The sequence below is a fragment of the Candidatus Magasanikbacteria bacterium genome (assembly GCA_021648085.1).
Lineage (GTDB): Bacteria > Patescibacteriota > Patescibacteriia > Magasanikbacterales > UBA922 > JAKITS01.
This window is the reverse complement of the sequence record JAKITS010000001.1, coordinates 517,872-575,542: the sequence shown is the minus strand read 5'-3', so window position 1 is coordinate 575,542 and position 57,671 is coordinate 517,872. Positions and strand designations below refer to the sequence as shown.

53 protein-coding genes and 7 tRNA genes (2 of these 60 cut by a window edge) are annotated in these 57,671 nt (G+C 32.4%); 48 read left to right on the top strand and 12 right to left on the bottom strand.

Annotation, left to right across the window (positions count from 1 at the left end):
- Both recG and guaB read left to right on the top strand, forming a co-directional pair.
- Positions 1 to 376, top strand: partial view of an ATP-dependent DNA helicase RecG gene (recG, locus tag L3J07_02880; protein MCF6276768.1) — the end only. Its footprint begins 1,694 nt before the window's first position; the window shows 376 of its 2,070 coding nt (coding positions 1,695–2,070); its start codon lies beyond the left edge, outside the window; it ends in the stop codon at positions 374 to 376.
- 215 nt (positions 377 to 591) lie between these two features.
- Complete coding sequence (gene guaB / locus L3J07_02875) at positions 592 to 2,031, top strand: IMP dehydrogenase (protein ID MCF6276767.1); 1,440 nt, start codon at positions 592 to 594, stop codon at positions 2,029 to 2,031.
- Positions 2,032 to 2,128: 97 nt separating this feature from the next.
- On the opposite strand, the gene radA is transcribed toward guaB, so the two are convergent.
- From radA to L3J07_02840, 7 genes are all read right to left on the bottom strand, one after another.
- Positions 2,129 to 3,460, bottom strand: coding sequence for a DNA repair protein RadA (radA, locus tag L3J07_02870; GenBank protein ID MCF6276766.1), 1,332 nt, complete (start codon positions 3,458 to 3,460; stop codon positions 2,129 to 2,131).
- 20 nt (positions 3,461 to 3,480) lie between these two features.
- Positions 3,481 to 5,562 carry a hypothetical protein gene (locus L3J07_02865; protein MCF6276765.1) on the bottom strand — a complete coding sequence of 694 codons (2,082 nt, stop codon included), beginning with the start codon at positions 5,560 to 5,562 and terminating at the stop codon, positions 3,481 to 3,483.
- Position 5,563: 1 nt separating this feature from the next.
- A complete protein-coding gene (locus L3J07_02860; protein ID MCF6276764.1) occupies positions 5,564 to 6,187 on the bottom strand; it encodes a DsbA family protein in 624 nt (207 codons plus the stop codon).
- Entirely contained in the window at positions 6,184 to 7,401 is a 1,218-nt protein-coding gene (locus L3J07_02855) for a hypothetical protein (protein ID MCF6276763.1), read from the bottom strand. The genes L3J07_02860 and L3J07_02855 overlap by 4 nt, the downstream gene beginning before the upstream one ends.
- A gap of 66 nt (positions 7,402 to 7,467) precedes the next feature.
- Complete coding sequence (locus L3J07_02850; GenBank protein MCF6276762.1) at positions 7,468 to 8,526, bottom strand: hypothetical protein; 1,059 nt, start codon at positions 8,524 to 8,526, stop codon at positions 7,468 to 7,470.
- Between the two features lie 365 nt (positions 8,527 to 8,891).
- Positions 8,892 to 9,239 carry a hypothetical protein gene (locus tag L3J07_02845; GenBank protein MCF6276761.1) on the bottom strand — a complete coding sequence of 116 codons (348 nt, stop codon included), beginning with the start codon at positions 9,237 to 9,239 and terminating at the stop codon, positions 8,892 to 8,894.
- A gap of 352 nt (positions 9,240 to 9,591) precedes the next feature.
- The gene (locus L3J07_02840) at positions 9,592 to 12,105 is read right to left on the bottom strand and encodes an ATP-dependent Clp protease ATP-binding subunit (GenBank protein ID MCF6276760.1); all 2,514 of its coding nucleotides are present in this window, start codon (positions 12,103 to 12,105) and stop codon (positions 9,592 to 9,594) included.
- A gap of 111 nt (positions 12,106 to 12,216) precedes the next feature.
- On the opposite strand from L3J07_02840, the gene L3J07_02835 reads away from it, so the two are divergent.
- The 9 genes from L3J07_02835 (at position 12,217) to dnaE (ending at position 24,426) form a co-directional block, all read left to right on the top strand.
- A complete protein-coding gene (locus L3J07_02835; protein MCF6276759.1) occupies positions 12,217 to 13,584 on the top strand; it encodes a phosphomannomutase/phosphoglucomutase in 1,368 nt (455 codons plus the stop codon).
- Between the two features lie 581 nt (positions 13,585 to 14,165).
- Positions 14,166 to 14,239, top strand: a tRNA-Ala gene (locus L3J07_02830).
- A gap of 107 nt (positions 14,240 to 14,346) precedes the next feature.
- Positions 14,347 to 14,706: a hypothetical protein gene (locus L3J07_02825; GenBank protein MCF6276758.1), complete on the top strand. Its 360-nt coding sequence runs from the start codon at positions 14,347 to 14,349 to the stop codon at positions 14,704 to 14,706.
- A 126-nt stretch (positions 14,707 to 14,832) separates the two neighbouring features.
- Positions 14,833 to 15,999 (top strand): RIP metalloprotease RseP, encoded by a 1,167-nt coding sequence (gene rseP / locus L3J07_02820; GenBank protein MCF6276757.1) that lies wholly within the window; start codon positions 14,833 to 14,835, stop codon positions 15,997 to 15,999.
- A gap of 38 nt (positions 16,000 to 16,037) precedes the next feature.
- A complete protein-coding gene (locus L3J07_02815) occupies positions 16,038 to 16,625 on the top strand; it encodes a hypothetical protein (GenBank protein MCF6276756.1) in 588 nt (195 codons plus the stop codon).
- A gap of 66 nt (positions 16,626 to 16,691) precedes the next feature.
- Positions 16,692 to 17,723 (top strand): phenylalanine--tRNA ligase subunit alpha, encoded by a 1,032-nt coding sequence (gene pheS / locus L3J07_02810; protein MCF6276755.1) that lies wholly within the window; start codon positions 16,692 to 16,694, stop codon positions 17,721 to 17,723.
- 1 nt (position 17,724) lies between these two features.
- Positions 17,725 to 20,187 (top strand): phenylalanine--tRNA ligase subunit beta, encoded by a 2,463-nt coding sequence (gene pheT / locus L3J07_02805; protein MCF6276754.1) that lies wholly within the window; start codon positions 17,725 to 17,727, stop codon positions 20,185 to 20,187.
- A gap of 105 nt (positions 20,188 to 20,292) precedes the next feature.
- Positions 20,293 to 20,619 carry a hypothetical protein gene (locus L3J07_02800; protein ID MCF6276753.1) on the top strand — a complete coding sequence of 109 codons (327 nt, stop codon included), beginning with the start codon at positions 20,293 to 20,295 and terminating at the stop codon, positions 20,617 to 20,619.
- A 339-nt stretch (positions 20,620 to 20,958) separates the two neighbouring features.
- The gene (gene dnaE, locus L3J07_02795) at positions 20,959 to 24,426 is read left to right on the top strand and encodes a DNA polymerase III subunit alpha (protein ID MCF6276752.1); all 3,468 of its coding nucleotides are present in this window, start codon (positions 20,959 to 20,961) and stop codon (positions 24,424 to 24,426) included.
- Positions 24,427 to 24,530: 104 nt separating this feature from the next.
- Here dnaE and tsaD read toward each other — a convergent pair whose 3' ends face one another.
- Positions 24,531 to 25,541: a tRNA (adenosine(37)-N6)-threonylcarbamoyltransferase complex transferase subunit TsaD gene (tsaD, locus tag L3J07_02790; GenBank protein MCF6276751.1), complete on the bottom strand. Its 1,011-nt coding sequence runs from the start codon at positions 25,539 to 25,541 to the stop codon at positions 24,531 to 24,533.
- A 132-nt stretch (positions 25,542 to 25,673) separates the two neighbouring features.
- On the opposite strand from tsaD, the gene L3J07_02785 reads away from it, so the two are divergent.
- The 4 genes from L3J07_02785 (at position 25,674) to L3J07_02770 (ending at position 27,925) form a co-directional block, all read left to right on the top strand.
- A tRNA-Glu gene (locus L3J07_02785) sits at positions 25,674 to 25,745 on the top strand.
- A gap of 366 nt (positions 25,746 to 26,111) precedes the next feature.
- Positions 26,112 to 26,639, top strand: coding sequence for a 50S ribosomal protein L10 (gene rplJ / locus L3J07_02780; protein MCF6276750.1), 528 nt, complete (start codon positions 26,112 to 26,114; stop codon positions 26,637 to 26,639).
- A gap of 72 nt (positions 26,640 to 26,711) precedes the next feature.
- Entirely contained in the window at positions 26,712 to 27,176 is a 465-nt protein-coding gene (gene rplL / locus L3J07_02775) for a 50S ribosomal protein L7/L12 (protein MCF6276749.1), read from the top strand.
- Positions 27,177 to 27,280: 104 nt separating this feature from the next.
- Positions 27,281 to 27,925 carry a hypothetical protein gene (locus L3J07_02770; GenBank protein MCF6276748.1) on the top strand — a complete coding sequence of 215 codons (645 nt, stop codon included), beginning with the start codon at positions 27,281 to 27,283 and terminating at the stop codon, positions 27,923 to 27,925.
- Between the two features lie 50 nt (positions 27,926 to 27,975).
- On the opposite strand, the gene L3J07_02765 is transcribed toward L3J07_02770, so the two are convergent.
- Complete coding sequence (locus L3J07_02765) at positions 27,976 to 30,150, bottom strand: hypothetical protein (protein ID MCF6276747.1); 2,175 nt, start codon at positions 30,148 to 30,150, stop codon at positions 27,976 to 27,978.
- Between the two features lie 78 nt (positions 30,151 to 30,228).
- On the opposite strand from L3J07_02765, the gene L3J07_02760 reads away from it, so the two are divergent.
- The 16 genes from L3J07_02760 (at position 30,229) to L3J07_02685 (ending at position 44,599) form a co-directional block, all read left to right on the top strand.
- The gene (locus tag L3J07_02760) at positions 30,229 to 30,819 is read left to right on the top strand and encodes a hypothetical protein (GenBank protein MCF6276746.1); all 591 of its coding nucleotides are present in this window, start codon (positions 30,229 to 30,231) and stop codon (positions 30,817 to 30,819) included.
- A 21-nt stretch (positions 30,820 to 30,840) separates the two neighbouring features.
- Positions 30,841 to 31,263: a hypothetical protein gene (locus L3J07_02755; GenBank protein MCF6276745.1), complete on the top strand. Its 423-nt coding sequence runs from the start codon at positions 30,841 to 30,843 to the stop codon at positions 31,261 to 31,263.
- A 12-nt stretch (positions 31,264 to 31,275) separates the two neighbouring features.
- Positions 31,276 to 32,790 carry a hypothetical protein gene (locus L3J07_02750; GenBank protein ID MCF6276744.1) on the top strand — a complete coding sequence of 505 codons (1,515 nt, stop codon included), beginning with the start codon at positions 31,276 to 31,278 and terminating at the stop codon, positions 32,788 to 32,790.
- Positions 32,783 to 34,234, top strand: a complete 1,452-nt coding sequence (locus L3J07_02745) for a DUF4012 domain-containing protein (GenBank protein ID MCF6276743.1) — start codon at positions 32,783 to 32,785, stop codon at positions 34,232 to 34,234. Before L3J07_02750 ends, L3J07_02745 begins: the two co-directional genes overlap by 8 nt.
- A 5-nt stretch (positions 34,235 to 34,239) precedes the next feature.
- A complete protein-coding gene (locus tag L3J07_02740; GenBank protein MCF6276742.1) occupies positions 34,240 to 35,247 on the top strand; it encodes a rod shape-determining protein in 1,008 nt (335 codons plus the stop codon).
- 38 nt (positions 35,248 to 35,285) lie between these two features.
- The gene (locus L3J07_02735; GenBank protein ID MCF6276741.1) at positions 35,286 to 36,149 is read left to right on the top strand and encodes a PD-(D/E)XK nuclease family protein; all 864 of its coding nucleotides are present in this window, start codon (positions 35,286 to 35,288) and stop codon (positions 36,147 to 36,149) included.
- A 2-nt stretch (positions 36,150 to 36,151) separates the two neighbouring features.
- Entirely contained in the window at positions 36,152 to 37,267 is a 1,116-nt protein-coding gene (locus L3J07_02730) for a glycosyltransferase family 4 protein (protein ID MCF6276740.1), read from the top strand.
- Between the two features lie 3 nt (positions 37,268 to 37,270).
- Positions 37,271 to 38,188, top strand: a complete 918-nt coding sequence (locus L3J07_02725) for a hypothetical protein (GenBank protein MCF6276739.1) — start codon at positions 37,271 to 37,273, stop codon at positions 38,186 to 38,188.
- Between the two features lie 2 nt (positions 38,189 to 38,190).
- Positions 38,191 to 39,282: a YCF48-related protein gene (locus L3J07_02720; protein ID MCF6276738.1), complete on the top strand. Its 1,092-nt coding sequence runs from the start codon at positions 38,191 to 38,193 to the stop codon at positions 39,280 to 39,282.
- Between the two features lie 97 nt (positions 39,283 to 39,379).
- Complete coding sequence (gene frr / locus L3J07_02715) at positions 39,380 to 39,934, top strand: ribosome recycling factor (protein ID MCF6276737.1); 555 nt, start codon at positions 39,380 to 39,382, stop codon at positions 39,932 to 39,934.
- A gap of 17 nt (positions 39,935 to 39,951) precedes the next feature.
- Entirely contained in the window at positions 39,952 to 41,319 is a 1,368-nt protein-coding gene (locus tag L3J07_02710) for a glycine--tRNA ligase (GenBank protein ID MCF6276736.1), read from the top strand.
- Positions 41,320 to 41,321: 2 nt separating this feature from the next.
- On the top strand, positions 41,322 to 42,578 hold the full coding sequence (locus L3J07_02705) for an insulinase family protein (GenBank protein ID MCF6276735.1): 1,257 nt from the start codon (positions 41,322 to 41,324) through the stop codon (positions 42,576 to 42,578).
- Between the two features lie 10 nt (positions 42,579 to 42,588).
- Positions 42,589 to 43,332 (top strand): triose-phosphate isomerase, encoded by a 744-nt coding sequence (gene tpiA, locus L3J07_02700; GenBank protein MCF6276734.1) that lies wholly within the window; start codon positions 42,589 to 42,591, stop codon positions 43,330 to 43,332.
- 7 nt (positions 43,333 to 43,339) lie between these two features.
- Positions 43,340 to 44,239, top strand: coding sequence for a tetratricopeptide repeat protein (locus L3J07_02695; protein ID MCF6276733.1), 900 nt, complete (start codon positions 43,340 to 43,342; stop codon positions 44,237 to 44,239).
- A gap of 133 nt (positions 44,240 to 44,372) precedes the next feature.
- Positions 44,373 to 44,448, top strand: a tRNA-Thr gene (locus L3J07_02690).
- A 69-nt stretch (positions 44,449 to 44,517) separates the two neighbouring features.
- Positions 44,518 to 44,599, top strand: a tRNA-Tyr gene (locus tag L3J07_02685).
- A 38-nt stretch (positions 44,600 to 44,637) separates the two neighbouring features.
- Here L3J07_02685 and alr read toward each other — a convergent pair.
- The gene (gene alr, locus L3J07_02680) at positions 44,638 to 45,783 is read right to left on the bottom strand and encodes an alanine racemase (GenBank protein MCF6276732.1); all 1,146 of its coding nucleotides are present in this window, start codon (positions 45,781 to 45,783) and stop codon (positions 44,638 to 44,640) included.
- Between the two features lie 133 nt (positions 45,784 to 45,916).
- Between alr and L3J07_02675 the strand changes: the two genes are divergently transcribed.
- The 16 genes from L3J07_02675 (at position 45,917) to L3J07_02600 (ending at position 55,036) form a co-directional block, all read left to right on the top strand.
- Positions 45,917 to 45,989, top strand: a tRNA-Thr gene (locus L3J07_02675).
- Between the two features lie 24 nt (positions 45,990 to 46,013).
- On the top strand, positions 46,014 to 46,169 hold the full coding sequence (gene rpmG, locus L3J07_02670; GenBank protein ID MCF6276731.1) for a 50S ribosomal protein L33: 156 nt from the start codon (positions 46,014 to 46,016) through the stop codon (positions 46,167 to 46,169).
- A gap of 84 nt (positions 46,170 to 46,253) precedes the next feature.
- Positions 46,254 to 46,324, top strand: a tRNA-Trp gene (locus tag L3J07_02665).
- A gap of 287 nt (positions 46,325 to 46,611) precedes the next feature.
- Positions 46,612 to 46,872 (top strand): hypothetical protein, encoded by a 261-nt coding sequence (locus L3J07_02660; GenBank protein MCF6276730.1) that lies wholly within the window; start codon positions 46,612 to 46,614, stop codon positions 46,870 to 46,872.
- Between the two features lie 70 nt (positions 46,873 to 46,942).
- A complete protein-coding gene (locus tag L3J07_02655; GenBank protein ID MCF6276729.1) occupies positions 46,943 to 47,734 on the top strand; it encodes a hypothetical protein in 792 nt (263 codons plus the stop codon).
- Positions 47,735 to 47,800: 66 nt separating this feature from the next.
- On the top strand, positions 47,801 to 48,217 hold the full coding sequence (locus L3J07_02650; GenBank protein MCF6276728.1) for a hypothetical protein: 417 nt from the start codon (positions 47,801 to 47,803) through the stop codon (positions 48,215 to 48,217).
- Positions 48,218 to 48,239: 22 nt separating this feature from the next.
- Positions 48,240 to 48,656, top strand: coding sequence for a hypothetical protein (locus tag L3J07_02645; protein MCF6276727.1), 417 nt, complete (start codon positions 48,240 to 48,242; stop codon positions 48,654 to 48,656).
- Positions 48,657 to 48,659: 3 nt separating this feature from the next.
- The gene (locus L3J07_02640; GenBank protein ID MCF6276726.1) at positions 48,660 to 49,409 is read left to right on the top strand and encodes a ZIP family metal transporter; all 750 of its coding nucleotides are present in this window, start codon (positions 48,660 to 48,662) and stop codon (positions 49,407 to 49,409) included.
- 23 nt (positions 49,410 to 49,432) lie between these two features.
- A complete protein-coding gene (locus L3J07_02635) occupies positions 49,433 to 49,816 on the top strand; it encodes a hypothetical protein (protein ID MCF6276725.1) in 384 nt (127 codons plus the stop codon).
- A 51-nt stretch (positions 49,817 to 49,867) separates the two neighbouring features.
- Positions 49,868 to 50,683, top strand: a complete 816-nt coding sequence (locus tag L3J07_02630; protein MCF6276724.1) for a polysaccharide deacetylase family protein — start codon at positions 49,868 to 49,870, stop codon at positions 50,681 to 50,683.
- Between the two features lie 57 nt (positions 50,684 to 50,740).
- Positions 50,741 to 50,956 (top strand): hypothetical protein, encoded by a 216-nt coding sequence (locus L3J07_02625; GenBank protein MCF6276723.1) that lies wholly within the window; start codon positions 50,741 to 50,743, stop codon positions 50,954 to 50,956.
- Between the two features lie 20 nt (positions 50,957 to 50,976).
- Positions 50,977 to 52,203, top strand: a complete 1,227-nt coding sequence (locus L3J07_02620) for a hypothetical protein (GenBank protein ID MCF6276722.1) — start codon at positions 50,977 to 50,979, stop codon at positions 52,201 to 52,203.
- A gap of 12 nt (positions 52,204 to 52,215) precedes the next feature.
- Entirely contained in the window at positions 52,216 to 52,470 is a 255-nt protein-coding gene (locus L3J07_02615) for a hypothetical protein (protein ID MCF6276721.1), read from the top strand.
- Between the two features lie 66 nt (positions 52,471 to 52,536).
- Positions 52,537 to 53,880 carry a hypothetical protein gene (locus L3J07_02610; protein MCF6276720.1) on the top strand — a complete coding sequence of 448 codons (1,344 nt, stop codon included), beginning with the start codon at positions 52,537 to 52,539 and terminating at the stop codon, positions 53,878 to 53,880.
- Between the two features lie 5 nt (positions 53,881 to 53,885).
- The gene (locus L3J07_02605) at positions 53,886 to 54,896 is read left to right on the top strand and encodes a beta-galactosidase (GenBank protein MCF6276719.1); all 1,011 of its coding nucleotides are present in this window, start codon (positions 53,886 to 53,888) and stop codon (positions 54,894 to 54,896) included.
- Positions 54,897 to 54,962: 66 nt separating this feature from the next.
- A tRNA-Val gene (locus L3J07_02600) sits at positions 54,963 to 55,036 on the top strand.
- Between the two features lie 28 nt (positions 55,037 to 55,064).
- On the opposite strand, the gene L3J07_02595 is transcribed toward L3J07_02600, so the two are convergent.
- Positions 55,065 to 56,219 (bottom strand): tyrosine-type recombinase/integrase, encoded by a 1,155-nt coding sequence (locus L3J07_02595; protein ID MCF6276718.1) that lies wholly within the window; start codon positions 56,217 to 56,219, stop codon positions 55,065 to 55,067.
- A gap of 249 nt (positions 56,220 to 56,468) precedes the next feature.
- Positions 56,469 to 57,002, bottom strand: a complete 534-nt coding sequence (locus L3J07_02590) for a hypothetical protein (GenBank protein MCF6276717.1) — start codon at positions 57,000 to 57,002, stop codon at positions 56,469 to 56,471.
- A 595-nt stretch (positions 57,003 to 57,597) separates the two neighbouring features.
- Here L3J07_02590 and L3J07_02585 point away from each other — a divergent pair.
- Positions 57,598 to 57,671 carry the beginning of a hypothetical protein gene (locus tag L3J07_02585; protein MCF6276716.1) on the top strand. The gene runs 229 nt beyond the window's last position, so the window shows 74 of its 303 coding nt (coding positions 1–74); it begins with the start codon at positions 57,598 to 57,600; its stop codon lies off the right edge, out of view.

Sequence of the window (57,671 nt, the reverse complement as noted above, 5' to 3'; positions counted from 1 at the left end):
TATGATGATAGAAGATGCAGACAGGTTTGGGCTTGCACAGCTTCATCAATTTCGTGGTAGAGTTGGGCGAAGTTCCCATCAATCTTATTGTTTTGTATTTACAAATAGTAAATCTGAGAAATCTTGGGAGAGGTTGGATTTTTTTGAAAAAAATAGAGACGGTTTGATGATTGCAGAGTTCGATTTGCAAACTCGTGGACCTGGACAAGTTTATGGTAAAATTCAAAGCGGTCAGCTAGATTTTAAATTTGCTTCTTTGACTGATACAAGAATTATAAATTTGTCTAAAAGTTTGGTGGAGGATTTAGAAATTTTAAATTATCCAACATTAGTTGAAAAATTAAAAGAATGGGAAAGAGGGGTCCATTTGGAGTGAGTATTTTCACGTCATCCTGAGCGAAGTCGAAGGATCTCGTCTTTATTTCATCTAAACATTCTTTTTTGACGATAACATAAAAATGTTCTAACCTTACCTTTTGACATTAAAAGATAACTAAAAGTGCTGAACCAATGATAATCTCCTGTCTGGCATGCAGGAAATTTCAAATGTTCTGGAGGTTAAAAAAATAAAAATATTTTAAATTAAACCATATGGATGTAAACAATATTCCGATCGCATTAACTTATGATGATGTCTTGATTGTTCCGCAGAGATCTTCTATGAGATCTAGAAGTGAAGCTGACACCTCAACTTGGCTTACAAAACAAATCTCACTGAGTGCACCGATAATAAGTTCAAATATGGATACTGTGACTGAGTCCGAGATGGCTATAAGCATGGCACGGCTTGGTGGAATTGGAATTTTACATAGGTTTATGACGATAGAAGAAAATGCAGAAGAGGTAAAAAGGGTAAAACGTGCACAGAATTTTGTAATTTATGAGCCTTATACTATTGATCCAAATAAGACAGTAAGTATTGCAAAACAGGTTATGGCGAACAATGGTGTGACAGGACTTCTTGTCTCAAATGGCGATGGACGACTTTTGGGTGTTTTGTCCAAGCGCGATATTTTGTTTGCAGAAGATGATGGTTTGCTTGTGCGAGACGTGATGACACCTCGAGATAGACTTGTGGTAGGGGATGCATCTACAAATCTAAATGAAGCAAAAAGATTACTAGCTCAACACAGAGTGGAGAAGTTGCCGTTGGTAGATATGAATAATTCTATCGTTGGGTTGATTACAAGTTGTGATATAAAAAATTTGATTGATTATCCTTATGCAAATGTGGACAAAAAAGGTAGGTTGATTGTGGGTGGTTCTATTGGTGTTCACGGAGATTACCTTGAAAGAGCGAGTGCTTTGATAAATGTGGGTGTTGATGTTTTGGTGGTAGATATTGCACATGGTCATTCTGAATTGATGTTTAGTGCAGTTCGTAAATTGCGCGAGCAGTTTGGTGATGTTCAGATAATTGCAGGAAATACAGCGAGCGCTAAAGGTGCACGAGAATTGTGTGAAGCAGGAGTAGATGGAATTAAGGTTGGTGTTGGCCCAGGAACTATTTGTATTACTCGTCTTGTGGCTGGTTGTGGAGTTCCGCAGTTTACCGCTGTGGCAGAATGCGCCAGAGTTGCCAAAGAATATGGTGTGCCGGTAATTGCAGATGGTGGAATCCAAAAATCTGGGGATATAGTAAAAGCACTTGGAGCTGGAGCAGACACTGTGATGCTTGGTGGAATGCTGGCAGGTACAAAAGAAAGCCCTGGAGTTGTAATGTCTAGAGCAGGGAAGAAGTTCAAAGTTTGTCGAGGAAGCGCGAGTTTTGCGGTGGCACAAAGAAGAAAAAAAGTGAATCAGGAAAGTAAAAAATTGGGCGATGTGGTACCAGAAGGAGTGGAAGCTGTCGTACCATTCAAAGGTCCTGTGGGAGATATAATTGGTCAGCTTGTTGGCGGACTTCGCTCTGGAATGAGCTATACAAATTCTAGAACTGTGGGTGAGCTACAAAATAACGCAGAATTTGTAAGAGTCACAAACGCAGGATTGAGAGAAAGTGGTGCACATGATTTGATTGATGTGAAATAAAAAAGTATTAATTAATATTTTTATTTAATTATTTAAACAAAAAACAGACTAATTGGTCTGTTTTTTGTTTTTTACTTAATCTGCTTAATTTGCTACCTCAAGTATGCCTTATCAATTCCTGAATATTTTTGACCTCTATTAATTTCACACCTCCTTGAACACTTTTTTTGCTCTTTGCTATTATAGCTCTTTTCATGCCGAGATTTTCGCATTCTTTTATTCTTTTTTCGGTTTGGCTTATATTTCTTATTTCTCCGCCCAGTCCAACTTCGCCAAAAGCTACCAAATCACTTCCCAATTCTTTGTCTTTAAACGAGCTTGCAATCGCAAGGCAGACTGCAAGGTCTACTGCTGGTTCTTTGGCTTGAACACCACCTACAATATTCAAGTGAACATCATATTCAGACAAATTTAAACCTGCTCTTTTTTGTAAAACCGCTATCAAAACATGAAGTCTGTTTAAATCGAAACCACTAGATTTGCGGACTGGATATCCAAAAGATGTTTTGTTTACAAGTGCTTGAACTTCTACCAAAATTGGTCGTGTGCCTTCGAGAAGGCAGGTGATTACACTTCCAGAAGTGGATTCACCGCGATCTTCTATAAAAGTTGCAGAAGCATTTTTTACCTCGCACAAACCTTCGTTTTTCATTTCAAAAATTCCAATTTCATTTGTAGATCCAAATCTATTTTTGATTGTTCGTAAAATTCTATATGCGTGGTATCTGTCTCCTTCCAAATACAAAACTGTATCCACCAAATGTTCCAAAGTTTTTGGTCCGGCAACATTTCCATCTTTTGTGACATGCCCAATAATGCAGATTGCTGTGTTTGTGCTTTTTGCCACTTCCAGCAATTTTGTTGTGCAAGCTTTTATTTGGTTTACACTCCCAAGTTCACTCTGTGATTCGCTTGAATAAATTGTTTGTATAGAATCTATTACAGCAAGTTTTGGTTTTTTATTTTTTATGGTTGCACAGATTATTTCTACACTTGTTTCATTTGCTAATTCCAAAGTGCTGGAAGTTATCCCAAGTCTGTCTGCACGCAATTTAATCTGTCCAATAGATTCTTCTCCAGAAAAATAAATTGTATTTGGAACAATGTTTGCCAGCTGAATGGATAGGGTGGATTTACCAATTCCTGGCTCTCCGCCAAGCAAAATCAAAACTCCTGGTACAATTCCGCCTCCAAGTACACGATCAACTTCAGAGATGGTTGTGCTAAATCTTTGAATTGATGTTCCTTTTATTTCTGACAATTTTGTGGTTTTTGTTGGGACTGCTGTGATTTTATTTTTTTGCTCTTGCACTGAGTTTGTGGTTTTTTGTTCTACAGAACCCCATTTACCACATTCCAAACAACGCCCAGTCCATTTCTGGTACTGGGCGTCGCAATGCGAGCATGTGAATAAAGTTTTTATTTTCATTTGTAAAAATCCTTTTTATATTATCTAGAGTTTGTAAATTGTCTTAATTTTTTTTCTAAAATTTGCAAATCTCTCTCTTTTCTATATTTAATACATTCCGGTCCATAATATTCAAAATGCATTGAATCTGTTCGGAATGGGTCTCCCCAGGCCCATCCTCCCCAATAAAAATTGTTTGTTTCGAAAATTCTAATCCATTCATCAGGAAATGAAGTAAAAGGTTCGTGATGGCCTGTAGTTAAGTTTAAATTAAAAACATTAAAACATCCATTTATTTTATTTTGTATTCTATCATACATTTTATATGGATCAGTAGTTAAGTCAAATCCAGCATCAGTATTAAAATCTCCATTTTTAAATTTATCTAAAGTTTTTTGATATTTATTACAGTAATCCGTATGGTTTATTTTTCTACTACCTGTATATTCTTTTAATCTTATATCCCAATTACTTCTAGTCATTATATCAATAGTTAAACCTAAAACATGAGTATCTTGGAGTATATTTTCAGTAACTTCACCTGTTTTTCTTTTTACACCTATACGTCCAGTTACTGACGAAATAATTCCTCTACCATCATTATTACCTGTTAAGTCAGGCACTTTCCCATCTTTATAATCGCGCATATATCTCAAATAACCTTGTATCTCGACATCTGTACTAGCTAAAATTTCTTTGGAAACCTTTTCCCACGCACTTATAGCGTTGATATTAATTTTAGAGGTTCCTAATCCATTAAGTATGTCAATTCTTTTTATATCTGGTTCATCACCAATGTTTTTTCCATCTAAAAAGTTTTTATAAATACATTGTGCTATATCACCACTTAATTTTGGAGGGGCACCTATAGATCCTGTAAATTTACCATCAAGACCTAATGAGTCTAAATCCAAATGATCACCTAATGGTATCCAAGCTGGAAACGGCTCAGGATTTACAAATTGAACCTTCAATCCATTAAATTCAACTAAGTTTGGGTTAATTGTGTAAAGTAGTGTATAAGAACCAACTAGTAATATTAAACCAGTTACAGCTCCGGCTATTCTTTTTTTAGCTTTATTTATTGTTTCCTTACTATCTCCACCTCCAGAAGATGTTATATTTCCAGGTATCATCCACTGAAGCCCTGCCACAATAATCATAATTACAGCAAAAATACTTCCAGCTGCAACCGCAAATTTGTAAACTGCGGAAATATATTCTCCCAAAAATGGAACTACAAAATATTTTGAACCGTCATCGTCTTCAACTGCTTTCAAACCTTCTCCAGAAAAACTCAATCCAGGTATTTTTATTTGAAGTTGTGGTTTGTTTAAAATTGCTTCTATTTCGCTAAGATTATTTTGAATAAAAGATTGTGTGGATGTTTTTGGCGACACATCTAAACCAATCCATTCACAATTATTTACTGAAACTTTTGGTTTATCTTTTAAAATATAAGTATCATTACAACTCGATGATCCAGGTGAAAAACCTAATAAAGTTATATCTTCAGTGATGCTTTCTAAAACTCTATTTGTTTCAGAACTAGTACACGTGCATGTATTAATAATAGCACTTGAATTACGACAAGAGCTAAATTGTGTATTATTTAATTTTGTAGAACATCTAGAGTCTGTAAGTGGTAGTAATGCCCCTCCTTTACTCTTATCTCTTAATCTTGTTAGTTCTACTTCTGCACGAGATTCAGAATTTGTAAGTGGGGATATTATGTTTGTATCACACAAACAAGAGCTCCTATCACTATTTGCACTACAATTTGTCAAAAGTCCTCCACTTGTTGGCGGTTCAAAAACAGTTGCTGTTCTACAATCTTCTCTTTTTTGTGAAAGTTCGGTGATTGTGTATCGGCCACTGGCTCCTTCTACATTACAAGCACAAAATTGTGCGGGTAGTGTATTTCTTATACTATCCGCAACACTAACAATACCTAGTTGTTTTATGGGAGCTTCAGTATTAGCTGTTTGTGTAATTCGGAAATCTGGATTTATTCTATAAACTTCATAATCTAAACTAGCTTTCGCAATTCCAAAAGAAAAAAATAATAAAATTAATCCTATTACAAAAGAAAAAATTAAATAATTTTTTGAAATATTTTTCATATTATAGTCCTAAAACATTTTTCCATTCATCTCTAGATTTTGGTGTTTGAAGTTGCACATCGTTCAAGAAAAAAGTTGGTACAGCTTGCACATGCAAAATAGTTGCCAAGTCTCTATTTTTTTGATTATAAATTTCAGCTTCGCCAGAAGCTAAACATTTGTTTAATTTAGTTTCGTTTAATTCTATTGTTTCAGAAATTATATTTAAAATATCTATATTTAAATTGTTTTGATTTGCAAAAGCAAGATTTTTGAATTCAGCAAACTTTCTTTGTTTGTTTGCACAATATGCATAATTATTTGCCAATTCACTTTTATGTGTACTTATACTTTTCCAAATAATTTTTATACTGTTTGGGTATTGTAGCAATATATCATCTAGCATTTTTGATTGGGTGCTGCAAGCAGGACAGCTAAAATCTTCAAAAGCAACTAATGTAATTGGGGATTTCTTATTTCCTAAAATTGGATCTTCTGGGAAAAGTTGTGCCATTTGTCGAGGAATGTCTAGCGGTTTATTTCTGTCATAAACTGGTTCGTATTGCACTATTCGCACAAATAAAGCAAAAGAAACTACAGCAATTGCTGGAATGAAAACTAAAAAAAGATGTCTAGTTTTTATCATATTGAAATACTAAATAAACCTGATTCAAATTTGTCTGTAAAATAAAGCGTACCACCATCATTGGATAAAAATATTTTGTCGATGCTGTGGATTTCATCCATTTGGAGTGGTGTTTGAAGTGTTGTTTGTGTATCTATTCTTATCAATGTGTATGTGGCAGTGTTTGCTAAATCTGAACTAAAACCACTACCAACTGGAAGGTTGTTTGGAACTGCACAGTAAAGGTTTCTTTCGTCTCCAAATGCACATTTGTCTGCCCAAGTATTTATGCCGAGCATTTTTCTGTTTGAGCCTATATTACCAACCTTACTACTCACTACCCATAATTCTGGTTTGTACTGGCTTCGTGTACTGTAAACACTGTATAAAAGCTTATCTCCACTTGGCGACCAAATAGATTCAAAACCTCTTCCTTCTACAATCATGGATTTAAAATTTTCTCCATTTTGACCAACAAAAAATACTTCTTGTCTGTTTGCACCTGCGACTCCACCAGCTAAACTTACTCCTATTATTTGTTTGTTTGGTGACCAGTCTACGGTTACTTTATCAGCATTTTCTCCGAGTGATTCTATTAAAGTTACATTATTTCCATCAGCATCGCTACTCACGAGCCATCTATTTTCTGGTGAAATTCCTATACTTTTTGCAACTATTTGGTCACCTTGTTTGGAAAAAGAAAAGTCTTCCCAATGTTTTGGAAGTGTTCTTTGTACTTCTGTATCAAAGTTATAGTAAATATTTGAGCCGTCCGGATATTCGATGATGGATTCGTTGTTTACTCCAGACCATACGACATTTTCTACATTAAAAAATACTTGTTCACTCATTTCTACTGTTTCTCCATTTTGTGAAGTGTAAAATTTTCCGTCTATTGTATTATAAAAATTTACATCGCCATTTGAGTTTATCTTTGGGTTTATGAGATTTTCTGCAACAACTCTTGTAACCTCTCTTATTCCAGAATCTGGCAATTCTGTAGGTCTTATTACTATTGCACCTCCAACTTCAGGTGTGGTTGTGTCATTTATTTCCTTGTCATCGCTTTGTGCAAAAGATCCTCCAGACGGTAATTTTGTGGTATCGGTGACAGTTTTATCTGGTGGTATTATTGTTGGTTCAGAAGATTTCCAAAAAATAGAATACATAAGATATCCTATTCCTATTACAGCTACTGAAAATATCGCTATGAAAATTATACGCTTTTTGTCCATATTTTTATTTGTGATATGTAGTAATTAAATTATAACACACTCTTTAGTCTTATTTTTTAAATTTTATTATTTTGGTTTTGCGCCTGTAACTTTTTTTAGTTTTTTTTCTGCATCAGGGATTTTAACTCCATATTTTTTAGCTTTTGAAATAGAATAAGTTATAAGCACATCGGCTGTATTCGCTGGAATAGTAGAGAAAAAGCCTTCTAAAATTACATCTAAACCACTAACCATTACTGTGGTAGATTTATTAAATTTTTTTACCCATTTAAATATAAAAAAGGATATACCAAAAGGCCAGCTAATAACTAATCCAACATAAGGAATAATAGATGCTATGTCTGCTGCAATAGCACAAGGTAGCCAAACTATTAATTCTATATTTGTAAATTCTTTTTTTCCTTCTTTCTCTTTCTTTTCCTTCTTTTCTTTTCCTCCTTTCCTCTTTTTAACATCTTCTTTTCCATTTCCTTTTTTAGATCTTAATCTTTGTTGGTTTTTACTTTGTTGAAATTTTTTAGATCTTTCCTGATCGCTCTCTTTTGGAGTTTTTTCTTTTTCTTGTTTTTCTTTCTTTTTTTTGTCTAGCTCTTCTTTTTCTTCTTCTGGTTTTGGCTTAGAAAATGGCTGGTATGGTTTTTCTCCTGGAGTATCTTCTTCATCTTCCTCATTTTCATCCGGTTCTTCTGTAAAAGATGATTCTTCTTGTTCTTCTTCTTTTTCGTCTCCACCTCCAAATTCTGGACTAAGTTGTTCATCTGTTGCAAAATCAGGATCAGTTGTTTGTTTTGGTCTGTGGTCTCCAAAACCAGCTTTTTGTTTTATGGCTTTGAAAGCTCCAGAATCACTAATTTTTTTGCCAGTATCCTTTATTTTATTTCCAGCATTCATTATTTTTTTTTGTGCCATCGCAGGAGTATATTGTTTTGCAATTGTTTTTGTTGTTCCGAGTAAATCTTTCATGCTAAAACCTTTCATATTCGATAACACATCTGCAATTGCTCCACCAGCACCCATACTCCTCAAAGCTACAGCAACAATTGGCAAAAATTCACCACTATCAAAAATAGAACGCGTAAGACTCCCACTTTTTTTAAGTTGTCCTGCTGTTACGGCAGTTGCCATACTTTGTGTTTAATTTATTTTTTCTGTCATTTCGAACTAAAGTGAGACCTGCGCGCCGGCAGACGAGAATCTCTTAAGCGTGATATATGAGTAAAACTTTTATTTAAATTCAAAACTAAGTTTTTCTCACCTTACCTTTTGCTGCCAAAAGGTAGTTAAAACCGCCGAACTAATGACAATTTTAGGCTTAATTTCTTATAAATATTTATTTGGCTCGCCGCAATTCGCTACACTCACTATCCTTTTGTATTCTCAAAAGGACCATAAATATTTATAAAAAATTAGTCCAAAAATTTCAAATGTTCGAGAGGTTTAGGATAGGAAGAGAACAATATGATAAAAAACTGAAGTCGGAAGCCTGGAGTCTAGCTGCTATCTAAAATTGAATCAACTGCTTGCGCTACATCCAAACATTCCTGTGTAAATAGTTTCGCTTGGTTTTTTATCACAATTTCATTTACAGTTCCAAATCTTTTTTCCAAATTTAGTAGATTTAAGGCTGTTTCTTTTGCAAAAAGCTCTACCAATTTATTATAATTTTCTGCAATTTTGTTAAAATCTTTTTCTTCTGCGGATTTTATTAAATCTATTTTTACTTTATTCAACTCATAGTCATTATTTTCTTTTTCAACCTGAATATCAGCACCACTATTTTGGAGTTTTGTTTTTTGTTTTTGCAGTTCTACTGCCCAATTTTGTGAAGTATTATCCATTTTAACCGACAAGCTAATTATGAAGTACTTTTAATTATTATTTTAAATAATAATTAAAAACTTTTTTTATGTAATCCTAATGTTTAATTTAAAAATTTTATCTTCGACTCACAAAATCTTTAAATTTAAAACCCAATCCTTCTCACTTTACCTTTTGTCACCAAAAGGTAACCAAAAGTGCCGAACGGTTGACAATTTATGGCTTAATTTTTTCTAAATATTTATTTAACTCACCGCAGTTCGCTAAATTCGTTATTTTCTGTATTCTCAGAAAACCATAAATATTTATAAAAAATTAGTCCATAAATTTCAAATGTTCAGGAGGTTGGGAGTTAGAAAAGGACAGAATTTTTTACACAAGTTCGTATTTTCCTTCTGAGATTTGTAGTGAATATGTATCCTGTTCTGTTTTTTTATTTAGAGCATTTATTAGTAATTCTTGAATTGTCTGAGTGACTTTGCGTTCAATATCTCTTGCTCCAAAATCTTCTGAATATTTATTTTTTGCTAATTCTTTTAAAGCACCACGACTTACTACCAAATTTATTTTTCGTTTATCTTGCAATTTTTTATTGATGTCTATTATTTGTTTTTCAATTATCTGCTCTATGTTTTTTTGACTTAGCTGGTTGAAAATACAAACAGAATTTAAACGACTCAAAACATCTCCACCAAAAGATTTTTTTACTTTATTGTGAATTCGTCTTCTTTTTTCTTCGTCTAGTGTTTTAGATACATTTTTACCAAAACCAATTTCTGTGTTTTTGTATAATTCTGCTCCCACATTTGAAGTTAGAATTATTATAGAATGATTGAATTTTACTTTTTTTCCGGAGCTGTCTGTGATTTCTCCTTCGTCCAAAATTTGAAGTAGTAGTTTACGAACATCTGGATGAGCTTTGTCAAACTCATCGAAAAGTACTACAGAATAAGGTCTTTTTTTGATAGCTTCTGTAAATTTATTTCTACTGTCGTGCCCAACATATCCAGCAGGAGAGCCTAGGATTTTTGAAATGCTGTGTGATTCTGAAAATTCACTCATATCTAGTTTGATAAGAGATTTTTTGTTGTTATAAAGTGTTTGTGCAAGTATTTTTGCTGTGTAAGTTTTACCAACTCCGCTTGGTCCCACAAACAAAAATGACGCAAGTGGTTTGTTTTTATTTCCAAGTCCTAGATAACTTTGACTAAGTTTTTGCTTTATTTCTTCTACAACATGAGTCTGTCCTTTTATGTGTTGGTTCAATTGTTTTGAAGTTTTTTCTACTCTTTGCCAGTCGTCTGCAAGTAAATTCTCTTTTTCTATATTTAATCTTGCGCTTAAAACTTCTGCAATATGCCCAACTTCAACTTTTGGAAGATTTCCAGTTTTTTTGTTAAATTTTTGTTTTTTTAGTTTTTTAATTTTTACTTTAATATCTTTTTCCGATTTTTTCAATTCTCCGGCAAGTTTAAATTTTTCTTGTGATATTGCTTTACTTTTTTCTTCTTTCAAATCACTAAGTTCTTTTTTAAAATTATGAATTTTTTCGTCTATTGGATTTTTCAATTTTGTGCGAACAAAAGCACAAGCCTCGTCTATTAGGTCTATTGCTTTGTCTGGTAGGAAGTTTTCGTGAATAAATCTTGTTGAAAATTCCACAGCTTTTTCTATCGCAGAGTCTGTAATGTCCACATCATGAAATTTTTCGTAATGAGGTTTTATTCCGTGTAGAATTGTTTTAGCTTCCTCGATACTTGGCTCATCTATTTCTATAGATTGAAATCTGCGTTCTAGTGCAGGATCTGTAGATATGTATTTTTTGTATTCATCTAATGTGGTAGCACCGATACAGCGCAATTTTCCGCGAGCGAGTGCTGGTTTTAAAATGTTTGCTGCATCCATTGTTCCTTGGTTTGAGCCAGTTCCTATTATATTGTGGAGCTCATCTATAAAAAGAATATATTTTGAATTTGCAGAAATTTCGTCTATTACCTGTTTTAGTCTTGCCTCAAACTCTCCTCTGTAAATTGTTCCAGAAATTAATAGTGTAAGATCGAGTGAGAGTAATTTTTTACCTCGCAAATTGTATGGCACATCTCCATCTGCAATTCGTCTCGCAAGACCTTCAATAATTGCTGTTTTTCCAACCCCAGGCTCTCCAACTAAAACCGGATTATTTTTTGTTCTACGAGAAAGTATGTGAATAATTCTAGTTATTTCTTGTTCGCGACCAACTACAGGATCTAGATTTTTTTGAGAATTTTTATGAGTAAGATCTGTTGTAAATTCTCCTAGTATAGAATTTTTCCTTTTTTTATTTTTTCCTTTTTTTGTTTTATTTTTATTAAAATCTCTAGAATTTGCAAGACGACTAATTTGCTCTAAAGTATTTTTTACATCGTCCAAATTTGGAAATTTGTTTGTACTTTCCAAAACTATATCAATTTGTTCTTCAGCTGTTTCAATACTTACTCCAGCTTGCTTTAGAATGGATTCAATATTTACATCTTCACAGTTTACAAGTCCAAATAGTAGGTGTTCTGTGCCAACATAAACATGCTCTTCTTCATAAGCCAAAAGCATTGCTTTTTCCAAAGCTCTTTTTGCTGTCTCACTTAGTTCTGGAATTTTTGGTTTTTTTGTTTCTTTATCTTTTTCTGTTTTTGGAGTTATGGAAAGAAGATTAAAAATTAATTTTTTATCAACTTTTAATTTTTTGAGAATTTCTATCCCAACAGAACCTTTCTCTTCTGCAAGCGCAAAAAGAAGGTGAGCTGGACTAACCTCACAATGGTTTAAAGTGGTGGCGAGAGTCAATCCGCCAGTAATCGTGTTTCGGAGGTGTGTTGACAGATTTTCCAAAAATTGTTCAGATTCAATCATAGTAAGTGTGATACAATAATGTTATTGTTTAATATTAAAAATATAGTCTTTAAGAGATTTATATATAAAATATAACAAAATTCACTATATAATTCAAGTAAATTTAGAAGTATGAGGTTCAATAACAAAATTTTCAAAGCATATGATATTCGTGGGTTGGTAAATGGTGATTTGTCTGCCGAGTTTGCGTATAGGGTTGGGAGAGCTTTTGTCGTTTTTTTGAAAAATAAAAATATAGATTTTTCTGGTAAAAAAATAGTGGTTGGAAAAGATATGCGTGAGACAAGCGAAGAGTTTGCAAATGCGGTGATAAAAGGAATAAATTACGAAGGTATTGATGTGGTAAAAATTGGCCTAACGAGTACACCACTTTTTAACTTTGCATGCGCGCATTATTCGGAGCATGTTGGTGGAATTATGGTGACAGCAAGTCATAACCCTTCAGAATACAATGGTTTCAAAATTACACAAGAAAATGGTTTGCCGGTTGGAAAGGTGACTGGAATGGATGAAATAAAAGATTTAGTTTTAAATTATGAATTTAAAGATGCGGAAGAAAAAGGAGGGGTAGAGGATAAAAGTATTTTTGAAGATTATAAAAATTTAATTTTTTCACTTGTTCCAAAAGAAAGTATTAAGCCACTTAAAATTGTGGTGGATGGGGGAAATGGGATGGCAGATGTTTCTATTCCAAAAGTTTTGGCAGAGTTGCCAATAGAAGTGGAGTATATGTATATGGAGCCAGATGGAACTTTTCCAAATCACGAGGCTAATCCTTTGAAAGTAGAAACATTAAAAGATTTACAGAAAAAAGTGGTAGAAGTTGGAGCGGACTTTGGCTTTGCTTTTGATGGTGATGCAGATAGGATTGGTTTGGTGGATGAAAACGGGGAAGTGGTACCAGCATCTTTTGTTGGTGGTTTGGTTGGTTTGGAAGTTTTAGCGAAACATCCAAATTCTGTAATGCTTTATGACTTGCGCCTAAGCCAATCTGTAAAAGAAATTTGGGAGGAGAATGGTGCAAAGACTCAAATGTGTATGGTAGGTCATGCTCTAATTAAGGATCTAATGAAAAAAACAGGAGCTGTTTTTGCTGGTGAGTTATCCTTACATCTTTATTATAGTGATGTTTATGATTTAGAATCTACAGATTTATCTTTGCTTTACTTTTTACATATTATGTCTCGTGAAGGTAAAAAACTTAGTGAATTGATAAAACCATTCAAAAGATATGTTCATTCAGACGAGATAAATTTTGAAGTAGAAGATAAAGATGGTGTAATGAAAAAAGTAGAAGAGAGTTTTAAAGATTCTGCTTTGGAGACTTCATATTTGGATGGGTTGTGGATGAGATTTGATTGGGGTTGGCTTAGTTTACGAAAATCAAACACAGAGCCGGTATTAAGATTGAATTTGGAGGCGAGAAACAAAGAAGAAGTTAAAGATAAGGTTGAGGAGTTGAAAGTATTTTTATCTTAATTTTTTTACGTCATCCTGAGCGAAGCCGAAGGATCTCGAGATAGTATCACTTTCCCACACGTCATCCTGAGCGAAACGAAGTGGAGTCGAATGGATACCCCAATTTAAATCACAAAATATAAATTTATATTAAAACATTGGCTTCTCTATCATGTTGAACCAAAGCGAGACCTACCTGCCAGCAGGAATCCTTTAAACATTGATTTAAAAATATTCTTTTTTAACGATAACATCAAAATGTTCTCACTTTATCTTTTGTCACTAAGAGGATGTTTAATTAATAACTAACAATTAACAAAGAACAAAAAGAAAGACGAGCTAATGTTTTATTATAATTATTTATGTTTTAGTTATTTTATCTCGAGATCCTTCGACTATCGCTCAGGATGATGTAAGATTATTTTTGTTAATTGTTAATTTGTAATAATAAATTAGTTTAATTAGCCTGTCCCGCAAGCAGGAAATTTCAAATGTTCGGGAGGTTAGAAATTTCGGACAATTAGAACATCTTAATCGTTGACAAAATCATTAAAATATGGTTTAATGTTTTAAGGAACTATTGCCAAATAGTTTCTTTAGATGGGGATATAGCTCAGATGGCTAGAGCGCTTGCATGGCATGCAAGAGGTCGGGAGTTCGAGTCTCCTTATCTCCACAATTTAGTATAACCCCACAACTCATTTTAGCCCATAATTTATAAAATTTAACTAAAAGCAATTGTGGGGTGATACTAAGTTCTCTACAAAACCAAGGAGGTTTTACATGGTTACCAGAAGAGAAGAAGACATCGCTTTTTTGAAAGAAATTCTAGAGTGTCCTATTTCAAAAATTTTGTATGGTCATGAAAATGTTGAGTGTGAAATACAAACAGAAGAGATGAGTATTAGATTAGGTACCCAAGGAAGAGTGGTCTTTATTAGAGAAATTCAAAAAATTCGTGATGTTTTGGAAGTTTTGATTGATTATGAATTGTTTGAGACTTGTTCTGAAATTATTGGATTATTAGATGATAAATTAAAAGATATCTGTGTTGAGAATACAGAAAAAGAGTGTTGTGTGGAGTTGAATTCTGTACGACAGTGGATGAGTTCATTACAGATGGGTTTTACTTATATATTTTAAATTTAATAAAAATATAGCCCGGCTTTAAATAGTCGGGTTTTTTAATACACAAATTTTCAATTTGCAAATCAAACTTTTGTATGTGATAATTAGTAAGATAAATTTAGTTATAAAATTTAATTTTTTATGTTCACATTGGTTGTATTTATTCTGATTTTAGGATTGCTAGTTTTTGTTCACGAATTTGGACATTTTATAGCTGCTCGACTTACTGGGATGAAAGTTTATGAATTTGCGATAGGCTATCCGCCTAGAATGTTTGGAGTTTATAAAGATCCAAAAACTGGAAAATTTGTTTGGGTTTGGAGAAGAGGAAAAAAAAGTAAAAAACCTGTGGATGATATTCCAGATTTGCGTCAGGAATTTCCTTCAACTTTGTATTCTTTACATCTTTTGCCACTTGGTGGATTTTGCAATATAAAAGGTGAAAATGGTGAAAATTCAAATGATACAGATAGTTTTGGTCATCAAAAAATATGGAAAAGATTTGTGGTTTTACTAGCTGGAGTTGTTATGAATATACTTTTGGCGGCTGTACTTTTTTCTGTAGGTTTTATAGTTGGTTTGCCAGCAGATATTTCTGGCTTAGATGATGACAAGATTATCATAGTCGATCAACCTCAAGTAATAGTTCAAATGGTAGAAAAAAATTCTCCAGCAGATAAAGCAGGTTTAATGTTTGGTGACAAAATTGTATCTTTGTATGGAATAGAAATCAATTCTTCAAATGAGTTGATTGATGCTATACAAACTTATGAAGAGGGTGTAATTGATATGAAAGTTGATAGATCTGGACAAGAAGTTTCGCTTGAGGTAGTGCCAGAGTTAAAAGACGACGGAAAAAAACAAATTGGAATAATGATGGCAGATGCTGCAATAGTTCGTTACCCATGGTACATTGCAATTTACAAAGGGTTTGTAGCTAGTGGAATTGCTTTGGTAAATATATTTGTAGCGTTTGGTATTTTAATAGGAAATTTGGTTGTTGGTAAAGGATTGGCTTTTGAAGTTTCTGGACCTGTGGGAATTGCGGTTGTTTTGGGTCAAAGTGCCAGACTTGGAATTAGTTATTTAATAAATGCGACTGCAATGATTTCGCTTAGTTTGGCGGCAATAAATATTTTACCAATTCCAGCTTTGGATGGTGGTAGAATATTATTTTTGGGAATAGAGAAAATAATTCGCAAGCCGGTTCCAGTGAAATATGAACAAATCGCACACACAATTGGTTTTGCACTTTTGATGGTTTTGATAATTGTGGTGACAGGAAGGGATATTTTAAATTTTTTCTAATTTATGGTATAATTTATATATAAAAATAATATAAAAATATGAATGAAGAATTTGAACAAAAGTCTGGTGGACTAGAGCTACCAATACTTATTTTATCTATAATAATAGTTGTATTACTAGGATTTTTTCTTGCTTTCTCTATCTTTATGAATTCTCAAAGAGCTGAGATGGAGAGTGATATGATAGGAATGTATGAAATAATGAATGATAAAATTCCAGAAATGATGGAAGAAGAAAATGGAGGTATGAAACCAATAGAACCTATTATGATAGCTAAAAAGTTGTTAAATTTTACTGATACACTGCCACTTTCTTTAAACTTGAAATATTTTGAAGGTTATACTGTCAAAAAATCAAGTGGTGTGTTGAAACCAATTGTCATAACAGGAACTGGTAATAAGGTTGCAAAAATAGAAATCTATAAATCTAAAGATTATAAAGAAAATCCAATGGGTTTTGGTCCAAAAACTACACAAAAAGAAGCTGATTCGTTGTTGGCAAAAGATAGGTTGCACATTGGATACAACGAAAATGATTCTTATGTTGTTCGTTTTTTTTATAGCGATGGAGATACTACTACTCGAGATGAGCTTAGGGAAATTGCAGATAGTATTGTAATAAAATAGGAATAAGCACTTGAAAAAAGCATACCAGAAATGGTATGCTTTTTAATATCGTAAAATTACTTTATTATGAAAAAAGTTTTAGAAAGTTTGAAAGAGAAATTTATAAGTAAAATTAAGTCTATAAAAGACAAAGAATCTCTAAAAGAATTTGAGATTAATTTTTTTGGTAGAAAAGCTGGGGAATTTACAAACTTAATGAAAAAGATGAAAGATATGGAACTGGTTGAGAGAAAAGAATTTGGACAATTGGCAAATTTGGCAAAAAAAGAATTGATGGAAATATTTGTAGAAAAAAAAGATGAACTTCAAAAATTACAAATGGATAAAGTCGCAGAAAAAGAAAGAATAGATGTGACGCAACCATTTTTAGGAAAAAAGAGAAAAGGTCATTTGAATCCAAATACTATAGTTCAGAAAAGTTTGGAAGATCTTTTTATCTCTATGGGTTTTATGGTTTTGGATGGTCCAGAATTGGAAAGTGAATATTATAATTTTGAAGCATTGAATGTTCCAGCAGATCACCCAGCGAGAGATATGCAGGATACTTTTTATATAAAAGACAATTTAAATTGGGTAATGCGAACACAAACTTCTTCTGTGCAGGTTCGCGCAATGCAAAAATATGGAGCACCACTTCGTATGATTGCTCCTGGGATTTGTTTTAGAAACGAGGCAACAGACGCAAGACACGAACACAGTTTTTATCAGCTAGAAGGTTTGGTTGTAGGTAAAGACATAAATTTTAGCAATTTAAAAGGAACTTTGGAGGTTGTTGCAAAACATTTGTATGGAGATGAAACTCAGGTTAGGCTTCGTCCAAAATTTTATCCTTTTGTGGAGCCGGGTGTAAATGGGGAGGTGAGTTGTTTTTTGTGTAAAGGAGAGGGTTGTAGGGTTTGTAAAAAAACTGGCTGGCTAGAGGTTTTTGGGGCTGGAATGGTTCATCCAAATGTACTCAAAGCTGGCGGAATAGACCCAGAAGTTTACAGTGGTTTTGCATTTGGTTTTGGACTTTATAGACTTGTAATGCTCAAATATATGATAGAAGATGTCCGTGCGTTTTCTTCTGGAAATTTGAAATTTTTAAAGCAATTTTAATATGTTTATAAGTAAGGAGTGGCTTCAAGATTATGTTTTTTTGCTAGAATCTGTGAGTGCAGAAGATTTGGCTAGTAAATTGACTTTGAGTACTGTTGAGGTTGAAGGTGTTGAGGATAAAAAATTTATTCTTGATAATATTGTGGTTGGTGAAATTACAAAATGTAGTAAACATTCAGACGCAGACAAGTTGAAAGTTTGTATGGTAAATGTTGGTGGAGAAGAAGTTTTGCAAATTGTATGTGGAGGTTCAAATGTAAAAAAAGGATTGAAGGTTGTTGTTGCAAAGTCTGGCTCAAAAGTGCGTTGGCACGGTGAAGGTGAGTTGGTAGAGATAAAAGATGTAAAATTGCGTGGAGTAGACTCAAGTGGAATGATTTGTGCAGCAGACGAAATTGGTTTGGGAGAATTATTTCCTGCCAAAAATGAAAAAGAAATAATGGATGTAACTTCTCTAAATGTTGCAATTGGAACTCCAATTTCAGAAGCTCTAAAAGTTGGAGATGTGATTTTGGACATTGATAACAAATCACTTTCAAATAGGCCAGATTTGTGGGGGCATTATGGAATGGCACGGGAAGTTGCAGTTTTGTACAAAAAACAACTTAGCGATTATAATCCGCCAGAAATTCCAAAAATAAAAGAAAATGAGTTGAATTTGAAAATAAAAGTAAAGGATATAAATTTGTGTCCACGCTATATGGCTGTGGCAGTAAGCGGTGTTTCCACTATTGAATCTCCAGATTGGCTAAAGAAGAGATTAGTCGCAATTGGTGTGATACCAAAAAATGTTTTGGTAGATGTTACAAATTATGTAATGTTTGATATTGGTCAGCCAATGCACGCTTTCGATGCAGATAAACTGAAAAATAAAGAAGGTGAAATAGAAATTTATGTAAAGCAGGCTAAAGGTGGTGAAAAAGCTGTGTTTTTGGATGGAGAAGAAAGAGAGGTAAATAGTGGGGATTTATTGATAACAAACAAGAAAAATATTTTGGCTTTGGCTGGTGTGATAGGAGGACAGAGTAGTGCTGTTAGTGAAAATACAAAAAATATAGTTTTAGAATCTGCAAATTTTAATGCTAGTGCAATTCGTAAAACTAGCACAAAATTAAATGTAAGAACAGAATCATCTTCTAGATTTGAAAAGAGTGTGGATCCAAATTTGGCAGAAATTGCCTTGCGCAGAGCTGTTCAGCTTATATTAGAAATATGTCCAAAATCAAAAGTTGTAAGTTCGGTCACAGACATTTCAAAGTTCAAATTAAATGTTGGTCCAATTGAATTTAAAAAAGATTTTATAAGTAAATATGCTGGTTTTGAAATTGAGGAGAAGTCTGTTGTGGAAATTTTAGATAGTTTGGGTTTTGAAGTAAAAGAAAAGCGTAATAATTTTTCCGTTACAATTCCTACTTGGCGCGCTACAAAAGATGTTTCAATAAAAGAAGATTTGGCAGAAGAAGTGATGAGAATTTATGGTTATGGTGCGGTAGAAGGAAAATTGCCAATGTTTAATATTGTTCCACCTGTTCAAAGTAGTTTATTTAAAATAAAAAGAATTTTACAAGATAAAATGACTTTGGAAAATGGTTTTACAGAAGTTTATAATTATTCTTTTGTTGCTCCAAATTCATTGAAAAAGTTGGGATTGAAAACAGATAAACATATAGAATTGGATAACCCACTTGCAAAAGATAAACCGTTTTTGCGAAGAAGTTTACTTACAAACTTGCTAGAAAATGTTGAGAAAAACTCTCACAATGAAAAAAGTTTGGCGTTGTATGAATTTGGGAAAACTTATATTTTGGAAGAGTCTGGCGCGCGAGTTCAACCAAACAGTGGAGCGCTTTTACCAAGGCAAGATTTACTTTTGAGCTTTGCTCTATCTGAAAAAGATTTAGATACTCCTTTTTACAATGTTTCCAGTGTTCTAAATAGTTGTTTGCAAGAATTGGGGGTTGAGTATGAATTGCAAGAAGGTATAAAAGAAGGGTTTGAATTTATACACCCAACCAGATCTGCAAAAGTTGTAGTATTTGGGGATGTAGTTGGAATAATTGGCGAGGTTCACCCAGCTGTACAGCAAAAATTTGGAATTCCAAATAGGGTGGCTATTTGTGAATTGAATTTGGTAAAGCTGTTACCATTTTTGCGCGAAAAAGAAGTTTCCAGCTCTGTTTCAGATTATCCGGCAATAGAACGAGATATTGCTTTGGTGGTAGAAAAAAGTGTTTTATACAAAGATTTGGTAGAAAAGATGAAAAATGTAGATGATTTAATAACTTCAGTTGAACTTTTTGATGTTTTTGAGGGGGATAAAATAGGAAAGACAAAAAAGAGTATGGCATATCACATTGTGTATCAATCAAATACAAAAACATTAAAAAGAGAAGATATAAATAGTATTCACAAAGAATTAGTAAAAGTTCTAAAAAAAGATTTTGATGCTGATGTGAGAAGTTAGTAAAATATAAAAACAAAAAAACCAGTAGAAATACTGGTTTTTTTAATATTTAATTTATATTTGTGTTATAATAGGTTTAATTCTTAATTCTTAATTTTTAAAAATATGTTTGAATCTAGTCAAGATTTTTTATATATTGTTTTGTCGCTTAGTATTTTGTGGTTTACAGTATTTTTGTGCTGGTTGCTTTACCAAGCTGCTAGAGTTTTGAAAAATGCAAATAGAATAATAGAGAGTATCACAGAAAAAGTGGAATTGATGACAGATGCAATAAATATGATAAAAGATAGGGTAGATGGATTATCTAAAAATATGGGGGTTGTGAGTGGAACTTTAACAAAACTTGTAGAAAAGTTTGTAATAGGAAAAATAACAGAAAAATTTAGCAAAGTTGTAAAATCAAAAAAAGGTAGAGCAAAAAAGAAAAAGTAGAAAATAATTTTAAATAAAAAATACCTTTTAATTAAGGTGTTTTTTTAATTCAAAATAGTTTAAGGTTTATTTGAATAAAAATTTAATTATTATTTATAATTTTATGATACTTTCTTGAGATCCATTCGACTGCATTCCACTTTACTCCATTTCGCTCAGGATGACGTGAGTATTTTACGTCATATTGAGCGGAGCAAAGCGAAGTCGAAATATCCCAATGTAATATAACCAAAATTTAAATAATTATAATAAAATATTAGTTCTTTTTATGTTTTTTATTGACCCTTGATATTTAAATAATAAAAGATTAAAATACAAGATATTATAAAGAATTCTCAAATGTCAGATTTTGTACACCTTCATACTCATACTCATTATTCACTTTTGAATGGGTTGCCAAAAGTAAAAGAACTTGTAAAAATCGCCAAAGAGCGTGGTTTTAAGACTATTTCACTTACAGATTATGGCTCTCTTTATGGTGCCATAGAATTTTATAAAACTTGTAAAAAAGAAGGTATAAAGCCAATTATTGGGTTTGAAGCATATATTGCAGAGACAAAAATGGACGAGGAGGATGAAAATGCTCCGTACCAAATGATATTGCTCGCAGAAAATTATGAGGGTTATAGAAATTTGATGGTGCTTTCGTCTAAAGGTCATTTGGATGGTTTCAAAAATGATAAACCAAGGATAGATAAAGAATTATTAAGAAAATATAGTAAGGGGATTATAGCTCTGTCAGGACCAATTGAGGGTGAAGTTCCGCAATTTTTAAAAAGAGGAAAAACAGAACAAGCAGAAAAATCTGCTTTGGAGTATAATGAAATTTTTGGGCAAGATAATTTTTATTTAGAATTACAAGATCATCCGGCAATAGAAGGTCAGGTAAAAGTAAACACACAACTTATTGAGCTTTCCAAAAAAACCGGAATTCCAATGGTGGTAACGCGTGATGTGCACTATATGAATCCAGATGAAAAAGATGCACAAGATATTTTACTTTGTATTGGAAATGGTTGGCGAGTAGATTTGCCAAACCGTACAGACTATAGACATGTGGACAGATCTTATAATTCTGCGGAAGATATAATTTCACGCTTCCGACATGTGCCAGAAGCAATTGAAAATACTGTAAAAATTGCAGATAGAGTAAACTTGGAAATTGAACTAGATAAGTGGCATTTTGCGCCAGTAGATCTACCAAAAGGAAAAACAGCAAATGAACATTTGAAAGATATGGCCTACAAAGGTTTTCCTGGTTTTTATGACGAGCTTACAGATTTTTTAAAAGAGAGGATTGAGTATGAATTGGATATCATAAAAACAAAAGGTTATGCACCTTATTTTATTTGTGTTGCAGATTATGTAAATTACGCAAAAAGAAATGGAATTGTAGAGACTACTCGTGGATCTGCTGCTGGTTCACTTGTCTCTTATATTTTGGGGATTACAACTGTAGATCCAATTCGGTTCAAAATTCCATTTGAGCGTTTTTTAAATCCATTTCGTCCTAGTGCTCCCGATGTTGATACGGACTTTGCCGATGATAGGCGTGGAGAGATGATTGAATATGTGACAGAAAAATATGGTAAGGATAAAGTTGCACAGATTATAACTTTTGGAACAATGGCAGCTCGCGCTAGTGTGCGAGATGTTGGTCGTGCGCTTGGGCTTTCTTATTCTTTTTGTGATCAAGTTGCAAAACTAATTCCAACGGGCGCCCAAGGGTTTCCAATGACAATTCAGAGAGCTTTGGACGAGGAGCCAGAGTTGAAAAGTTTGTATGATACAAATGATGATGTGGAAAGACTTTTGAATTTGGCACAACAAGTAGAAGGTTGCGCGCGTCATACCTCTATTCATGCAGCTGGAGTTGTAATCTCACCAACTCCACTTACTGACTTTTCACCAGTTCAGCGTGAGACTGGTGGGGATAGGATTATTACACAATATGAGATGAAATCTGTGGAATCTGCTGGAGTTTTGAAAAATGATTTTCTGGGAATTCGTAATCTTTCTATTTTGGGAAATGCTGTGAAAATTGTAGAAAAAACAGTTGGTGATAAAGTAGATATTTATAATTTACCACTGGAAGATGTAAATGTTTTTAAAATGCTTGCGCGTGGAGAAACAATGGGAGTTTTCCAACTTTCTGGTTCTGGTATGACTCGCTGGCTCAAAGAATTGAAACCTACGAATATAGACGATATTATGGCGATGGTAGCACTTTATCGTCCTGGTCCTATGGAATTTATTCCAGAATATATCAAGAGAAAACACAATCCAGAAACAATAGATTATCCACATCCAGATTTGGAGGAGATTTTGGAAAAATCTTTAGGACTTCTTATTTATCAGGATGATGTGATGCTTACGGCTATAAAATTGGCTGGTTATGATTGGTTGGAAGCTGATAAATTTCGAAAAGCAATGGGAAAGAAAATCCCAGAGCTTATGGTTGAACAGGGAAATCAGTTTAAGGCAGGTTGTATTAAAAATAACATTTCAGAAGATGTTGTAGAGGATTTGTGGAATCGTATTAAACCTTTTGCGGCGTATGGATTTAATAAAGCGCACGCAGCGAGTTATGGAATGGTTGCATACCAGACAGCTTATATGAAATCGCATTATCCTGTTCAATTTATGACGGCTATTTTGCAGGCTGAATTTGGTGATGCAGAAAAAGTTGCAGCAATTGTATATGAATGTGAAAGAATGGGAATAAAGGTTTTACCACCAGATATAAATGAAAGTTTTAGAAACTTTGCGATGGTTTCAAAACACGGTGAACCTGGTAGAATTCGTTTTGGTTTGAATGCTATCAAAGGTTTGGGTCAGCATATTTCTGAAGTTGTTTATAGAGAAAAAAAAGACAATGGACCGTATAAAACTTTGGAAGAATTTTTGGAAAGAATTACAGATAAGGATTTAAATAAAAAATCTTTGGACGCGCTAAGTCGTTCTGGAGCTATGGATTGTTTTGGATATGATAGAGGAGTTCTTCTTGTAAATATGGAAAGCATGTTGTTTTTTACTCGTGAACATAGAGAAAAAGAAGTGCGAAATCAGGATTCTTTGTTTTTGAATACAAAAATTGATATCGGTACAAAAGTTCCAATGAAATCAGCCGAGCCTGTGACAGAAGAGCAGTTGTTGGATTGGGAAAAAAGTCTGCTTGGGGTTTATATTTCTTCTCATCCTTTTAAATATTTTCAAAAAGAATTAGGAGGAGGATTGGAATCGGTAAGTTCTATAGAAGAAGCGGATAGAGATAAGACGATTTTGATTGGTGGAGTGATTGGTGGTTTCAAAAAGTTGATTACAAAAAAAGGAAGTCAGATGCTTTTTGCAAGTGTTCAAGATCCAAGTGGTTCTATTGAGCTTTTGGTTTTCCCAAAAACTTATGAAAAAACAAGAGACTTGTGGGTGGAAAATGCAGTGGTTTTGATAAAAGGAAAAACTCCACGCGAATCTGGGGACAATAAGTTGTTTGTAGAATCTATGATTTTAATAAACAAAGAAAATTTTCGCAATGCTTACAAAGAAATTGCATATGGAATAAAATCTAGTGGTTTTGATATTCAAGAAAAAAAGCAAAAATGGATAAAGGTTTTTCTAACAATGGACGAAGCAAAAGAAAAGGGCGCAGAGCTAAAAAAACTGTTTAGAAAAAAAGGTGGTGAATATACAGTTTATGTTCAAATTGGAACCCAAACAATTAAGTTTTTATATATTACAGTGGACGATGATACAAAAAATAAACTAAAAGAATTGGTCGGTGAGAATAGGATTCAGATTAGTAAATAATGTTTTAAATTTAATATTAAAAAAACCAGTATTTCTACTGGTTTTTTTGTTTTTACGACTAGAACATTTCGAACGAGCGAAGTGATTGAACAATTAGAACGCTTCTATTCTCCCAATTCCCAATTTGGTTCAGCTTTCAGTTTTTTCCAAGGAGTATATTGTTTGTTTTTTGCTTTAAAATATCCTGCGACTGCGACCATTACGGCATTGTCGGTGGTGTATTCTTGTGGTGGAAGTAGGAATTTTGTTTTTGGAAAATTTGTTTCTATTTCTTTTTTTAAAGTATCTCTAAGTTTTTGGTTTGCACTCACTCCACCTGCCAAAATAATAGTTTTTGGTTTGTATTTTATAGCTGCACGCATTGTTTTGGAAACTAGCACATCTACCACAGCCTGCTCAAAACTTGCAGCAAAATCTGCTTTATTTACTCTTTTATTTTTTTGCAAATAATATAAAGATGCAGTCTTGAGTCCTGCAAAACTAAAATCAAAGTTATCACTTTTTATCATTGGTCTTGGTAGGTCTATCGCTGTCGGATCTCCTTTTAAAGCTGATTTAGAGACCTTTGGGCCACCTGGATATTCAAAACCTAGAAGTGTTCCAACCTTATCAAAACATTCTCCTGCAGCGTCGTCACGAGTTTTACCAATTTTTTCATAAGACAGATTGTCCTTCATAATTATCAATTCAGAATGCCCACCAGAAGCTATTAGTGCAAGTGCAGGGAATTTGATTGCATCCAAATCTTTTTCCTCCAAAAGTGCAGAATAAATATGACCTTCCATATGGTTTGTAGAAACTATTGGAATTTTTAAAAGTATAGAAAGCATTTTTGCGGTTTCTACCCCAATGATAAGTCCTGTAATAAGCCCTGGGCCATTTGCAGAAACTATTACATCTGGTTTTGGTTGCCCGCCTAAAACTTCTTTTACGGTTGGTAAAATAAATTCAGCATGTTTGCGACCTGCAACCTCTGGCACAACTCCACCATATTTTTTGTGTATATCAATCTGGCTTGCAGTTTTTTCTGCAAGCACATTTATTTTTGAGTTTTTAAACTCAACCAAAGCGACTGATGTTTCATCGCAAGATGTTTCTATTGCTAAAATTTTCATTTATGTAATATCTTTATTTTTATAATAACTTAAAATAAGCAAAAAATAAAGGGTTTTATTGTATAATCTTGACAAAAGTAGTGAAATATAGTATAATTTTCGTGTATTTAAAGTTTGTATGTAAATTTTAATGCCGCCATCGTCTAGTGGTTAGGACGCCGGGTTTTCATCCCGGTAACAGGGGTTCGATTCCCCTTGGCGGTACAAACTCCTTGACTTTATTTTTTTAATAAGGTAATATGGAGTCAAACAAAACTTAACCATAGACAGTAGCTTTCTGGCTTAAGAACTTATTTGAAATCTTTTTTTGTTCAATTCATTCTATTCTGGCTACAAATCTTCTAAAAAAGCTCAATATAGCCCCGTTATATTTCACTTTTTTATAAGATTTTCGCTCAAAATATAATAAAATTGATTCAAAAAAAGATTTCAAATAAGTTCTTGTTCGGAATTAAACACGCTACCGAGGTATTGAAAGCTAATTTTAGCTTTATTAGGTCGAATACTTTATAGGGAATAAAATTCCATATGTCTGTGGCAAAGTTTGTCACAGTTTTTTTATTATAAAATATGGCAAAAACTAGACAACAAAAAGAAAGTACAATGGAACGTTTGACAGACGGAATTAAAAACTCTAAATCAGTTGTTTTTGCAAATTTTCAAGGTTTGACAGTGGGTCAGACAGATGAATTGCGAGACAAGTGTAGAGTAGAGGGTGTTAAATGTTTAATTAGTAAAAAAACTTTAGTCAAAAAAGCTGCAGCTGAAGCTGGCTTGGAAATCGATTCAAAGATTTTCGACGGTGGTGTGGCAGTATTTTTTGGAACAAACGACGAAGTTGCACCTGCACAAATAGTTTCAAATTTTGCAAAAGATTATGAAATTGTTAAAGTTTTCGGTGGAGTTTTGGAGGGAAAATTCATTGAAGCACTCCAAGTAGAGGCACTTGCTAAATTACCTAGCAAACAACAGCTTTATGCTCAGTTGGTTGGTACAATTAACGCTCCAATTTCTGGATTCGTAAATGTGCTTGCAGGAAATTTACGCTCAGTTGTTAACGTTCTAAATGCGATTAAAGATTCAAAAAGCGAAGCTTAAATATTGAAATTATAAACCAAACATAATTTCAGAAATGGAGGTGTGTTCGGTGATAATTTCTAAATAAATAATATGACAGAAGAAAAAAAAGTAGAAGAAACAGTAGAGGTAACTCCTGTAGAAGAGACAAAAGTTGAGGAAACTTCAGTAGAAGTTCCTGCAAAATTTGCAGACTTGGTAAAAACTATCGAAACATTGTCTGTAATTGAGTTATCAGAACTTGTAAAAGTTTTGGAAGACAAATTTGGAGTAAGCGCAGCTGCTCCTGCAATGATGATGGCTGGTCCTGCACTTGGTGGTGCTGAAGCACCTGCAGTAGAGGAAAAGTCTGAATTTAATGTAGAATTAACTGATTTTGGTGCAACTAAAATTGCAGTAATTAAAGCGGTTAAAGTTATCACAGGTCTTGGACTTGCAGATGCAAAAGGGTTGGTAGATAATGCTCCATCTGTAATCAAAGAAAATGTTAAAAAAGAAGAGGCCGAAGCAATGAAAGCACAAATTGAAGAAGCTGGTGGAAAAGTTGAACTTAAGTAAACTTTTTTCAAATAAACAAAAAACAATCCCTTTTGGGATTGTTTTTTGTTTAATTATGTGCTAAGATGTATTCGTTCATTTACAGCCAAAGAGGAGAATTTAAAATGCATACAGAGGATACACAATGTCAGTTTTCTGAAGAAAAATATGGAAATTATTTGATAAGAAGACCTGATATTTGCGCTCTTAATCGAGAGATTAGAGATGCACAAGATCATATTTTATTTATAAGGCTTGTATGGAAAGAAATTCTTAAACGCAAAGAAAGAGATGGAAAAGAATATCAGTATTGGATTGACCATATGGTTTTTTATATGAGAAGACCAGAAATTCGTGAATCTGCTTGGCGCGTGTTTATGAATGAGGCAAAAAAGAATATTAGTATTTATTATGATTTAATTTCTATTTATACTTGTGTTCCAGAGTTTCGCAAGCGAATTGCAAATAGAAAAATGAAGAAACCAGAAGATGTTTATTTGCGACTACTTTGTCTCATTGCTAGTGATTTTCCAAAGTTTATTAGAAAAGTGACAAAAGAATTGGAACAAAGATTTTTTAGAGATGGTAAATTAACTGGAACTGGAAAATTTGAACTAATTACAATTGTTCGTTGTGGTCATTATAGTAAAGAGTTGAAACGGTGGGCAGTAAATATTCTATTGGAAGAAAATTTGAGTGATAGGGAATTGGATTATGTTTATAATATATTTCCTCTTGTCGACGATGATCTTTCGAAACTGCAAGTATAAAAACAAAAAGAGGTGATTTATTTTTCATCTCTTTTTTTAATTTATTTTTTTTACAAATTAATCTTATAAACCTTACCACTATCAATCACATATAATTTCTTATTGTCTATGTCCACGCTCATGCTGGTTGGATTTTGCCAATCTAGAGAAGTGTATTGTTTTAACAGCACCCCACCTTTGTCTATTATCACAATTCTTTTTTGTTTTGGTTCTAGGATAAATATCTCATCCACATCTGAATATGTCCACATTTGAGTTGGCTCTTCCATCGCTGGATCTATCATATTTATGGAAAATTCCTCTTGAACTCCGCTAGAAAATTTCAACAATTCTCCATTTAACTTTAGAACATAAAGACTAGAATCAATCGCCAAGTCTACAGCGTCACTCAAGTCTACATCTTGCTTTAGCCAAAGTGCACCTTTGTCGTAGCCTGTTTGTGTCTCGTTGTGTTTATAAATTTCACTAGAATTTATATCTATTGAATATAATCTTTGATTATAAATAAATATATTACTTATGTTGGGATTATCTTTTTGGTAAGAAATATCTTGAGATATGATGGAAGATGTTTTTCTGTCGTATTCTATTATGGAGTTGTTATCATCTAAAAATAATATCTTATCATTTTCTTTTGGTACTGTGCTTTGGGTAAAATCAAAAGTTTCATTGTATTCCTGTGTTTCTATTTGTTTTGTTCCGAGATTTATTTTGTATAAAGTTTTAATATCTTTGTTGTACGCAATTAAAATATTGTCTATAAATTCTAGTTTGTTTATGCGAGCGTCTGGAAGCTCTGCAAAAATATCTGCTTTTACAATTTCTATTTTACGAAGTTTTCTAAATATTACATCTAAATCTGCTATTAACTCTTCTTTTTTCTGCTCTTGAATTTTATTTTCACTTGGCAGATTATTTATTATTTCTTCAGCTTCTTTTAATAAATTGAAAGCTGTTTTTTCATCTTTATAAATAATACTGGATTCAGCTTCTATTTGTTTATTTATAATTTCTTGTATTTGACCAACATAAATTTGCCTTTCTAGCTCTTGCTGTGTCTGTACTCTCATAAAAACAATACTTCCAATGAATGTAGCTGTAAGAATAATTAAAAGTGTAAGAAGTATTTTGTGCAGAATCGACATTGTTTTGAAATAGTGTTTTTTATGGTTAATATATTTTCTCCACTTTTCTTTTGTTTCGTTTCTCTTACTTGGTTTTGTGATAAGAAAAAATATAGTAGAAAATAGTCTATAAGTAAATAATGCTATAAATTTTATAATCCTAAATATTGCTAAAAATGTTATAACTAAGGCTTTTCCTGTGGTAACCAAAACCATATTTATTGTAGATGTGTTTTGATTTTGATGTCTCGCTTTTGGGGAATTTATATTTTCATCGTCTTGTTTGAAATGAGGTGGTGAAAATATTTTTTTGAGTTCGTTTATACTGTTTGAGAAAAAAGATGGTGATAATGTTTCTTGTGTGTTTTTTTCGTGGTCTATCATCTGTTCGATAGATTCGATTGATCCTGTTTTTTTGTGTTCATCCTCTATTTGGTTTTCACTGTTTAGAACTTTGCAAATAATTCCACCGTAAGATGAGCCATCTGACATAGATTCTAAAACTTTTTGAATGTGTTTTATTGTTTGTTCTACAGTTCTAGATGTGAGAAGTTTTTGTATTCTATCGTTTGAAAAAACTTCACTTACATTTGGGGTTGATATATAAAAATAATTTTTAGAGTGTACTTTTCCTTCTACAACTGTGGAAAATATTTTGTCTGAGTTTTGCTCTAAATCTTTTTCAATAAGTTTTTTTCGGTGAAGTGAGTTGTGTGAATTATGAAAAAGTAAAACATTTGGTGTTCCTCTGTGTGCAAAAGAAATACTGTGCCCACGCATAACAGCCACAAAAAGATCCATATTTGATTTTTTTAATTTTTCAAATTTTTCGTCTTCGTTTATTTTTTGTAGTATTTTTTCAAAGTTTTCTCTATGACTTCCAACATCACTTTTATAGTAAAGTATTTCTATTTCATTTATTAATTCTTGAATTTTTTCTATTTCTTTTTTTGTAGATTCTCTAATTTCTGCAATAGCAAAAAAATACCCTTTGTCTTTTTCCTCAGGGCTTTCAGGCTCACTTATATGTAAGAGTGAGTGTTGTGTCTCTGAATAAGTTCCACAAACAAAAAATTCACGCAGTTCAACGGAACTAATCATAATGGAATATAAAAATTATCTTTGACTACTTAGCACAACCATATTATACTATATTTAATAAAACAGTGAAAGAAAACTATGCTTGAACATCTTTTTGGTTCAAAGACCAGATTAAAACTTTTGAAAACTTTTTTTCGTGAGCCCGATAAGATATTTTTTATTCGAGAGCTTACGAGAGAGATAGAATCACATATAAATGCAGTGAGAAGAGAGATAAATCTTCTTATTAAAGTTGGCCTTATAGAGGAAGTTGCAAATACACAGCAAAAAACTGGAAGTGCTTCTAGTTTGCGTAAGTATTATCAAATAGATAAAAGTTGTGTTTTTTACCCAGAAATGCATGCTTTACTTGGAAAGGCACATATTGCTGGTGAACAAGATTTAGTAAAACAAATAAAAGCAAAAGCAGGAAAGTTTAAGCTTATTGTGATAGCTGGTAGATTTGTTGGAAATGAAGATTCTGATACAGACTTACTTTTGGTTGGAAAAGCAAAAGAACAGGTGTTGGCAAAAATTATAGCAAAATATGAAAAAAGTACTAGTGCAGAAATTCGTTATACTTTAATGTCCGAAGAGGAGTTTTTTGACAGAAGGTATGTGATGGATAGGTTTTTGTATTCTATTTTAGAAGGAAAAAATATGAAAGTTTTGAATGAGCTTAATGTGTAAATATATTTATTAAATAATACTATGTATTTACTAATTGATCCATCAGACAGAAAAAAAAATAAACTTGTGTTATTTAATGAAAAGAAAAAAGAGATTTCTACTGAGTACAAAAGAAATACAGACGGACTTCCAGAAGCTGTAGATAAGTTTTTTAAAAATAATAAGATTGAAAAGGAAACTCTAAAAGGTATTATGGTAGTTGTTGGGTCTGGCGGTTTTACTAGTACTCGTGTTGCTACAACAGTTGTAAACAGTTTTTTGTATGTATTAGACATTCCAGGACTTGCTATCACTAAAAAACAAAGTCTAGAACCAAAAAAACTTATTAAAAAGTTAAAAAAACAAAACAAAGGAGATTTTATTTTTGCTAGTTATAGTGGAAAACCTAGTATTGGAAAAAAGTCATTTTGGAGAAAAATTTTAAAGATTAAATTGTGGAAATAGTAAATAAAAAATATGCTTAGCGACTACCAACGCTACAGAATGTATGAAATTTTGCCAGGACTCTCTATTTGGCTTACCTTAATTTTGGGAGTTACTTTGTCATTTACAAAACCACTTTGGATGGTTTATTTTATTATTTTATTTGATATTTATTGGGTGTTAAAAGTTGCTCATTTTGTATTTTATCTTACAGTTGCTTGGGCTCGTTTTAGAGCTGCTAGAAAAATAGACTGGCTAGACAAGTTAAACCATGAAGTAGAGAACTGGAGAGAAAAAAAACATGTGGTTTTTTTAACAGTTTACAATGAGGAATGGGATGTTATAAAAAGTGCACTAACTAGTCTGTGTAAAGCTTCAAAACATTCGCCAGAGCTTTTTACTGTTGTAATAGCTGGCGAAGAGAGAGAAGGGTTGCATTTTGAGGATATTTTTGAAAAGACAAAAAAACATTTTGCATCTTGTTTTGGAGATATAATTGGTACACTTCACCCAAAAGATCTACAAGATGAAATTCCTGGAAAAGGTTCAAATTTAAACTATTCTGAAAAAGAAATTAAAAAATATATAGACAAAAAAAAGTGGAATTATAATAATGTGATTGTAACTATTTTTGATATTGATACAATCTGTCATCAACACTATTTTACTTATTTAACTTATCTTTATTGTACGAATCCAAAGGCTACTAGAAGCTCTTATCAACCAGTTGCGCTTTATAATAATAATATATGGGAGTCTCCTTCTATTTTAAGAATTATGGCTTTTGGTACAACTTTTTGGACACTCACTTCTCTTGCAAAACAAGATACACTCGTAACTTTCTCATCTCATTCTATGAGTTTTAGCGCACTTGTAGACGCTGGATTTCACAGTAAAGAGATTGTTAGTGAGGATTCTAGAATTTTTTACCAATGTTTTTTGTATTATAATGGTGACTACCGTGTTGTTCCAATGTATATTCCAGTTTCAATGGACACTGTGCGAGATGTAAAATGGTGGACAAGTATAAAGAATTTGTATAAACAACAGCGTCGCTGGGCTTGGGGAACAGAACATATTCCTTATTTACTTTGGAATTTCAAGAAAAAAGGAAAAAAAATAACTTTGTGGAAAAAAGTAAAGTGGATTTTTGTGGAATGGGAGGGTAAATGGTCTTGGAGTGTTGTTGCTGTTATGATTACGGTTTTGGGGCGTTTGCCAATGTGGGTAGCGCCAGAGTCTGTTCAACAAAGTGCCTTGTTTTTCAACGCACCTCATTTGTTGGAGAGGTTAATGATTATGGCAATGGCTGGGCTTTTGATTTCTGCTGTTTTAAGCTTTCCACTTTTACCAAAAAAACCAAAAAGTGAACCTAAATATAAGTATCTTATAATGCTCTTACAGTGGGGACTTTTACCCCTCTCATTAATTTTTGTGAGTGCAATTCCAGCGATAGATGCTGTGACACATCTTATGTTTGGAAAATATCTAGGATTTAATGTCTCACAAAAAACAAGAGCTAAAAAAAATAATAAAAAATATGTTTAAAAAAACAAGAGCAAAAAAAATATTATTAATTACCTTAGCTGTTATTATTGCAATTATTTTGGCTCTTGTTGTGGTATTTTTTTATGTGAATAATAGAATAAACAATTTAATTTTAAATGAACTTATAAGTAAAGAAGGGGCTACTATAATGACACAAGAAGACAGAGATTCGTTTACAAGGTTGTTACCAATACTTCTTGGTTTTGGTGAGGAAAAAACTTATTTATTTTTGTTTTTAAATAACACAGAGTTGCGTCCCGGTGGAGGATTTATAGGAGTTTACGGGGTTGTGACTATAGACGGCGGAAAGGTAAAAATAGAAAAAGTAGAAGGAAGTGAAAATTTAGATCACTCTGCGCCAAGCACACCAAAACCAGTTCCACCAAAACCACTTTCAGATCATTTGGGTGTAGATAGGTGGTGGTTTAGGGACAGTAATTGGTCTCCAGATTTTATGGAAAGCTCTAAAAAAACATTGGAACTTTATATGTTGGAGCAAGGTTATAAAGCAGGGGAAATAGATGGTGTAATAGGTGTAACACCTACAGTTTTGGAAGAGTTATTAAAAATAATAGGCCCTATAAGTGTAGATGGGATGACTTTTGATAGTGAAAATGTGACTAGAAAGCTAGAATATGAGGTGGAGTATGCATACAAAGATAGAGATATAGCTGTGGAAGATAGAAAGGTTATAGTTGGTATTTTTATGAAAGAATTATTCAAAAAAATGGGATTAACGGCAATACTAAATTGGCAAGAATATCTGGATACAGCGGTAAAATTATCAAACGAAAAACAAATCTTAATTTATGCTCGTGATGATGTATTGCAAGACCAGATTGAGCGATTGAATTGGGCTGGTAGAGTGCAAGACACATCAGATGATTACGTAATGTGGGTAGATGCAAATTTAGGAGCTTTGAAAACAGACCATGCTATAGAAAGAATTGTGAAATATTCAATAACTCCACAAGAAGATGGAAGATTTGTGGCAAATGTCAATATGGAGTATACCCATAATGGGTCGTTTGATTGGAGGACTAGTAGGTACTTAAGTTATGTAAAAGTTTTAGTTCCAAAAGGTTCGGAGTTAGTAAATGTAAATAGAGATGGTAAAAAAGTAGGTAGTTCTGTGGACAGTGGTGTAGAATTAGGAAAGACTTGGTTTGGAACATTTTTTAAATTAGAGCCTGGAAATATATCGAATCTTAGTTTTAGTTATTATTTGCCAAATAATATAGTAGAAAAAATAAATAATGGAACTTACGATTTGACAATACAAAGACAGTCTGGGGCTGATACTTACGATTTGACCTTTGAGCTAAATTTTGATAAAAAACTTAGTGGAGCTAGCCCAGCTGAAAAAGAAGAATTTTGGGGAGATAGTTTGTATCAGTATGAAACTAATTTAAGCGTTGATAGGTCGGTAAGTGTTGAATTTTAGATGTTATGTGGATAAAAAAGGTTGCAATTGATTTGGGTACTACAAATGTACTTGTGTATGTGCCAAAAAGAGGGATCGTAATAAACGAGCCTTCTGTTGTTGCGATTTCTAGGGACGATAGAAAGGTTTTGGCTGTTGGTGTTGAAGCAAAAGATATGATAGGGAGAACACCAGACACAATTATTGCAGAAAGACCTCTGAAAGATGGTGTAATAGCAAATTATAGAACAACTGAGGCTATGCTTCGTTACTTTATAAATAAAGCTTTGGGTGGAATGCGTTTGTTTCGTCCAGAGGTTATGATAGCTGTACCTGCGGGAATTACCTCTACAGAACGGCGTGCTGTGGTAGACGCTGCTATGGCAGCGGGAGCCCGTGCGGCGTATATTATAAAAGAACCTATTGTGGCTGCAATTGGGGCAGATATTCCAATAGGAAGCGCAAGTGGGCATATGATAATAGATATTGGTGGAGGAACCGCAGAAATTGCTGTTATATCTTTGGGTGGAATTGTTTCTTGTGGTTCTGTGAGAATTGGTGGAAATAAATTTGATAATTCTATTGCAGAACATATTCGTAGAAAATATAATTTGGCAATAGGTGAGAGAAGTGCCGAAAGTGTAAAAATAAATGTTGGTTCAGCAATGTTTATGAATGATCCTTTGACAATGGAAATAAAAGGACGAGATATGATAACTGGACTACCAAAAACAATTGTGGTCACATCAGATGATACGACAGAAGCTTTGCAGCACGATTTGGAAGGTTTGGTTGAAGCTGTAAAAGAAGTTTTGCACAAAACTCCACCAGAGCTTTCAGCAGATGTAATGGACAAAGGAATTATAATGTCCGGAGGTTCTAGCCAGTTGAGAAATTTAACAGAATTAATTTCTCAAGCTACAGGTGTTGCATGTTATTTGGCAGATGATGCTTTGCTTTGTGTGGCTCGTGGTACTGGAATAGCGTTGGAAAATTTAGACAGTTACAAAAGGAGTGTTTTGGCTACAAAGTAGTAGATTGGGTATAGTAAGTAAAAATAATTATAAAAAATATGGCGCAGGATAAATATACAGCAGTTTGGGTTTCACACACTTCAATGGGTGATTTTTTGAAGTGCCCTAGAGCTTATTATTTGAAACATGTTTACAAAGATCCAAAGACAAATCACAAGATGAAAATAGTGAGTCCGCCTTTGGCTTTGGGGCAGGCTGTACACGAAGTAGTTGAGTCGCTTTCTATTTTACCATCTGACTCTAGAATGAATGATTCTTTAGTTGTGAAATTTGGTGAAGTTTGGGAAAAAGTAAGTGGAAAAAATGGTGGTTTTACAGATTTGGATACAGAGCAGGTGTATAAAGAGCGTGGAATGGAGATGCTTAGAAAATTGATGAAAGATCCTGGAGTGCTTATAAACAAGGCTGTAAAAATTCAAAAAGATTTACCTTGGTTTTGGTTGTCAGAAGAAGATAATATAATTTTATGTGGAAAGGTGGACTGGTTGGAGTATTTGCCAGAAACAGATTCTGTTCATATTATTGATTTTAAAACAGGAAAAGCACAAGAAGATCCAAATTCTTTGCAATTACCAATCTATCTAACTTTGGTTCAAAATTGTCAAAAGAGAAAAGTTGAAAAAGCAAGTTATTGGTATCTGCAGACAAATGAAATGGTGGAAAAAGAGCTTCCAAACGCAGAAGATGCGTATGAGAAAATTTTGGATATTGCAAAACGGGTAAAATTGGCAAGACAGTTAAAAAGGTTTAAATGCCCAAAAGAAGGTTGTTTTGTCTGTAAGCCAATGGAGAGAATTTTAAATGGAGAAGGGGAATTTGTGGGAAATGATGAGTATAATTATGATGTTTATATTTTAGAAAAAGAACAGAAAAAAGAGGAAAAAGATAGTATTATTTTGTAAATATGAAAATAGGGATTGATGCTTCGCGCGCCAATAATTTGCAAAAAACTGGGGTTGAGTGGTACGCATTCAATACAATTCAGGAACTGAAAAAAATAATCCCTTCTAGTGAAAAGGTTGTTTTGTATACAAATAAACCACTAACTGGTGACTTGTCTGAATTGCCAGAAAATTGGGAGGAAAAAGTTTTGAATTGGTTTCTGGGAAGATTTTGGACACAGATTCGATTGAGTTTGGAAATGATTTTTTATAGACCAGATGTATTATTTATTCCAGCACATGTTTTTCCTTTTATTCACCCAAAAAAGACTGTAATGACTGTGCATGATATTGCAGCTTATAAATTTCCAGAAAGTTATAGTAAATTTGAAAGATGGTACTCACTTTGGTCTGCAAAAAAAGCAGTAAAAAAACTTTGGAAAGTTTTTGTGCCAAGTGAATTTGTAAAAAAAGAGTTGATAGAGGTTTATGGAGATAAAAATGTTAGAAAAATAATTGTAATTCCTCATGGTGTTTCGGATAATTTTGAAATAAAAAAAGACAAAAGTAGAATTGATTTTGTATTAAGTGAGTATGGAATTAAAAGTCCTTATATTTTGAGTATCGGTAGAATTGAAACAAAAAAGAATACACTTAGAATAGTAGAAGCATTTGAAAAACTTAAAAAAGATAAGAAAATGCATAATTTAAGTTTGGTTTTAGTAGGAAAAAATGGTTTTGGATATGAAAAGATTTTAAAAAAAATAGATAAAAGTGAGAATAAAAAAGATATAAAAAAAATGGGCTGGGTTGATTCTAAAGATTTACCACTAATTTTGAGAGGTGCTGAAGTTTTTGTGTTTCCAAGTGTGTATGAAGGTTTTGGTCTTCCTGTTTTGGAGGCTTTTTCTGCTGAAGTACCTACTGTAATATCAAAAGGAAATAGTTTGGAGGAATTATCAAATGGCGCCTCGCTCTTATGTGATATGAATAATTCTGAGAGTATTTCTGGTGCGGTTAAGATGTTTTTAGTAGACGGTGAGCTTCGTAAAAAAAATGTTAAACTTGGTTTGGCACGGGTAAAATTCTTTTCTTGGGAAAAAAGTGCAAAAGAAGTTTGGCATATATTAAATTCTTGATATATGGAAATAATAGGGCATAAAAAGATAGTAGACTTTTTTGATAAAGTTTTGAAAAATGGAAGGCTTGGACATGCTTATCTTTTTGTTGGGCAAAGTAGTCTTGGAAAAAAAAATATTGCAGAAAAGTTATCGGAAAATATATTAAAAACAACAAAAGAAAATCTTAAAAAAGAATTAGATTTCTTTTTTGTTGAACAGGAAATAGATAAAAAAACAGGAAAAACAAAAAAAGGTATAAGTGTGGATCAGATAAGGAGTTTGATAAATTTCTTATCACAAAAAAGTTTTGTTAAAGGACATAAAATTGCTATAATTGATAATGCTCACAAGATGAATAGTTTTAGTGCAAACGCACTTTTGAAAACTTTAGAAGAGCCAAGAGGAAAAACAGTATTATTTTTGATAAGTGATAATTTAAATGAACTTCCCGATACTATTATTTCTCGTTGTCAGGTTGTATATTTTGAGCCTGTAAAAGAAAAAGATATACACAATTTTTTAATTAGTAAAGGCGTTTCTTTTGGGAAAGCAGAGGAGATATATAAAATATCCAAAGGTTTACCGGGAAAAGTTTTGGATTTTTTGGAAAATAAAGAAAACTTAAATTTTTATAAAAAAGAGATAAAAAGATTTGAATCCCTGTTTGGAAAAGCTTTTTACGAGAAAAGAGTGTGTATAGAAGAAATGTTTGGTAGTAAGACGGATCATACAGCACAAAGAGATAAGATAAGAGAAATTTTGAGTATATGGCAGTCTGTCTTAAATGGGTTTATCTACAGTGAAAATACTAAAAAAAATAGTATAACTTATGGTGAATTTGTGAGATTGAATGATAAAATTACAGAAGCAAGGAGTTTAATCTTACTGAATGTACACCCAAGACTTTTAATTGAAAATATTTTATTATTAATACATTGATTATGAATTTGAAAAAAATAGTACTTCCGTTGACAGTAGTTGCAATATCTCTTATTTTAGTGGGGCAAGGCTGCACCTCTTCTGGCACTCAAAATGAAGGTGTTTATGCTGGTCCTGCAGGTATTTTTGCTACTTTGGATGCGGGAGAAACATGGCAATCTGTATCAAAAATGCCGACTTTGGAAGGCACAAAAGAGCTAAGTGATGTGAGTGTTTACAGAATGTTTGAAGATCCTCAAGATACGCACACTTGGTATTTGGCATCTCGTAAAAATGGACTATTTTTTACCTATGATGATGGGAAAACTTGGCAACAATCTAAAACAGCACTTACAAGTGGTTTTGTATTTGGTGTGGCTATAAACTATGAAGACAAATGTACAATATATGCAACAGATGGTTTGAGTATATTAAAAACAGAAGATTGTAGTAGAACTTGGGATGAGGTTTACAGAGAGACAAGAACAGATGTGAGAGTTATTTCTTTGGCTACAAACCCATTTGATAAAAATGAAATTTACGCAGCAACAAGTAATGGTGATTTTATGAGAAGTCGTGATAATGGTGTGAGTTGGACGACTATAAAACGCTTTGGTTTGACTTTGGGAGAGGTAAAACTAGATAATATGAATAAAGATGTAATCTATGTTGCAACAAGAAGAAAGGGTTTGTTTAAGTCTGTCGATGGTGGACTTAGTTGGGTAAACTATAAAAAAGAGCTTAAAGCTTTTTCAAAAGGTTTAGAATATAGAAGTTTTTATTTGCACCCAAACAACCCAAACACTTTGTACTGGATATCAACTTACGGAATTCTAACCTCTGTCGACGCTGGAGTTAGTTGGAGTCCAATGGAGCTCTTAACACCTCCTGGTGGAGTAAATGTGTATGGTTTTGCTATAAATCCAAACAATGATAAGGAAATTTATTATGCAGCATCTTCAAAAGCTCGTTCAACACTTTACAAAAGTGAAGATGGTGGGATAAGTTGGATGACAAAGAAACTGCCTTCAGCACAATTGCCAACGACTGTCTCTATAAATTCTGGCACAAACAGTGCTGTGTATGTTGGTTTTACAATTCCACCTAAAAAATAGTTGTCAATCTTTGTTAAATATTATATTTATTAAGGATTACCTTGACAAAACATACTTTTTTTAACTATAGTGAGTAGATAATAATAATGAATAAAATATGTCTGATTATGTAAGTCCGCATAAGGTAGAGTTTGAAAAATCAATTGAGTTTTTTAGAAATGATATATCGAATTTACGAACTGGAAGAGTAACACCATCTTTGGTCGAAGATGTAATGGTTGAGGCTTATGGAACAAAACAAGCATTAAAAAGTGTTGCATCTATTACGGTTCAAGATGCAAAAACAATTATTGTGAGTCCGTGGGATAAGTCTATTTTGCAGAGTATAGATTTGGCTATCCGGAATTCGTCTACAGGTATAAATCCTGTAAACGATGGAAATGTTGTTCGTATTATTTTGCCAGACTTATCCACAGAAAGAAGACAAGAGCTTATAAAAGTTTTGCACAGTAAATCTGAAAATGCTCGAATAACTGTCCGTAAAATAAGAGAGGATATAAGAGGAATAGTAGATAATGCAGAAAAAAATAAAGAAATTTCTGAGGATGAAAGATATCAAAATAATGAAGATCTTGACATAATGGTAAAACATTTCAATGAAAAAATAAAAAATATAAGTGAAAAGAAAGAGCAAGATATTTCTGCTATATAAAGATACAAAAAAATTCTATGGAAGATAAAATGAATAAAATAATTTCACTTTGCAAACGACGTGGTTTTATTTTTGCAGGTTCAGATATTTATGGAGGACTTGCAAATAGTTGGGATTTTGGTCCGCTTGGCTCACAAATGAAAAAAAACATTAAAGATTTTTGGTGGAAAAAAATTGTAGAAGAAAGAGGTGATATGGTTGGAATGGATAGTGGAATTATTTTGAATTCCAAAGTTTTGGAAGCTGCAGGGCATGTGGAAGGTTTTGTAGATTTTCTTGTAGAAGACAAGGAAACCCACAAAAGATATAGAGCAGACCATCTACTAGAAGAAGTTTTGGGTGAATCTGTGTCTGAATTGTCAATGGAGGAATTGAATAAACTTATAAAAGAAAAAGGTATAAAAAGTCCAGAAGGGAATGAACTTACAGAAGTGAAAAAATTCAACACAATGTTTCAGACTTCAATTGGCGCTGTAGAAGGAGAGGGTTCAAGTGTTTATCTTCGTCCAGAAACAGCTCAGTCTATTTTTGTGAATTTCAAAAATATTGCACAAACAAGTCGCAAAAAACTTCCGTTTGGTGTGGCACAAATTGGAAAAGCTTTTAGAAATGAGATTACAACTGGGAATTTTATTTTTAGAACTTTTGAGTTTGAGCAGATGGAAATTGAGTATTTTATAGAAGAAAAAGATTGGGAAGAAGTTTTTGAGAATTGGCTTTCTGTTATGAAAAATTGGGGAAAAGAGGTTGGAATCGATATGGAGAGAGTTCACGATTTGGAAGTTGTGGGAGAAGATTTGGCACATTATTCCAAGCGGACTGTTGATTTAGAATTTGATTTTCCTTTTGGCAGAAAAGAACTTTGGGGATTGGCTTATAGAACTGACTTTGACCTAAAAAGACATCAGGAAGCTTCTGGACAGAGTTTGGAATATATAGATCCTGCAGATAATAAAAACCAGTTTATTCCACATGTGGTAGAGCCTTCTTTTGGGATGGAGAGAACAATGTTGGCAATTTTGGATAGTGCATATACCGAAGAAGAAGTAGATGGAGAAACTCGCGTGGTAATGAAATTTGCAAAACAGATCGCGCCGTACGAGATTGCAGTTTTACCACTTATGAAAAAGGAACCGCTTGGAGGAAAAGCAAAAGAGGTCTTTGAAAAATTGTTGAAAAATTATAGAGTTGAGTATGATGAGACAGGAAGTATTGGAAAAAGATATAGAAGGCAAGACGAGATAGGGACTCCATATTGTATTACTGTAGATTTTGATACTGTAGAAAAAGGAACTTTAACCGTTCGTGATAGAGATACAATGAAACAAGACATCGTTAAAATTGAAGAATTGGAAGATTACTTAAAAGATAATTTGAATAAATAAATATGTACGAATTTCAAAAATTAAAAAATGGTGTAAAGGTTTGTTATGTGCCTCTTGAGCACACAAAATCTGTGACAGTTTTGGTAATGTATGCAGTGGGTTCTAGAGATGAATCAGAAAAATTAAGTGGAGCATCACATTTCATCGAGCATTTGATGTTTAAAGGAACAAAAAAGAGGAAAAATACACTTATTTTAACCCGTGAAATAGACAGGCTTGGAGCTGAATACAATGCATTTACAAGCAAAGAATACACAGGTTATTATATAAAATCTGATTCTTCATATATTCAAAAATCTTTGGATATTCTTTCTGATATGCTTTTTGATTCTTTGTTTTTGGCACGAGAAATGGAGAGAGAAAAAAAAGTGATAGTAGAGGAGATAAAAATGTACAACGATAACCCAATGATGAATATTGATACTGTTTTTGAAAATGTGTTGTATAAAAATGCTTTGGGTAGGGATATTGCGGGAACTGTAGAAAATGTTTTATCTTTCAAGCGAGATGATGTTTTGAAATTTAAAGATAAATTCTATCAACCAAAAAATATGACTATTGTTGTTGCTGGAAATTTGGATGATAATATAAAAAAATATATAAGTGAATACTTTGAAGTTAGACAAAATAATAAAATACGAAAAGTTAAAATGGAATTAGGTGTGTTTGGTTCTACAAAAAAAGTAGATAGACTTGTTGTGCAAGAAAAAGACACAAGTCAGGCTCAAATTATGTTGGGTTTTCCTGCTTTTAGTCGCCAAGACAAAGATGGTAAAACTTTGTCTGTTTTAAATTCTATTTTGGGGGGTTCTATGAGCTCTCGTCTGTTTATGCAAATTCGAGAAAGAAGAGGTTTGGCATATATGGTAAGAAGTGGGCAGGAAAAATTCAAAGATACAGGTTATTCTTTTGTAAGGGTTGGTTTGGATTCAAAAAATATAAATAAAACAATTAAAATTGTTGAAAAAGAACTGGAAAATATAAAGACAAAAGGTGTTTCAGTTAGGGAGTTGAAAGATGTTAAGACTAGGTTTAAAGGTTCAATGTCTTTGTCAATGGAAGATTCTAGTGCTGTGGCAAGCTGGTTTGCACATCAGATTATGTTTATGGATGAGATAAAAACCCCAGATCAGGTAGTAGAAGAAATAAGAGGTGTAAGTTTGAGTGATGTTAAGAGAGTAGCAAATAAAATATTTAAGCCAAGTAAAATGAGGTTGGCTGTAATAGGAAAAATAAATAAAAAAGAAATTATCTTTTAATTATATTTTTATGAAGTATTTTTTTGCAAATTGGAAAATGTATCTAGACTTAAAACAATCTCTGGCTTTTGCTGAAGATATTTCAAATTTGGAATTTGATAATTCAAAAGTTGGTGTGTCTGTGTTTCCAAATCAAATAACGCTGTGCGAAGTTTCAGAAAAATTAAAAGGAGGTGGAATTTATTTTGGAACACAAAATGTAGATTGGGAGAATAGTGGAGCATATTCTGGTGCAACCTCAGTTCATATGTTCAAAGAGATTGGTTGTGATTTTGCTTTGGTTGGGCATTCTGAGCGTAGAGAAGTTTTTGGAGAGACCAATGAAGACGTAAGGAGAAAGGTGGAAGCTTGTTTGGGTGGTGGAATAATTCCTGTGCTTTGTATTGGTGAAACTAAAGAAGAGAAAGACTCTGGTAAAAGAAATGAAATATTAATGGAGCAGTTAAGGTCTGCTTTGGAGGGATTAGATAAAAGTAACACAAAGATAATGGTTGCATATGAGCCTATATGGGCTATTGGAACAGGAGAGGCTTGTGAGCCTTTAGAAGCTAAAGAAGTACACTTGTGGATAAAAGAAGAGTATAAAAAATATTTTTCAAATAAAGATGTTGAAATTCTTTATGGTGGTAGTGTAGACGCACAAAATGTGTTATCATACCTATCAATTGACTCTATTTCTGGTGTTTTGGTTGGTAGTGCTTCTACAAAAATAGAGAGTTTTTCTGCTATTTTAAAAATAGTAGAAAATTTATAACAAATTTATGTTAAATTTAATTCCTTTTTTGTTGGTATTGTTATCACTTGCAGTTATTATTGTTATTGTGATTAGAAAATTTCCACAACTAAGCCTTTTGGATGTTGGTAGATTGCCAAAAGTACAAGAAGAGAGAAAGAAAAATGAATTTCTCAGAAGGCGTGTTCGTGAAAAGATTGAAAAAAATAAAAAAGCTAAATCAAATGGTAAGGATTTTTTTACTAAAAAAATGAAAAATATCCAGTTTAAGTTTAGAAAGTATGTTGGGGAAGTGGAAAGAATTGTAGATGAGCAGAAGGTAAAAATAAAAAAACCAGAAACACCAGAAAAAAAGAAACAAAAAAAAGAAGATGTAAAAAAAATATTACAAGAAGCAAAAGATTTGATTTCCGCTGGTTCATACGATATGGCAGAACAAAAATTTATTTTTGTCATATCTTTGGAGTCTAACAATAAAGATGCTTTTGCTGGTTTGGGCGAAGTATATTTAAAACAGAAGCAATTTAAAGAAGCAGAAGAGACATACAAGTTTTTACTTCAATTGGATCCACAAAATGATTTGGCTTGGATGAAATTGGCTCAGGTAAATGAAGAAATGAATGAGTTGGAAGAGGCTGTTGAAAATTTACAAAAGGCGGTTTTAATAAATGATGCTCTTGCGTCTAGATTTGCAAAGCTTGCAGATCTGCTTGTAAGGATAGACCAAAGCGCATCAGCATTAGAAGCTATAAAGCATGCAGTATTTTTGGAGGCTAAAAATCCAAAATACCTTGACAAATTGGTAGAAACTAGTATAATGGTGGGAGACAAAAAAGAAGCAAAAACTGCGTATGATAAGCTTCGGCTTGCAAATCCAGAAAATTCTAAACTTACTTCTTTTAAAAGTCAAATAAGTGAGTTGAGATAAATTTATTTGACTTTTATCTAATTTACATTTAAAATTAGCTTTATTGTTTATTCTTTAAATTGTTTTTATAAGTACATAATAATATGTACCGTCTTTCCCGACTATGTCGGGAGGTAGTGCAGAAAATTCATACGCCATCTTAGCTCAGCTGGTAGAGCAACGGTTTTGTAAACCGTAGGTCGTGGGTTCGATCCCCACAGATGGCTCCAGAAAATTTGCAAAATGCAAGTTCTAAGAAATAAGTATTTCAAATTTACTTAATTTTTATTTCTGAATATGGGTCGGTTCCGGAGCGGTCAAACGGAGCAGACTGTAAATCTGTTGGCTCAGCCTTCGGGGGTTCGAATCCCTCCCGGCCCACAAATTAAAAATACACCTTTAAAAGGTGTATTTTTAATTTATATAATTTCTCGTCTTATATTCCCATGAAGTTTTACTAAGACTTCATACGGAATTGTATCCATTTGTTTTGCTAAATTTTGAATAGAATTTTTTGCATTTTTGTTTGGTGATATTATTTCCACCTCATCTCCTATTTTTACATTATTATTTCCACAATCAAGTGAAGTTAAATTCATACAAACTTGTCCAGCAATTTTGGCATAAAAATTGCCGTCAGAAGATTTTATTAAAAACCCTGCTTTATTGGAAAGTCGCCTGTCCAATCCTTCGTAATATCCAAAAGGAATTACGGCTATTGTTGTATTTTTTTTAGCTTCAAATTTTTCATTATAAGAAACACCCGCTCCTTTTTCAATTTTTTGAATAGAAGTTATTTTGGATGTAAGCCGTAGTGCTGGTTTTAGTTTTTCTCCTTTTTCAAACTCTTTGTGTTTTTGTGAAAAGACATTATAACCGTACATAGAAATTCCAACTCTAAAAGCTGTGAATAGTTTATTTTTTAATATAAAAGTTCCTGCAGAATTTCCAAGATGAATATATTTTGGATTAATTCCTTTGGATTTTAATAATTCTATATTTTTTATAAATTTATTTTCTTGATTTTTGTTTAATTTCGATTCTTCGTCTGCAGAAGCAAGGTGTGAGCAAATTCCTGTTATTTCTACCTTTTTAAAATCTTGTTCAATGTTTTCCAAAAATAACTCTAAGTTTTGTATTCCTTCACGATTCATTCCAGAATTTAAAAAAAGATGAATTTTTATTTTTTTGTTTAGACTGGTTAAATGTTTAAAAGTTTTTAAATTGTAAACACAAAACTCTGTTCTCTTAAAATTACAATATTTATATACATCAATTGGCGTTTCTCCTATTATTAATACCTTTTTCTTTGAAAATTTATAGACTATTTGAGCTTCTGGAAAAGAATCAACTGCAATTATTTTAGCTTTTGTGTAGTCTAATATCTTACACATTTCTTTTAGTCCGTGTCCATAAGCATTACTTTTTAGAACCGGAATAATCCGAGCACTTTTAGACAAGCTTTGTAGGTACTCAAAATTATCAAGAATATTCTTCTTAATAATTTGAATTTTGTTAAAAGGTTTGTATTTTGGTTTTTTTAGTTTTCTTATTATTTCAATCATATTTTTAATTATAGTATAGAATTCTTTTTTTATAAAGTTGATTATGTCTTTAATTTTTTTAAAATAGCATATCTATTGACACAAAGGTTATTTTGCTTTATAGTATAGAGGTCGATACAGACCTTCTGCGCATGCCGACATAGCTCAGTTGGTAGAGCGCATCCATGGTAAGGATGAGGTCACCAGTTCAACTCTGGTTGTCGGCTCAAGATTAATATAAAGAAAACGGTATGTCACAAGACAACATGATAAAAATGGAATGTAAGGAGTGTAAAAGAATAAATTACTACAGTAGAAAAAATAAAAAGACTTTGAAAGAGCGCTTGGAAATCAAAAAACACTGTAAATTTTGTAAGGTGCACACACTACACAAAGAAACAAAATAAAACTCAATCTTGTTGGGTTAAAAATTATCCCAATTTATTGTTGGGATATTTTTTAAAAGTTTATTTATAAATAAACTTTTAAATGGGAGCTTAGTTAAGTGGTATAACAATGGTCTCCAAAACCATGGTCGGGGGTTCGATTCCCTCAGCTCCTGCAAAATATAAAACACCCTGAAAAGGGTGTTTTATATTTTGCATCAAAAGTAGGAGGCGAACTAAGGGGTGGTAGGGGAAAGTTTTCCCCTACTTGCTGTGGAGGTTTTCCTAGGAACCTGATGGTTCCTAGGAGCGCAACCCGAAGAGGTGAGTAGTGAGATTCCCTCAGCTCCTGCAAAATATAAAACACCCTGAAAAGGGTGTTTTATATTTTGCAGGAAATTCCTAGGATTGATTTTCTGTGCTATAATAAATTTAGCTAAGTTTATAAATTAATATAAAAAATATGAAACTAGATGCTAATAAGTTTGCTCTAGCGGGGGCTATTTTTGCAGGTTTGACAATGATTGCTTTAACTATTGCCAACAGTTTTGGTTTTTATCAAAGTGTGGCTATGCAAATGCAGGGTATGCATATGTTTTATAGACCTAGTTTTCTAGGAACTATAACTGGGGTTATCGAAGCTGGAATTATCACTTTTATATCCATTTATCTTTTTGTTTGGATATATAATCAGCTTGTTGGTGGGAAAAAAAGAAAAAAATAAATATTCTATAAATAGTTTTTAAATAATACATATATTCTGAATATATGTATTATTTGTATAAGTTTATAATATGAAAAATAAACATAAAAATAAGGTTCATTTATTTGTTATTCTAATTTGGCCTATTTTTGCAACAATTATATCATTTTTATTGAATGTAAATTATTTAATTTCCATACTGTTATTTTTTGGAGTACCATCTTTTTATTTATCATATATCAATCGAAGGTTTGTATTAAAAGTTCTTGTGTATTCCTTTATTTTTGCAATTCCAATTTCTATTATTTTGGATTATATTGCTATAATGTCAGGTGTTTGGTTTATGCCCATTTCTATTTTAGATCCTTTTAGATTTTTTGGATTAATTGTAGCTGAGAATTTGTTGTGGGTTTACTTGTGGACATATTTTATAATTATGTTTTATGAGACTTTTTTAGATAAACATCTGTTTGTGAAAACTTATTATCCAAAAATTAAATATTTAATTTTTGGATTGACTACTTTAGTTTTTGGAATTATTTTAATACATTTTGTAAATCCATTATTATTAAAAATAAATTTCGCATATTTTAAATTTGGTATTATTACAACATTTATACCAATATCTTTTGTTTATTTTAAATTTCCAAAACTTCGTATAAAACTTGTAAAAATAGGAGCTTACTTTTTTGTGTTTTCTTTGCTGCATGAAATAGTTGGGTTAGCGTTAAATCAGTGGGTGTTTCCACCCGAGACTTTATTTGTAGGTTGGGTTTATCTTTTTGGTTTGCAGTTTCCACTCGAAGAGCTAGTTTTTTTTATGGTTTTAGGTGCAATGGCTATTGTTTCATTTTATGAGATTTTTAATGATGACGGAAAATAAATTTTAAATATGTTGAAGGTTACTCTTTTTTAGTATATTATTTATGTATAAGGCATTTGTTTGATTATGAAAGATAAATTTATCAAAAAAAAACTTTTTAAAATTACTGTTTTAAAACATAATATTATTAAGGTTGTGTATATAAAAACAAAACTTAATAATATTGAAGATCCTAAAAAAGCTGAAATACTTAATGAAAAAATTCAAGCAATATTATCCAAAAAAAGTAATGAAAAATTTATCTTTATTTTGGATGTACGCCCTTTGGGAAAAAATACAAATTTCTCAAAAGAGACTGTTGCAATATATAAAAAAATATTAAAAGAAAAGCAGTTTAAAAAAATCGCAATTATCGATAGTGTTGGTAGAAAAATGCATCCTTTTTCTGGGTATATTGTTAGTTTTTTGGGATTTCTTTCTAAGAGTAGAAAGATAAGGTGGTTTACAAAATATGATGAAGTTAAGGTTTGGTTAAAAATTTAATAAAAATAATTAGTTTAAAACTATGAAAACAGACAAAGAAATAAAAAAACTATTTAAGGTTGTTGTTGTAAAACCAAATTTAATTAAAATTACTTTTTTAAAAACAAGTGTAGACAAAAAAGAAAATACAAGAAAATCAAAACTTATTCATGATAAAATAGATTCTATTTTGAACAAAAAACCAGACATAACTTTTAAAATAATATTAGACCTAAGACCTATGGGATCTAAGGCTAATGTTTCAGAAAAGGCAAAAAAAATCTATACGAAAGTTGCAAAAAAAGATAGAATTAAAAAGATTGCAATAATTGGCGATTCAGATACTCAGTCTGAGCCGTTAAATCTGGTGTTAAATCTTGTATCTTTTTTCTCAACAAGAAATAAAGTTGCTTGGTTTTCAAGTTACAAAGAGGCAAAGAAGTGGGTTCATATAATATAAATTATGTCAGAAGTTTGGTTATATTCTATTCTAAGTGTTTTTATTGTTAGTATCGTTTCCTTAGCTGGGCTTTTTACTCTAGCAATAAAAATGGAAAGACTGAAAAAAATCCTTTCTTATTTTGTTAGTTTCTCTGCTGGAACTCTTTTTGGCGATGCTTTTATACATTTGCTACCAGAAGCTGTGGAATCTTACGGATTTGGTTTGGATATTTCTTTGTATCTTTTGTCTGGTGTTGCTTTGTGGTTTTTGATAGAAAAAATAGTTCATTGGCATCACTGTCATAATCCAACATGCAGTGAAGGTGTGGATACTTTTGCAGTAATGAATTTGTTTGGAGATACAATCCATAATATTATAGACGGGGTAATAATTGGAGCAAGTTATCTTGTTAGTATTCCTTTGGGTATTGCAACAACTTTTGCTGTTTTTTTGCATGAAATACCACAAGAAATTAGTGATTTTGGTGTTCTGGTAAAGGGTGGGTTCTCCAAGAAAAAAGCACTTTTTTACAATTTTTTAACAGCACTAGCATCTTTTATTGGGCTTATTTTTGCATTAGTTATGGGTTCTCGTGTGGAAGGTTTTATGGTTTTTGTAATTCCTTTTGCGGCAGGAGCTTTTATCTATATAGCTGGAGCAGATCTAATTCCAGAATTGCACAAAGAGGTTCGTATAAAACGCTCAATAATGCAGTTTATTTTTTTTGTTGCAGGTATCGGTGTTATGGTGGCTTTACTTAAGTTTGGATAATTTTTATTTTTAATTAATATTATATGGATATATCATTATATTTTGCACAGGTTTTTGGGTTGTTCTTTTTTATCAGTGGTGTTGCAATTTTAATAAATAGAAAAGAATATAAAAAGATATTTTCAAAATTTATAAAAACAAAATCGTCTATTATTTTTTTATCAATGTTTATTTTACTTCTCGGTTTATTTATAGTTTTGAAGCATAATATTTGGGAGTTTAGTTGGGTTGGTCTGGTGACTTTTTTGGGTTGGGCTATTTTGGTAAAAGGTGCAGTAATTATGCTGTTCCCAAATTTGCTAGATGTCTTTGAAAAAAAGTTTTCTAAATATTCTTGGTATTTCTTGGGAGGTGTTATGTATGTGTTGATTGGGCTTTATCTTACTTATGTTGGGTTTTTTATTTAGCTTAATAAATTTATAATAAAATCATTCAATGGAATGGTTTTATTATTTTTTATGAAAAAAATATTTATATTAGTTTTTTTTATTTTACTTATTGTTCTATTTTTATTCTATTTTATTTTTGGGACAAAAGAAAACATTGTTATAAAAGAGCTAAGTACACTTACGACATCTAGTACCAAATATGAAATACACAAAAGTGTAAGAGTTCCTATTTTGGTTTATCATAATATTCGTGATTTTAAAATAAATGAATCTAACAGAGACAAAGAATTCGTAGTATCAGCTCAAAATTTTGAAAAGCAGATGGGTTATTTATATGAAAATAATTTCCAAACTATTTTTATGAAGGATTTAGATGTTTATTTTAAAGGAGGTGGGGATTTACCAGAAAATCCTATTATAATTACTTTTGATGACGGTGTTGTGAGTCAGTATGAAAATGCATTTCCAATTTTAAAAAAGTATAATCAATTTGCAACTTTTTTTGTGTTTACAAATGCAATGGATAGAAATATAAATTATATGAATTGGGAACAGCTTTCTGAAATGGTTGATTATGGAATGGAGATAGGGAGTCATACAAATTTGCATCCATTTTTAACAAAAATAAGAACTAATACTGAATTTGATAAGGAAATAATATTTAGTAAAAGTGAAATAAAAAAATATTTAGATTACGATGTTGTTAGTTTTGCTTATCCTTTTGGTGATTACAATGAAGAGGTTGTAGTTCGTCTAAAAGATGCGGGTTATACTAGTGCACGTGGAATTGTTGATGGTTCGGAACATTCTAAAGATGGTTTATTTAAGTTAAAGTCTTATTTTTCAACTAGTAACTTTGAAAGATTTAAAAGAATTGTAGAATAATATCATAAAAGTTTGAAATATGGTAAAATATAATTAATTATATTTAATAAATAAAATATGAAAAAAGTAGAGTTGGTTCTTAGTTTTATGAAACATATTGTATGGGGTTTAGTCCTGCAAGGTTTACTGTCGGTTTTAATTGGTATTCTTATATTTATGTACCCAGATTTACTGGGAATGCTTGTTGGTATTGGTTTGGTTATAAGTGGTTTACTTGCTTTTGTTCTTGCGATAAAAGTGAACAAGTATTCATCGTTTAAATTCAAAATTTAATAGTTTATAAAAACTGTAAAATGGAGTTTAAAAAAATATATTTAGGAAATTGGTTTCCTGGTTCTACAATTCATTTGAAACAGCTTTATCAGCTTTTAAGTACTGGTGAGTCTTTTTATTTTCAAAAAGGCGATATGGTAAGGTTGATAAGAAAGATGAATATCAAAAATGTTGAATATGTGACGGAGTCTTTCAATAAAGTGGAAGGTACTTTTGATGGTGGAATTCATTTTGATATTTTGGAGGACGGTGTTGCAATGGTTTCCAAAGATATAAATAAGTTAAGTTTCGGCGATCTAAAAAAAATAAAAGATATAGCAATTAAAAAAATGTTTTTTGTTGTGGAGAAGGTTTATTCCAGAGGTGTTTCTGTTCCAAAAGTTTTAGATGAATTACAAGTGGACAATCCTATGGTTTTGGTTGTTTCTAAGGCAAATGAAAAGGACTTAGAGAAATTATTTAAAAAATTTAATTCTATACCGTACAAAAAATTGAATAATAAAAAAGGCAACATATGGATTGGTAGTAGTTTTGTTGTTATAAATAATCAAAGTTTTTCAGATGATGAGTTAGGGGAGTCTATAAAGTATTTAATGTTTGCCAGGCTTTTTGAGTTAAACCTAAGTAGATCGTTAAAGGCACAGCATAAATTGTGGGGAAAGCTGGAAACAATAAGAGCACAGAGAAGTTTTAAAAGTAGGCACTTACCAGTTGTTCGCGATAGTGCATTAGATATACAAAGTCAGGTAAATTTTTTTAAGAGTAGGTCAAAGCAGATGAATCACTTTTTGGATTGGAGAAAAAAATATATAGATGAGTATCTGTCTAGTCATTTTTTAAGTAGTGCTTTTACAAGATTTTTTGTGTCTTTAAGGGCAAATCAATATTATTCACACGAGCTTTGGGATATGGCGGACAGTTATGCTGATTCTACTATTGAGTCTATCACTTTGCTTTATGTGGACAATGAACGACGAGAGCTTAGAACTTTACAAAAATTATTTTTGATTTCTGCAGTAATTACATTTTTATCTTTGGGAACTTTACTTGGTTCTACTATGACAACTTACAATTTACAAGGTCAAATTACAGGCTATACAATGACAAGTTCTTGGGAAGTTGGGTCTTTTCTACTATTTGCTTCTATAGCACTTATTATTGCATTTTTTATTTATTATATCTTTTATTTATTTTTCAACAGACTCAAGCAGTCTAAAATACTCTCAAGACAGAAGAGTAAAAAATAAAGGAGGAAGGAAATGGGTGAAAATAATCGTTTTTGTTTGGAAATTTGTAAGTTTTGCGAATTGGTTAGGTTTGGAGAGGTAAAAGAGGGGATTGGCTTTGACGGGATAGATAGTTTGATAGACAGTGCAGAGATTTTAGAAGTTATTTGTTCTGACTGTATTGAAAGAGTAAGAGACGAGGCTAAAAGGTGTTTGAGAGAGGTTTTTTTGGAGGAAAAAGAGATAGAAAGACAGTCTAAAACAGCTTATATAAAAGTTGTAAAATAACCCTGCTAAAAACAGGGTTTTTATTTTTTATGGTATAATAATATTGTTTTAAACAAAAAAATTCATATGGTAAACGAACCAAAAATTTTCAAAAAAGCACAGATAGTATCTGTGGATATGGGTTATGGACATCAGCGGGCAGCATACCCTTTGAGCCATCTTGCATTTGATGGTGTTTTGAGTGCAAACACATACAAGGGAATTCCAAAGTCTGATATGAAAAAGTGGGAGAATAGTCGTAGAGTGTACGAGGTAATTTCTAGAATGAAACACCTACCTTTTATTGGTAAATATATTTTTGATGTTTTGGATTATTTTCAGAAGATAGAACCTTTTTACCCTATGCGAGATTTGTCCGAGCCTATAATACAAGTTCGTTCAATGTATAAAATGATATCAAAAGGTTGGGGAAAAGATTTGATAAACAGATTGAATAAAAATAATTTGCCACTTATTACATCTTTTTTTATTCCAGCTTTTTTTGCAGAAGAGCATAGGTTTAGAGGTGATATTTATTGTATTTGTACAGACGCAGATGTTTCTCGCGCTTGGGCTCCACTAGATCCTAGAAAAAGCCGTATTAAGTATTTGGTACCAAACAAAAGGGTGAAAGAAAGGTTAAGGTTGTATGGTGTAAGATCTGAAAATCTATTTGTGACTGGCTTTCCACTTCCAAAAGAAAATTTAGGTGGACCAGACTGGCCTATTTTAAAAGAAAATTTAAGTTCTAGAATTGTTAGGTTAGATCCTTTAAAAAAATATCGTAAAAAATATGGATCAACAATTAAGCACTATTTGGGAAGTGAGAAGTGTATAAAATCTACAAAAAATAATCCAATTACAATTACTTTTGCGGTTGGTGGTGCTGGTGCTCAAAGAGAGCTTGGCGTTACAATTATGGAAAGTTTACGCCTTCATTTAATGCGTGGAGAGGTGAAGTTAAATCTCGTAGCAGGCGTTCGCAAAGATGTATATTCATTTTTTAAAGAAGCTGTAAAAGAATACAGGTTGAATGATAAAAGTAATGGTAATGTAAAAATTATTTTTGAAGACAATAAGGTAGATTATTTTGATAAATTTAACGAAGTTTTGAAAACTACAGATATTTTATGGACAAAACCAAGTGAACTTTCTTTTTTTGCAGGGCTTGGACTTCCTATTATTATGGCACCAACTATTGGTTCTCAAGAAGATTTCAATAAATCTTGGTTGCACGCTATAGGTGCTGGGGTGGAACAGGAAGATCCTAGGTATACAAATGAATGGCTTTTTGAGTGGGTAAAATCTGGTTGGCTAGCAGAAGCTGCGATGCAGGGATTTTTGGATGCCCCTAAAAATTCAATTTATCACATAGAAGACATAGTTTTGAAAGGAAAGAGGAGTGAGATAGAGGATATACATTTGTTATAAAAAAAATGAGGATATTAAGAATAAAAATTCTAGTAGGTGTTTTATTTTTTACTATTATTTTATTTGTAGTATTTTTGATTTTGTTAAATAGAAAAACTTATGAGGTTGATTATGGAATAAGTTTTAGTAGGTCGCACGCCGAATCATTGGGTTTGGATTGGAAGGAGGTCTATTTGGAAATGTTAAAAGATTTAAAACCGAAATATATTAGAATATCGGCTCCTTGGAATTCTGTAGAATCTGAAAAAGGTAGGTTTTATTTTGATGATATAGATTGGCAGATGGATGAGGCGTATAAAAATAACACAAAAGTAGTTCTAGTTGTTGGTCAAAAGACACCTCGTTGGCCAGAATGCCATACTCCAGATTGGGTTAGTTATGATAACGAAGATGATGTTTCTGCAAAAGAAGAGCTGTTTGACTATATAGAAAAAGTTGTAGAAAGATATAAAGATCACAAAGCTTTAGAGATTTGGCAGGTAGAAAATGAGCCGTACATTAGTTTTAAATTTGGTGAATGTGAGAATTATCATAAAGAGTGGGTGGGGGAGGAAATAGAGTTTGTAAGAATTTTGGATAACAAACATAAAATAATGATAACTGACAGTGGAGAGCTTAGCACTTGGATAAAGTCTATAAAAGCTGGCGATATTTTTGGTACAACTATTTATAGAGTTATTGCGACAGAAAGTGGAAGGTATTTTAATTATGATTGGATTTTACCCCCAGTTTTTTATAGGGTAAAAGCTTTAATTTTTGGCAGAAGTTTGGACGATGTCTTTGTTTCTGAATTGCAGGTAGAGCCTTGGATTCATAATGGAGATATTTTGAGTACACCTATTGAAGAGCAGGAAAAAAGTATGAATATAAAAAGATTAAAAAAGAATTTGGATTTTGTCACACATATTGGAACTCCTCGTGCATATTTATGGGGTGTAGAATGGTGGTATTGGATGAAGTCAGAAAAAGATAATAGCGTATATTGGAATATTGTGAAAGATTATACTAATAAATAGTAATTTACTTCTTGACTTTTTGTCTGGTTTGGTGTATTATACTTTCGTAATAGATTGAATAAATATGCACGCCTAGCTCAGTTGGTTAGAGCACCTCGTTTACACCGAGGGGGTCAGGGGTTCGAATCCCTTGGCGTGTACAAAAAACTTTTTTGATAAACAATAAGTTTATCGCACAACACAGCCAAATTCTGGTTGTGTTTTGTTTTTTGTACCCTGTGGATAAGTTGGGCATCTGCCCAAAATCTGCCCAAAATTTTCGTTTTTATGGTCCAAAAGTTGGATTGCATTTTGTTTTGCCTCCATATCGACGTGAGAATACCTTTCGGTCATAAGAATCGTTGAATGCCCTAGTAATTCTTGAAGAATACGCATACTAACACCTCGTTTTGCTACATTTGTTGCAAAAGTGTGTCGTAGTTTATGCCAGTGAATATGTTCATCAATATCAATTTGTTTGGTTATTTTTTTCAACATTCTGCCGGAAGCATACATGCTAAAAGGTTTTTCATCGCCTCTATCAAATACATAAGTATTTCTGGACTTCTTTCTGTTGTCTTCAAATAATCTCTTAAGACCAGAGCGAACATCATTACTCATGGGTATAACTCGGCACTTGCCGTTTTTGGTTGGCGCTCTTTCAAAGCAAACATTTATCGATCCGTTTACATTAAGTATGTTTTCGAAAAAGTTTACATCTGTCCAACGTAGTGCAAGAATCTCACCAAGTTGCATACCAGTTTTAAGAGCCACAATAATCATTGTATTCCAAAGTAAGTTGGTATTATCATTTAGAAGTTCTTGTTCACAATACTTAGATATAACGCGTACTTCTGTTCTGGGTACTTTTATCCAAGTAAAATAAGGAATTTTATCTAAGTATCCCCACTGCACAGCACAATCAAGAGATTTTCTCATTACTGATTGAATATTCTTGATAGTCTTTGCTGCAAGACCTGACGCTAGTTTATCCCTCTTAAGTATTTCCATATCTCTTTCACTAATTTCTTCTAACTTCGTTTGCCCAAAATGTGGAACTAGATGATTTCTTATAATCCCACTTTTTTTGATCTGCTCGGATGGTCTATTATTTGCTAGAACATATGTTTCATACCAATCGGAAAGAAATTCTTCATAGGAGTTATATATTTTGCCAGACTTTGTTTTTTTGCTTTGTTTCTTTTTTAATACAATTTCATCTCGCAAAAGTCTTTCATAATCCATTGCACTGCCTTTGCTATTTTCTGGAGCAATAGAACGGTGTCTTTTTCCTTCCAATCGAAAGTCGACATGCCATCGGTTGTTTATTTTCCTTGCTGACATAGTTACTATTCATTACGAGCTTGTATTTTGCTTTTTTGGATATATTCTTCAAGGTCAGTTAAAAGAATTCTCTTACATCCGCAAATGCGGTAAAAGGGGAGATCTCTTTTATCTAGAAGGCGATAGATTGTGTCATCAGACACTCTAAACACCTCTGAAACCTCTGTCACAGTCAAAAATAACCCTACAAGCTCATTGTTGATTGTAATGAACAGATTGTCTCGTTTCTGAAATTTTTAGGCATAACAATCATACAATAAAATGGTTTAATTTTCTACTTTTTGGGTTGGTTGGATTAAAAGGAAAAAAGTCAAGAAAGTAAGCTTTGTATTCCACTTCGCCAAGCCATTCGGATTCAAACTTTTTTTCGAACACAGGACTTAGAACAGACAAGAATTTTTCAATAAATATCTTTGCGTAATATCCTATAAGCTCTATTGACTCAGACAACGACTGCGAACGAAAGAATTTCTTCTTGCCGAAAGTTCTCTCGTCAAACATATCTTTACTTAGATATTTACAAACATAAGCACCGACATTATTTACATTGTCTATTTTATTTATCTTCAAAAATCCTTGTCCCCAAAGTTTTTGTAATTTCATAATTTCAATAAAAGGAAGTTTGCAGAGCAAGTGATAGTGAACTGCTCCTCGTTTTTGGAACTCAGGAACAGCTAGGTATTCAAAATTAGGGTATTTATAGGAAATACGTTTTATGAATTGATTGAAGATGTAGTTTGCTTCTTTTAGATCTGTGATGTTTTTGGCAAAAGTCAAAGTCATAAATTTATTTAATTGGGGGTTGGTATTGGTTAATCGGCGAATTTCTGTTTTGGTCCGATTAAAGGAGAACTTCATTTTTTGTTTTTTTATTTCTAATTGTTCAGAAGTAGTTAATTGTTTTGGCTCTTTTTGAGGTTTACTGTTTTCAAATTGTTTTTTATTAAAATCCCGCCAAATGTGTTTTGTATATTTGAATACTTCAACTTGCTTGCCCGACACCACGACCTTTAAGTCGTAGGAGTAAGTCATAACAATTTTTTGTTAGATGTGTGGTTATAATCAAGTTAAGAGGAGAGTCAGTTTAATTTGTATTTATTCCATTTTTAAGCAATCTTTTTTGTCGGCGGTCGGGCAACCTACTGACAAAAAAAGATTGTCTGTAAATAATTGAAAAGAAAAACACAAAAGATAAAATTTTGGACTGTTTTTACCGTATCAGGGTAATTAATTTTAGCGTCAGCTTATCCCAAATAAAGGTAGTGCGAAGCCTCCACCTTGACTAGGGCAAGCTATCAGACGCTTTATTTTTACCTTGTCCGATAAGGTATAAACGGCCGTACCGTCGGATTTAATAAATTGGCCGAATTTTAGTTATATGGATAAGAAAATTAGATCCGCTTGGACTGGGTCAGAAAAAACTTCTGACATTGTCCGCAAACAAACCATTGC

Coding starts and splice junctions, on each gene's coding strand:
- guaB (MCF6276767.1), top strand. CDS start 592: ATGGATGTAAACAATATTCCGATCGCATTAACTTATGATGATGTCTTG.
- radA (MCF6276766.1), bottom strand. CDS start 3,460: ATGAAAATAAAAACTTTATTCACATGCTCGCATTGCGACGCCCAGTAC.
- L3J07_02865 (MCF6276765.1), bottom strand. CDS start 5,562: ATGAAAAATATTTCAAAAAATTATTTAATTTTTTCTTTTGTAATAGGA.
- L3J07_02860 (MCF6276764.1), bottom strand. CDS start 6,187: ATGATAAAAACTAGACATCTTTTTTTAGTTTTCATTCCAGCAATTGCT.
- L3J07_02855 (MCF6276763.1), bottom strand. CDS start 7,401: ATGGACAAAAAGCGTATAATTTTCATAGCGATATTTTCAGTAGCTGTA.
- L3J07_02850 (MCF6276762.1), bottom strand. CDS start 8,526: ATGGCAACTGCCGTAACAGCAGGACAACTTAAAAAAAGTGGGAGTCTT.
- L3J07_02845 (MCF6276761.1), bottom strand. CDS start 9,239: ATGGATAATACTTCACAAAATTGGGCAGTAGAACTGCAAAAACAAAAA.
- L3J07_02840 (MCF6276760.1), bottom strand. CDS start 12,105: ATGATTGAATCTGAACAATTTTTGGAAAATCTGTCAACACACCTCCGA.
- L3J07_02835 (MCF6276759.1), top strand. CDS start 12,217: ATGAGGTTCAATAACAAAATTTTCAAAGCATATGATATTCGTGGGTTG.
- L3J07_02825 (MCF6276758.1), top strand. CDS start 14,347: ATGGTTACCAGAAGAGAAGAAGACATCGCTTTTTTGAAAGAAATTCTA.
- rseP (MCF6276757.1), top strand. CDS start 14,833: ATGTTCACATTGGTTGTATTTATTCTGATTTTAGGATTGCTAGTTTTT.
- L3J07_02815 (MCF6276756.1), top strand. CDS start 16,038: ATGAATGAAGAATTTGAACAAAAGTCTGGTGGACTAGAGCTACCAATA.
- pheS (MCF6276755.1), top strand. CDS start 16,692: ATGAAAAAAGTTTTAGAAAGTTTGAAAGAGAAATTTATAAGTAAAATT.
- pheT (MCF6276754.1), top strand. CDS start 17,725: ATGTTTATAAGTAAGGAGTGGCTTCAAGATTATGTTTTTTTGCTAGAA.
- L3J07_02800 (MCF6276753.1), top strand. CDS start 20,293: ATGTTTGAATCTAGTCAAGATTTTTTATATATTGTTTTGTCGCTTAGT.
- dnaE (MCF6276752.1), top strand. CDS start 20,959: ATGTCAGATTTTGTACACCTTCATACTCATACTCATTATTCACTTTTG.
- tsaD (MCF6276751.1), bottom strand. CDS start 25,541: ATGAAAATTTTAGCAATAGAAACATCTTGCGATGAAACATCAGTCGCT.
- rplJ (MCF6276750.1), top strand. CDS start 26,112: ATGGCAAAAACTAGACAACAAAAAGAAAGTACAATGGAACGTTTGACA.
- rplL (MCF6276749.1), top strand. CDS start 26,712: ATGACAGAAGAAAAAAAAGTAGAAGAAACAGTAGAGGTAACTCCTGTA.
- L3J07_02770 (MCF6276748.1), top strand. CDS start 27,281: ATGCATACAGAGGATACACAATGTCAGTTTTCTGAAGAAAAATATGGA.
- L3J07_02765 (MCF6276747.1), bottom strand. CDS start 30,150: ATGATTAGTTCCGTTGAACTGCGTGAATTTTTTGTTTGTGGAACTTAT.
- L3J07_02760 (MCF6276746.1), top strand. CDS start 30,229: ATGCTTGAACATCTTTTTGGTTCAAAGACCAGATTAAAACTTTTGAAA.
- L3J07_02755 (MCF6276745.1), top strand. CDS start 30,841: ATGTATTTACTAATTGATCCATCAGACAGAAAAAAAAATAAACTTGTG.
- L3J07_02750 (MCF6276744.1), top strand. CDS start 31,276: ATGCTTAGCGACTACCAACGCTACAGAATGTATGAAATTTTGCCAGGA.
- L3J07_02745 (MCF6276743.1), top strand. CDS start 32,783: ATGTTTAAAAAAACAAGAGCAAAAAAAATATTATTAATTACCTTAGCT.
- L3J07_02740 (MCF6276742.1), top strand. CDS start 34,240: ATGTGGATAAAAAAGGTTGCAATTGATTTGGGTACTACAAATGTACTT.
- L3J07_02735 (MCF6276741.1), top strand. CDS start 35,286: ATGGCGCAGGATAAATATACAGCAGTTTGGGTTTCACACACTTCAATG.
- L3J07_02730 (MCF6276740.1), top strand. CDS start 36,152: ATGAAAATAGGGATTGATGCTTCGCGCGCCAATAATTTGCAAAAAACT.
- L3J07_02725 (MCF6276739.1), top strand. CDS start 37,271: ATGGAAATAATAGGGCATAAAAAGATAGTAGACTTTTTTGATAAAGTT.
- L3J07_02720 (MCF6276738.1), top strand. CDS start 38,191: ATGAATTTGAAAAAAATAGTACTTCCGTTGACAGTAGTTGCAATATCT.
- frr (MCF6276737.1), top strand. CDS start 39,380: ATGTCTGATTATGTAAGTCCGCATAAGGTAGAGTTTGAAAAATCAATT.
- L3J07_02710 (MCF6276736.1), top strand. CDS start 39,952: ATGGAAGATAAAATGAATAAAATAATTTCACTTTGCAAACGACGTGGT.
- L3J07_02705 (MCF6276735.1), top strand. CDS start 41,322: ATGTACGAATTTCAAAAATTAAAAAATGGTGTAAAGGTTTGTTATGTG.
- tpiA (MCF6276734.1), top strand. CDS start 42,589: ATGAAGTATTTTTTTGCAAATTGGAAAATGTATCTAGACTTAAAACAA.
- L3J07_02695 (MCF6276733.1), top strand. CDS start 43,340: ATGTTAAATTTAATTCCTTTTTTGTTGGTATTGTTATCACTTGCAGTT.
- alr (MCF6276732.1), bottom strand. CDS start 45,783: ATGATTGAAATAATAAGAAAACTAAAAAAACCAAAATACAAACCTTTT.
- rpmG (MCF6276731.1), top strand. CDS start 46,014: ATGTCACAAGACAACATGATAAAAATGGAATGTAAGGAGTGTAAAAGA.
- L3J07_02660 (MCF6276730.1), top strand. CDS start 46,612: ATGAAACTAGATGCTAATAAGTTTGCTCTAGCGGGGGCTATTTTTGCA.
- L3J07_02655 (MCF6276729.1), top strand. CDS start 46,943: ATGAAAAATAAACATAAAAATAAGGTTCATTTATTTGTTATTCTAATT.
- L3J07_02650 (MCF6276728.1), top strand. CDS start 47,801: ATGAAAGATAAATTTATCAAAAAAAAACTTTTTAAAATTACTGTTTTA.
- L3J07_02645 (MCF6276727.1), top strand. CDS start 48,240: ATGAAAACAGACAAAGAAATAAAAAAACTATTTAAGGTTGTTGTTGTA.
- L3J07_02640 (MCF6276726.1), top strand. CDS start 48,660: ATGTCAGAAGTTTGGTTATATTCTATTCTAAGTGTTTTTATTGTTAGT.
- L3J07_02635 (MCF6276725.1), top strand. CDS start 49,433: ATGGATATATCATTATATTTTGCACAGGTTTTTGGGTTGTTCTTTTTT.
- L3J07_02630 (MCF6276724.1), top strand. CDS start 49,868: ATGAAAAAAATATTTATATTAGTTTTTTTTATTTTACTTATTGTTCTA.
- L3J07_02625 (MCF6276723.1), top strand. CDS start 50,741: ATGAAAAAAGTAGAGTTGGTTCTTAGTTTTATGAAACATATTGTATGG.
- L3J07_02620 (MCF6276722.1), top strand. CDS start 50,977: ATGGAGTTTAAAAAAATATATTTAGGAAATTGGTTTCCTGGTTCTACA.
- L3J07_02615 (MCF6276721.1), top strand. CDS start 52,216: ATGGGTGAAAATAATCGTTTTTGTTTGGAAATTTGTAAGTTTTGCGAA.
- L3J07_02610 (MCF6276720.1), top strand. CDS start 52,537: ATGGTAAACGAACCAAAAATTTTCAAAAAAGCACAGATAGTATCTGTG.
- L3J07_02605 (MCF6276719.1), top strand. CDS start 53,886: ATGAGGATATTAAGAATAAAAATTCTAGTAGGTGTTTTATTTTTTACT.
- L3J07_02595 (MCF6276718.1), bottom strand. CDS start 56,219: ATGTCAGCAAGGAAAATAAACAACCGATGGCATGTCGACTTTCGATTG.
- L3J07_02590 (MCF6276717.1), bottom strand. CDS start 57,002: ATGACTTTGACTTTTGCCAAAAACATCACAGATCTAAAAGAAGCAAAC.